This window comes from Solwaraspora sp. WMMD1047 (assembly GCF_029626155.1).
Classification (GTDB): domain Bacteria; phylum Actinomycetota; class Actinomycetes; order Mycobacteriales; family Micromonosporaceae; genus WMMD1047.
The window spans coordinates 1,430,126-1,485,646 of the sequence record NZ_JARUBL010000001.1 but is presented as its reverse complement, the minus strand read 5'-3'; the positions used below and the strand labels follow the sequence as shown (position 1 = coordinate 1,485,646).

Genomic DNA, 55,521 nt, shown 5'->3' with positions numbered 1-55,521 from the left:
CCGGCCGCCGGCGAGCGGGAGCTGCACTGGCGGCTGTCCAGACCGGCGGACGTCATCGTCACGGACCGCCGGCTGGCGTTCGTCTGCCCGGACTGGGCCGCCGGGCCGGAATCCTCGGTCGAGCGGGCGGGGGTGCGCGGCATCCAGAGCGGCGCGCGGCACCGGCCGCCGCGGGGCGGCTCCCGGTTGGCCGTCGGTCAGGTCCGCTGGCAGTGGCCGTCCCGGCTGCAACTGCTGACGGCCGCCGCCCCGCCGCCCGGCCCGCCGGCCGCCGGGTTCACCGAAACCCGGGCCGCCGACGGATTCCCCGGCGTTCGGCCCGCCGGCGGGACACCGGTGCGCCCCCGGTCGGCCGGGCCGGTGCCGAATCTACGGGGCGGCGGCCCTTTCTCCGGTGCCCGGGGCGCGGGTACGCCCACCAACGGCGGACCGGGTCCGGTCGGCCGACCGGCCGAGAGCTGGTTCGGCCAGCCGGCCAACGGTGGACCGGGGCACGCCCGCCCCGCTCCCGCGGCCGGCGGGCTGCCGGCCGGTGGCCGCTGGGGCGGCCCGGCCGCCCCGGACGACGAGTTGCTCATCGTCTGCGACGCACTGCGGGCGACCCGCCAGCCCGCGCTGGCGCTCGCCGCCGGGCCGCACCGCCCGGCCCGTACGGTGCGGGACCTTGCGGTGGTGACCCGGCAGGCGATCGCCCAGTTCCGGCTCGCGAACCCACGCACCGTCGACCTGGCACCACCGGAACGGGACGCGCTGCGGGCCCGGGCCGGGCTGGCCGCCTTCGCCGACGAGTTGACCGACCCGGTCCGGGGGCTGACGATGCCCGGCGCGCTGGTCGTCGAGTTCCTCGATCGGGACGACTACTACCGCTGGTCTCCGCGGCGCGGCCGGCGGCGCGCCGAATCATCCGACCGGTCGTCGTCCGGCCTGACCGGCCCGGCCTCCTGATGGCTCGCCCTCCTGACCGGCCCGGCCTTCTGACCGGCCCGGCCAGCTGGCGGCGGCGGCCCGGTCTACTGGGCGGGCCGGGCTTCTGACTGGTCGGTGCCGGCAGACGTCACCGCTCCCTTGTCGGGTCGGGCGCCGGGCGTCCGGCGGCGCGGGGAGTCGAGGGCGGCGGCTTCGGCCGGGGTCGGCGCCCCACCGCCGAGGTGCGCCGGCTGCCACCAGTTGTCGGCCGGGTCGGCGGGCTGCTCCGGGTACTCCCGCTGGGCCTGGTCGAGAAGCGCGCTGAGTCGGCTCTTCAGCTCCCGCATGACCGCCGCCGTGCTGGCGTGGTCGGTGGTCTGGATGGGCTCGCCGACCAGCACCGTGATCGGGGTGTGTCGGCGGGTGAGGTTACGGGGCCGGCCCTTGGTCCAGAGCCGCTGGGTTCCCCAGACCGCGACCGGGATGATCGGCACGCCCGCGTCCTCCGCCATCCGGGCGGTCCCGCTCTTGAGGTCCTTGACGGTGAAGGAGCGGCTGATGGTCGCCTCGGGAAAGACCCCCACCACCTCACCGGCGCGCAGCGCGCCGACGGCGGCATTGAACGAACCGGCACCAGCGCCCCGATTGACCGGAATATGGCGCATTCCCCGCATCAACGGTCCGCCGATGCGGTGCGCGAACACCTCGTGCTTGGCCATGAACCGAACCAGCCGGCCGGATTCGTGCGCGCCGAGGCCGCAGAAGATGAAGTCGAGGTAGCTGACATGGTTGCTGGCCAGGACGGCCCCGCCGGTGGTCGGCACGTGCCGGCCGCCTTCCACCCGCAACCGCAGATCGAGGACCCGGAACATCAGCTTGAAGGTGGCGATCACGGGCGGGTACACGATCTCTGGCATCTCGTGACCCTACCCGCTGCGGATGGCCGGCAACCTTCGACCACTGGCCGTTGTCGCCGGTCAGCAACGGACCCCGGCGGCGTCGACCTGCCGCCGTCCGAACGCCTGTCCGGATCTTTACACGCTGCCCCGCGACGGTCACCCATCGACCAGCGCGACCGGCCCTGAACAGGTCGATCACGCCAGGCCGGTGCCAATCGAGCGGCCGGTGGACGGGTTCTGTCGATCGGCGTCGACATGCGACCGGATCAGACGGCGGTCAAGATGGATGACGATGGAACCTGTAGGGGCCGTGCTCTGGCTGCACGGCGGAGGATGGCGGGCACGCTCGACCGAGACCGGCGCGGCCCTGGCCGGGCACGGCCTGCTGGTGCTGCCCGGCAGTTACCGGCTCTCCGGCGAGGCGTGCTGGCCCGCCCAGTTGGCCGACGTCCGGGCCTGCGCGCGGGCGGCCCGGGAACAGATCGGCGACCTGCCACTGCTGGTGGCCGGCGACTCCGCGGGCGCGCACCTGGCGTTGCACCTGGGGTTGCGCGGCATCGACCGGCGCGACGACGTGGACGGGGTGCTGGCGTTCTGGCCGCCGGTCGATCCGCTCGCCGAGGACTGGCTGCGGACCCGGGGGGATGACGACCCCTGGACGCGGTTGATCGGGCACCCACCGGCGGCCGACGACCCGGCGACGGTCGACTCCTCGCCGTTGGCGCACGTCGGCAACCGGGTGCCGGTCCTGGTGGTGCACGGCACCCAGGACACCGCCGTCCCGGTCAGCCAGACCGTCGCCCTCACCTCGGCCCTGATCCGGGCCGGCCACCCGGTGCACTCCCTGATCACCAACGGCGGCCACGGGCTCGACCTGGACCGCGAGGACCTGCGGGCGGTCATCCGTGCTTTCCTCGGCGCCACCCTGCACCGGCTCTGACCCATCCGTCGCCGCTCCCATCTGCGGTAGCACGCCACGCCCAGAACCGCCGATGCGCCCGCTCGATGCCGTCACCCACGGTGCCCGGCACCGTTTGACCTGACGGTGACCGCGATTCCGATCGAGATGAGGGCCATGGAGGACGAGCACGGCACGCTCTACCGCTCGGACGGGCGTGCCCTCATTACTCCGCAGGACATCCACGACAAGTGCTTCAACCCGACCCGGATCGGCCGGCGTGGTCTGGAGCCGGGCGAGGTGCACGACTTCCTGCGGCTGGTGGAGGGCGAGGTGGCTGCCCTGCACCACGAGCTGGCGGCCGCGCGGGAGGAGGCCGGCCGACTCAAGACCGCCCTGCGGGAGTGGCAGAGTCATCACGGCAACTGCCACCAGCGGGGCCGGCAGGACGGCCATCAGATCTACCGCCGCCCGGCCGGCAACAACCAGGCCCGGCCGCCCGCGCCGCCGCACCCCCGGGAGCGCCGCGAACAGCCCTGACCGCCGCCGCGGTCAAGGGTCGGGAATCATCGCCGGTCTGCCCCGGGTGTCGATCCGGCCCCGGCCGAAGGCGTCGACCCGGCCCCACCGGCCGGGGATGTCGAGCAGTTCGATCCGGCCGATGCCCTCCGGGAGCGCGGGGTCGACGACCAGTCGCTCGCCGTGCGGTTCCAGGCCGAGCATGGTGCGGACCAGCAGCAGCGGGGTCCCCGCCGACCAGGCCTGCGGGCTGCAGGCGGTGGGGTACTGCACCGGGTACTTGGTGACCTCCCGGTCGTAGCCGGCGAACGCCTCCGGCAACCGGCCCTGGAAGTACTGCGCCGCCTGGATCATCGCCTCGGCGATCCGGCCGGCCTCCTCCTGGAACCCGTAGCGGCGTAGTCCCCAGGCGATGAAGGAGTTGTCGAACGGCCACACCGTGCCGACGTGATAACCGATCGGGTTGTACCGACCCTCCCCCTCCGCGAGCGTCCGGACCCCCCAACCGGAGAACAACCTCGGCCCCAACAGATGCTCCGCCACCTTCCCCGCCCGCGACTCATCCACGATCCCACTCCACAACAGATGCCCCATATTCGACGCCAACGCATCCACCTGACCACCATCCGCAGCCAACCCCAACGCGTAATACTCCCCATCCGCCACCCAGAAATCCCGGTTGAACCGCGCCTTCAAATCAGCAGCCTCCCGCTCCAACCGATCCGCATAAGCCGGATCTCCCCACACCAACCGCGCCAACCGCGCACCCCGCACCTTCGCGTCATACGCATACCCCTGCAACTCACACGTCGCCCTCGGGAAATCCGGCAACCGCCCATCCCGATACGACACCCCATCCCACGAATCCTTCCAACACTGATTCTCCAAACCATTCCGCGTATTACGCCGCTCATACCACACATAACCATTACCCAACAGATCACCATACGTATCTATCCACGCAAGAGCCGCCCGCGCCTCCTCCTCCAACAACCGCACCAACTCCACATCCCCACTCCACCGCTCATACTCATCCAACAACACCACAAACAACGGCGTCGTATCCGCCGCCCCGTAATACGGCGAATGCGGCTGCTCCTCAAAACCCGCCGACTCCCCGTACCGCACCTCGTGCAGGATCTTGCCGGGCTCCTCGTCGTGGTAGTCGTCGAGCCGGCCGCCCTGCACCACGGCCAGGGTGCGCAGCGTCGGTGGGACGATCTCCGGCGTGAACGGCAACGCCTGCAGGCAGGTGAAGATGCTGTCCCGACCGAACAGCGTCATGAACCACGGCAGGCCGGCCGCCGGCAGCCGCTCGCCGGAGCTGAGGCCGGTGTAGCGCAGGGCGGCCAGGTCGACGATGCTGCGGCGGATGGTCTTGCTCAACGGCTTGCACTCGCACGCCAGCCGGGGCGCCCGTTCGATCCACTCGTCGAGTTCCCGCTGGATCTCGACCTTCGCCCGGCTGCGGTGGCTCTGCAGGCTGGCCCGGGTGTCCTGGCCCCGGGCGCCGAGCACGAACGTCTCGACGCGCAGGTGGGTGGTCCAGGTGGCGTGCGGGCCGAGTCGCAGCGGGAAGGTCATCCCGGTCCGGTCGACCTGGGCGGGTTCGCTCGACGAGACCACCGTCTCCCGGCGGAACCGCTCCCGCTCGTACGACAGCCGCAACCGGCCGTCGTCCAGGCTGGCCGAGGTCTTCCCGACCTTCTCGCGGACGTCCTTGATCTCGAACAGGTCCGCGAAATCACACTCGATCGCCACCCGCACCGTCAACTCGACCGGCTCCTCCTGATGATTCAACACCGTCAACCACTCATCAAAACTCCCACCAATCGTCCGATGCCTGATCACCGACACCTTCGCATCCACATAATGCGTCGGCTCCCCCGGCACCAGAAAAAACCGCGACTCGAAATACTGCAGATCATCAAAAGACAACGCATGCAACCGCTCACCGTCAACCGTCAACTCCCACTTCGACAAAAACCGCGTATCAAACGAGAACAACCCGGTCGGAAAACTCGGCGACGGATCAACATCCCCCGACGTGTCACTGACCAGGAACGTGTTCCCGTCCAGAATGTTCACCAACTGCTTCACTGGTGACGCCTCCTGTCGACCAGGTCCCGGGGGTCCCGCGCGCTCGGCGCCGAGGGGAAGGCCCGACGGAAGAGCAACAGCAGCGGCAGGATGCCCTCTACGGTCATGTCGTTGCGGATCAGCGTGGCGATCAGGTGGGCCTCGCCGGTGACGATCCGGTCGAAGACCTCGATCTCGGTACGGGCGACGCAGTCCGCCGGCCGGTCCTCCTCGCTCACCACCATCGTGCCGTTCTCCATGGCCACGAACCAGTGGTAGGTCTCGTTCCCGCGCTCCAGGTCGAACCGGACGCTGCCGAGCGCGAACTTCGCCGGCAGCATCTGCGGTCCGCGTTCGCGCAGCGTCTCGAAGAACCGGGTGGTAGGACTGGACATCGGTCCCCTCCTAGATGCGGCCACGTCCCGAGGCGTCGATCCGGCCCCACCGGCCGGGGATGTCGAGCAGTTCGATCCGGCCGAAGGACCGCGGCAGCGCGGGATCGACGACGAGATGGTTCTCGTGCGGTTCGAGGCCGAGCATGGTGCGGACCAGCAGCAGCGGCGTTCCCGAGGACCAGGCCTGCGGGCTGCAGGCGGTGGGGTACTGCACCGGGTACTTGGTGACCTCCCGGTCGTAGCCGGCGAACGCCTCCGGCAGCCGCCCCTGGAAGTACTGCGCGGCGTGGATCATCGCGTCGGCGATCAGACCCGCCTCGCGTTCGAAGCCGTAGCGGCGTAGTCCCCAGGCGATGAAGGAGTTGTCGAACGGCCACACCGTGCCGACGTGATAACCGATCGGGTTGTACCGACCCTCCCCCTCCGCCAACGTCCGGACCCCCCAACCGGAGAACAACCTCGGCCCCAACAGATGCTCCGCCACCTTCCCCGCCCGCGACTCATCCACGATCCCACTCCACAACAGATGCCCCATATTCGACGCCAACGCATCCACCTGACCACCATCCGCAGCCAACCCCAACGCGTAATACTCCCCATCCGCCACCCAGAAATCCCGGTTGAACCGCGCCTTCAAATCAGCAGCCTCCCGCTCCAACCGATCCGCATAAGCCGGATCTCCCCACACCAACCGCGCCAACCGCGCACCCCGCACCTTCGCGTCATACGCATACCCCTGCAACTCACACGTCGCCCTCGGGAAATCCGGCAACCGCCCATCCCGATACGACACCCCATCCCACGAATCCTTCCAACACTGATTCTCCAAACCATTCCGCGTATTACGCCGCTCATACCACACATAACCACTACCCAACAGATCACCATACGTATCTATCCACGCAAGAGCCGCCCGCGCCTCCTCCTCCAACAACCGCACCAACTCCACATCCCCACTCCACCGCTCATACTCATCCAACAACACCACAAACAACGGCGTCGTATCCGCCGCCCCGTAATACGGCGAATGCGGCTGCTCCTCAAAACCCGCCGACTCCCCGTAACGGAGTTCGTGCAGGATCTTGCCCGGCTCCCGGTCGCGGAAGTCGTCGAGCGTCGCGCCCTGTTTCACGGCCAGGATCCGCAGCGTCGGCTCGACGATCTCCGGCGTGAACGGCAACGCCTGCAGGCAGGTGAAGATGCTGTCCCGACCGAACAGCGTCATGAACCACGGCAACCCGGCGGTGGGCAGCTTGGACCCGCCGGCCAGCGGCGAGTACCGCAGCGCGGCCAGGTCGACCAGGCTGCGCTGGTACGCCTCGTCGAGCGGTTCGCTGTCGCAGTTGAGCTTCGGCGCGCGGTTCACCCACTCGGTCAGGTCCTCCTCCATCTGCGCCACGGCCCGGCTCGGAGCCCGCTGCAGGCTCTCCCGGATGTCCTGCCCGCCAGCGCTCTGGACCAGGGTCTTGACGTGCAGGTGGGTGGTCCAGCTGCCGTGCGGGTCGAGCCGCAGCGGGAAGCTCATCCCGGTCCGGTCGACCTGGGCCGGTTCGCTCGACGAGATCACCGTCTCCCGGCGGAACGTCTCCCGCTCGTACGAGAACCGCAGCTCGTTCTCGGCCTGGGAGATCGCGGTCTTGCCGGCCTTCTCCTGGACGTCCTTGATCTCGAACAGGTCCGCGAAATCACACTCGATCGCCACCCGCACCGTCAACTCGACCGGCTCCTCCTGATGATTCAACACCGTCAACCACTCATCAAAACTCCCACCAATCGTCCGATGCCTGATCACCGACACCTTCGCATCCACATAATGCGTCGGCTCCCCCGGCACCAGAAAAAACCGCGACTCGAAATACTGCAGATCATCAAAAGACAACGCATGCAACCGCTCACCGTCAACCGTCAACTCCCACTTCGACAAAAACCGCGTATCAAACGAGAACAACCCGGTCGGAAAACTCGGCGACGGATCAACATCCCCCGACGTGTCACTGACCAGGAACGTGTTCCCATCCAGAATGTTCACCAACTGCTTCATCGCCGGCCCCCTCGTTCGGCGACCAGCTCGCGCGGGTCGCGGGCGCCGGGCGGACCGGGCAGCAGGCGTTGGAAGTAGCCGTACAGCAGCAGGTCGCCGGAGACGGTCAACTGGTTGCGCAGCAGCGCCGCGAACGGCGCGAGCCGGCCGGTGGCGATCTCGTCGAAGAGGCTCCGCCGCACATTTATCACACAGTCGGCCGGCCGCCGGCCGGGCAGTGCGCTGACGTTGCCGTTGCTCAGCACGACGGCCCAGTAGTCGGTCTCGACTCCGTCCTCCAGTTCGAGCTGGACCGTCCCCCGGACCCGGGCCACGAGTGGGTCGGGCGGCCGGTGGGAGAGGGCATCGAGAAACTCCACGGTCGGATCGGACATCGCTCGTCCCCCTCCCCCGCCGGTCCCGCACGGGTCGAACCAAGGTCAGTTGTTCGGGTCGTCGGCGCTGATGTCGGCGAGCACCGACTGTGGTTCGCGTTCGACGGCCAGGTCACCGAGCGAAACCAGGCCGATGAGCCGGCCGTCCTCGATCACCGGCAACCGGCGGATGCCGTAGGTCCGCATCAGGTCGGCGGCGGCGACGGCGTCGTCGTACTGGCTGACCGTGATGACGTCCTGGGTGAGGATCTGGTTCAGGGTGGCGGTGTCGCCGTTCAACTGCTCGGCGACGCCTCGTACGGTTATGTCCCGGTCAGTCACTATTCCGATCACCGAGTCGCCGTTGGTGACGATCACGTCGCCGATGGCGCTGTCCCGCATCTCCTGCGCCGCGGCGGTGAGCGTCTCGTCACCATCCATGGTCACCAGGCGGGTGGTCATGAACTCTCCGACGGTCGTCATCGCGCTCCCCTCTCGTGTCGGCCGTGCCCGTCTACCCGTACCGGGCGCCGGATAACGCCAGGGCCCCGACCGGGTGGTCGGGGCCCTGGGGAGGGAAGGCGGGAGTTACCCGCGCTGGACGGTGAGGGTGGCCACCCCGACCACCATGTCGATGTCGTACCGGTCGGTCGCGTTCTCCCAGTCGGGCTGGGTGAAGACCGCGCCGGGCGCCACGCCGGAGCGCCGGTCGTCGTCGAGCGTCACCGACGCGGCGCCCTTGCCGGCCCGGACCCGGACCGGCGGACCCGCCGGGGCGTTGATGACGAACTGGTTGATTCCACCGGTCATCCGGACAGCGAGGGTGCCGTCCGGCTCCGGCAGGGTGAGTTCGGTGCGGGTGGTGCCGCCGAGCAGTTCGACCCCGCTCAGCCGGGCCTCGCCGAGGTCGAGCAGCTGTTCGGCGGCCCCGCCGGTCATCCTGATCTCCCAGCGCACCTGGGAGTTGAGTTCGATCTCGACCGAGCCGGGGCCGTCCTCGCCGCTGGGGACGAGCTGCAGCCGTACCCGGTCGCCCTGGACGCTGGGCCGGGGCAGCGTGTTCCCGCCCGGCGGGGTGGTGATCCGGTACAGCTCCGGCCCGAGGTCGACGACCCGGAGGGTGACCGCGTTCGTACCGGTGATCAGGTCGAAGCTCGACTCCTCGCGGCCGTCCATCGGCGCGGTGGCGGTGCGCGGATCGGGAGGCACCACGAAGGCCGGCTGTTCGCCCCGGTCGCCGAGGATCGCGGTGCCGGTCGGATCCTGGCCGCCGCGTTGGTCGGACAGGAGCGCGACCACGCCGACCGTCACGATCAGGAAGACCGGGATGGCGATCGCCAGCAGCCGCAGCACCGGCCGGCGGGTCCGCCCCGCCAGCTCCTCGTCCGGGTCGTACGGCCCGTACGACCCGGGGTGGCCGGCCGGCCCGGCCGGCGGGTAGGGACCGGGCACCGGGTACGAGCCGACCCGGTAGCCGCTGGCGGAGCCGGCCAGCGCCGGCGCGGTGACCGGCTCGGGTAGCTCGGGCTCCCGGTCGCCGGCCAGGTCGGGCGGCAGCCGGTGGCCCGCACCGCCGGCTCCGGGCTCGAGCGATCCTGGCTCGCCGGTGGCGGGGAACTGGGCCACGCGGTCTCCTCTCTCCGGACCATCCGCCGGCACCGCCGACGACTCCTGAACAGGAGTACGTACGGCGGGCCGGGATGGATCGGCCCGGCGCCGATCGTCTCGATCGACGTCCGGGATCAGACCGCTCTGGCCACCGCGATCCGGGTGCCGCCGCGCTGGCCGGCCTCGTAGAACATGTACTCCATCCCGCGGTCGGTGCCGAACGCCGGGGCGGCGCTGCGCCGGTTGTCCGGCGCCCCGGTCAGCGGGGTGTGGAAGACGCCGAGGTGCACCTCCCGGTCGAAGTTGTTGCCGACCTCGGTCAGGTACATCCGGCCGGACCCGCCGTGGTAGACCACGTAGCTGGTGCCGTTGCGCTTGAGCAGGTGCGCGCCGCTGAGGTCGGTCTCGCCGTCGCCGGCCGGCGAGACCAGCGGCTGCGGGTCGAACTGCCAGGACCGGCCGTCGGCCGACCAGCCCCAGAAGATCTTGCGGAGTCCGGGCGAGACCGTGTGGTAGGCCATGAAGACCATCACGTAGCGGCTGCCGAGGGCCGGGATGGAGTGCTCGAACACCCGGGCGTACGAGGTCTCGGTGGTGTTCGGCACCATCGCCGTGGAGAGCACCACGCCGTGGTAGGTGAAGGTGACGCCGTTGCCGGAGATGGCCAGCCGGGTGGTGTTGTTCTCGCCGTGGAAGTACAGGTAGAACTGCCGGGTCGCGGTGTTCCAGAGCACGTGCGGGGACGACACGTGACTCACCGAGTAGTGCGGTGACCAGGTCCGGCCGATGATCGGGTTGGCGTGGTACTCGGTGAACGGGCCGGCCAGCGAGTTGCCGTAGGCCAGGCAGATCCCGCCGGGCGCGTCGTGCGGGGCGTAGTAGAGGTAGTAGCGGCCGAGTCCGCCGCTGATCCGGTCATAGACCCCGCGTACGCAGGGGAAGATCAGTTCTTTGGTCGGGTTGTAGCGCAGCGCCGCGAAGTCCAGCGGCTGGCCCAGGTAGCGGTAGGTGGGGAAGCCGGCGGGGCCGGCCTGGACGGGGGCCGCCGTGCCGAGGGCGTGCCCGGTCGCGGCCAGACCGCCGGTGGCGGCGGCGGTGCCGAGCAGCACGGCGCCGCGCAGCAGCCGGCGCCGGTCGACCGGGTGGGGGTTCGAGGTCATGGGGGTGCCTCCGTTTCAGCATGACGCTGGGTGATGGAAGCCGGTACCGGTGCCGTCCTCTGTGGTGGGCCGAGTCTGGCCGCCGGCCGGCCCGCCCGTCAAGACGCTAATACGAATTATCAAGGGGCTATGTCTCCAAGAAATCTGGTCGACGGGGGTTGACGAGGGCCGGGAGCAGGTCGCAGGATTTCACCTCAACGAAACTAATGCGTATTAGCAGAGAAACGGACGGACACGGATCGTGACTGGATCCCCCGACGCCCCCGACGCCCCCGATGCCCCCGTCACCCCCGCCGCCCGGCGGCGGGTCACCCAGCAGGACATCGCCCGGATGACCGGCGTCAGCCAGGCCACCGTCTCGCTGGTGCTCAACGGACGCGCCGACGCCGACGTGCGGATCGCCCCCGAGACCCGGGAGCGGGTGCTCGCCGCCATCCGCAGCACCGGCTACGTCGCCGACCCGATCGCCCGCCGGCTGGCCGACCGGCACAACCGGATCATCGGCGTCTTCACCTACGAGTCGGTCTTCCCGGCCGGCACCGGCGACTTCTACCACCCGTTCCTGGTCGGCATCGAGGAGTGCGCCGAGCAGCTCGGCTGCGACCTGCTGCTGCTCACCAGCGCCCCGGTGGCCGGCGGCCGGCGGCGGATCTTCCACCGGGACAACCGGCTGCGGCTGGCCGACGGCTGCGTGCTGCTCGGCCGCTCGCTGGACCGCGACGAGCTGACCCGGCTGGTCACCGAGGGACACCCGTTCGTCTCGGTGGGCCGCCGCGACGACGCCGGCGGCCCGGTGCCCTACGTCGGCGCCGACTACCCGGCCGCCACCGCCGAACTGGTCCACCGGGCGGTCGCCACCGGTCACCGCCGGCTGGCGTACCTGGGTCAGGGCGCCGGCCCGGAGTCGCACGCCGACCGGCTGGTCGGCTTCCGCGCCGCGGTGGCCGAGGCGGGGCGGACCGGCACGGCGGTGACCGGCCGGCACGAGCCGGTCGCCGACCGGAGCCCCGCCGAGCTGCTCGACGCGCTGCTCGCGGCCCGCGTCACGGCGGCCTTCGTCGAGGAGTACGCCGACGGCGCCGCGATCGCCGCGCTGGCCCGCGAGCGCGGCCTGGAGATCCCCGGCGACCTGTCGATCCTGGCGCTTGGCGACCCCACCCGGCCGACGCCCACCGACCTCGACCTGACCGGCTTCCGGATTCCCCGCCGGCAGATGGGCTGGCAGGCCGTCGAGGTGCTGACCGGGCTGCTCGCCGGCCCGGCCGACCGGTCGGCCGGCGCCACCCAACGGCTGCTCGCCTGCGAGCTGGTCGACGGCACCACCCTGGCCCCGCCCCGCGCCGGCTGACCCGGCTGATCCCCGCTGATCCCCGACCCCACCACACCCCCGGCTCATCGCATCCCCGGCCACTGGGATCCCATCATCCCCGGGATCACCGCACCCCCGGACAGACCCGAGAGGACAACCGTTGACAGAGATCCAGACCGACGTCCTGGTCGTCGGCGGCGGACTCGGCGGCGTCGCCGCCGCGCTCGGCGCGCTGCGCGCCGGCCGCGCGGTGGTGCTCACCGAGGAGTACGACTGGCTCGGCGGACAGCTCACCAGCCAGGCGGTCCCGCCGGACGAGCACAGCTGGGTGGAGCAGTTCGGCATCACCGCCAGCTACCGGGCGCTGCGCGACGGCATCCGGGACTACTACCGCGCCCACTATCCGCTGATCCCGCGTGCCCGGTCCAGGCCCGACCTGAACCCGGGTGGCGGTCACGTCAGCAAGCTCTGCCACGAGCCCCGGGTGGCGGTCGCGGTGATCGAGGCGATGCTGGCCCCGTACCGGGGATCGGGGAAGCTGCGGGTGCTGCAGCCGTACCGGCCGATCGCGGCCGGCACCGACGGCGACCGGGTCGACTCGGTCACGGTGGCCCACCGCGGCGGCGGGAACGAGACGACGATCAGCGCCCGCTACGTGCTGGACGCCACCGAGACCGGCGAGCTGCTACCGCTGACCGGCACCGAGTACGTCACCGGCTTCGAGTCCCGGCACGACACCGGCGAGCCGAGCGCGCCCGAGGCGGCCCAGCCCGACAACATGCAGGCGGTCTCGGTCTGCTTCGCGATCGACCACGTCGACGGCGACCACACCATCGACCGGCCGGCGAGCTACGACTTCTGGCGCGACTACAAGCCGGACTTCTGGGGCGACCGGATGCTGTCGTTCCGCTCCCCCAACCCGCGCACCCTGGAGATCTCCGAGCGGAGCTTCACCCCGAACCCGGACGACGACCCGCTCGCCGTCCTCGCCGACCAGCGGCTGACCGGCGGCGACCAGAACCTCTGGACGTTCCGCCGGATCGCCGCCCGACGCAACTTCGTCGACGGCGCGTACGACAGCGACATCTGCCTGGTCAACTGGCCGATGATCGACTATTTCGAGAGCCCGGTGATCGACGTGCCGGACGCGGCCCGGCACCTGGCCGCCGCCCGGGAGCTGTCCCGGTCGGTGCTGTACTGGCTGCAGACCGAGGCGCCGCGCCCGGACGGCGGCACGGGTTTCCGGGGGCTGCGGCTGCGCGGCGACGTCACCGGCGGCGGCCCGGACGGCCTCGCCCAGGCCCCCTACATCCGCGAGTCGCGCCGGATCCGGGCCGAATACACCGTCGTCGAGCAGGATCTCTCGCTGGCGGTGCGGGGCGACCGGGGCGCCGTGCCCTACCCCGACTCGGTCGGGGTGGGCATGTACCGGATCGACCTGCACCCCTCGACCGGCGGCGACAACTACGTCGACGTCGGCTGCTGCCCTTACCAGATCCCGCTCGGCGCGCTGATCCCCGCGCGGATGGAGAACCTGCTGCCCGCCGGGAAGAACATCGGCACCACCCACATCACGAACGGTTCCTACCGACTGCACCCGGTCGAGTGGAACGTCGGCGAGGTGGCCGGCGTACTCGCCGACTTCTGTCTGACGCGCGGGGTTGCGCCCCGGGCCGTCCGCGCCGACCCCGGCCTGCTGGCCGACTTCCAGCACCGCCTCACCCGCGACGGCGTCGAGCTGCGCTGGCCCGACATCAGCGGCTACTGAGAAGACCCGAAGGGAAAACCCCATGAGAGTACGCACCACAGCCGCGGCCGCGCTGGCCGTGGCCCTGGGCCTCGCCGGCTGCGGCGGGGGCGACGACGCCGGCGACGGCGGCCCGGTCTCGCTGCGGATGACCACCTGGTCGGCGAACGAGGCGCACGTCAAGCTCTTCACCGAGATCGCCGAGGAGTACCAGAAGGTCAACCCGGACGTCACCGAGATCACCTTCGACCCGCTGCCGTTCGAGAACTACACCACCACGCTGACCACCCAGATCGCCGGCGGCAACCCGCCCGACCTGGCCTGGATCTTCGAGAGTTCGGCCCCGGACTTCGTCTCCTCCGGCGCCCTGGTGCCGCTGGACGACACCCTCAAGGGCACCGACGGGTACGCCTTCGACGAGCTGGTGCCGGCCGCCACGCGGCTCTGGCGCGACGACGGCAAGCTGTACGGCTATCCCTTCTCCACGTCGCCGTTCGGGGTGTTCGTCAACAACGACCTGCTCAAGGAGGCCGGCCAGCCCAGCGCCGCCGAACTGGTCGCGGACGGGCGGTGGACCTGGGAGCAGGTGATCGCCGCCGCGTCGGCGGTGAACGCCGAGACCGGCAAGGCCGGGCTGGTGGTGCGCGACTTCGACTACCAGGGCTGGGACTACCTGTCCACCGTCTGGACCGGCTGGGGCGCGCAGGCGTGGAGCGAGGACGGCAGGACCTGTGGCTTCGACTCGCCGGAGATGACCGAGGCGATGACGTTCCTGCACCGGGCGATCTTCACCGGCAAGGCACTGCCCGGGCCGGGCAGCACGGCCGACTTCTTCGCCGGTGAGGCCGCGATGACCATCACCCAGATCTCCCGGGCCTCGCTGCTGGCCGAGGAGCAGTTCGGCTGGGACCTGGTGCCGCTGCCGGCCGGCCCGGCCGGTGAGTACGCGGTGATCGGCCAGGGCGGTCTCGGGGTGCTGAAGAAGGGCCCGAACGCCGAGGTGGCCGCCGACTTCCTGGCCTTCCTCACCAACCCCACCAACTCCGCCAAGCTGGCCCAGTTCTTCCCGCCGCCCCGGCAGTCGCTGCTGACCGCCGAGACGCTGGCCAAGACCAACCCGCTGCTCAAGCCGGAACAGCTGGAGAGCGTCGTCATCCAGGGCATCTCCAAAGGCGTCGTGAAGCCCAGCCACACCGGCAGCGCCGAACTCGGCCAGGCGGTCCGGGCCGGCCTGGACCCGCTCTGGAAGGCGGACGCCGACGTGCCGGCGGTGCTCGGCGCGCTCTGCTCCTCGATCGCCCCGCTGCTGGCGAAGTGAGCTGAGATGACCGAGGCACGGACGACGGCGGTGCCGAGCTGGTGGACCAGCCGGCGACGGGATCAGCTCGCCGGCTACCTGTTCATCACCCCACAGCTCATCGGCACCGCCGTCTTCGTGCTGCTCCCGCTCGGCCTGGTGGTCTGGTACAGCCTGCACGAGTGGAACGTGCTCGCCGACACCTTCGACTTCGTCGGCTCGGCGAACTACCGGCAGTTGGCCGCCGACCCGAACCTGCCGTCGGTGCTGCGGGCCACCGCGTTCTTCTCGGTCGGGCTGGTGGCGTTCAACCTGGGGCTGGCGCTGCTGCTGGCCGTACTGCTGAACCAGAAGCTGGGCGGCACCACGCTGTTCCGTACCCTGTTCTTCTCGCCGGTGGTGGTGTCGCTGGTGGCCTGGACCATCGTCTGGGGTTTCCTGCTGCAGGACAACGGCGGCGTGAACGGGCTGCTCGGCGCGGCCGGGGTGGACGGCCCGAACTGGCTGCGCGGCGACGCCACCGCGATGTTGTCGGTGATCGCGGTGCAGGTGTTCAAGAACGTCGGGCTGAACATGGTGCTCTTCCTGGCCGCCCTGCAGGGGGTGCCCCGGGAACTGTACGAGGCGGCCCGGGTGGACGGCGCCCGCGCCTTCACCCAGTTCCGCCGGATCACCGTGCCGATGATCAGCCCGACCATCCTGCTCACCTCGATCATCACGGTGGTCGGCTCGTTGCAGGTCTTCGCGCAGATCGCGGTCCTCACCCAGGGCGGGCCGGGCACCTCGACCACCGTGCTCGTCTACTACCTCTACCAGCAGGCGTTCCAGTTCCACCACTTCGGCTACGGCGCCACCCTGTCGGTGCTGCTCTTCGGCATCGTGCTGGTGCTGACCGTCGTGCAGTGGCAGCTGCGCAGGAAGTGGGTGTTCCATGAGTCGTAGGACCCGGTTGCTCTGGTACGGGGCGCTCTGCCTGCTGGCCGTCCCGTTCGTCTTCCCCACCTGGTGGATGGTCACCTCGTCGGTGAAGCCGGTCAGCGAGATCTTCGCCTTCCCGCCGTCGCTGTTCCCGACCGATCTGCGGTTCGGGGCGTACCGGCAGGTCTTCGAGCTGCAGCCGTTCGCCCGGCAGTACTGGAACAGCGCGTACATCGCGGCGGCGGTGACCGCCGGCACGCTCGCGGTGTCGACGCTGGCCGGCTACGCCTTCGCCCGGATCCGGTTCCGTGGCCAGCAGGCGCTCTTCGTGGTGGTGCTGGTCGGGCTGCTGATCCCGAGCGAGGTGACGATCGTGCCGCTGTTCCAGATGTTCAACGCGGCGGGCCTGATCGACACCCACTGGCCGCTGATCCTGGTGCCGATCCTGGGCGCCCCCAGCGTGCTGGCCACCTTCATCATGCGGCAGTTCTTCATCACCCTGCCGAACGAGTTGGAGGAGGCGGCCCGGGTGGACGGGCTGGGCCGGTTCGCGACCTTCTGGCGGATCGCCCTGCCGCTGGCCCGGCCCGCCCTGGGCGCGGTCGCCATCTTCACCTTCCTGCACAGCTGGAACCTCTACCTGGAGCCGATCGTCTTCCTCTCCAGCCCGGAGAAGTTCACCCTGCCGCAGGCGTTGACCCAGTTCGTCGACGCGTACGGCGGTCCGATGTGGGACGTGCAGCTCTCGGCGGCGTCGATGACCGCGATCCCGGTGCTGGTGGTCTTCGTGATCGCCCAACGCCAGTTCATCGAGGGCCTGGCCCACACCGGCCTGAAGGGCTGACGGTCAGCCCCGGGGCGGGAGGCCGTAGAGGTGGTCGATGGGCAGCCGGAGGACGATCCGGCGTTCGGCGACCATGGCGCGGCGGTAGTCGTCCCAGTCCGGGTGCTCGCCGGCCAGGCTCCGGTAGAGCTCGACCAGCTCCTCGACGGTGGCATCGTGCGGGTCGGCGGCCGGCGCGGTCAGCTCGGCGGTCCCCTCGGCCACCGCGTACGACCAGCCGTCCTCGGAGCCGACGTGGTAGCTGGCGCGGGGGTCGCGGCGCAGGTTGGCGGTCTTGGCCCGGCCGTCGGTGACGGAGATCCGGATCAGCCGGCGCTCCCGGTCCAGCCCGTGCATGACGGTGGAGAGCTGCGGTCGGCCGTCCCGTTTGAGGGTGGCCAGCACCCCCAGCCGGCGGCCGCCGATCAGGTCGAGCAGGGCGTCCTGGGTGCCGTCGCCGGCCATCATCGCCTCCACGGGTCGGTCCACGCCGGTGGTCACCGGCACTCCCCTCATGAATACCAGGCCGGCCGGCGGGTCCAGGGTTGTCGCATACTTCGTCGGTGGGTCGGCCGGGAGAATCGGCCGCCGACGCCTTCGCACGGGCGACCGGCGGGTTCCGCGGTGAGCTGCACGCGCACTGTTACCGGATGCTCGGGTCGGTGCAGGACGCCGAGGACGCGGTGCAGGAGACCCTGGTGCGGGCCTGGCGGAGCCTGGACCGGTTCGACGATCGCGGGACGGTCCGGCCGTGGCTCTACCGGATCGCCACCAACCGGTGCCTGACCATGCTGGAGCAGCGGGGGCGCCGCCGGGAACTGCCGACCGACCTGAGCCCGGGGGCGGCACCGCTGGCCGAGACGGCCTGGCTGGAGCCGTACCCCGATCACCGGCTGGGCTGGACGGGTGAGCTGACCCCGGAGGCGTGGGTGCTGGCCCGGGAGCATCTGGAGCTGGCGTTCGTGGCCGCGCTGCAGCACCTGCCGCCCACGCAGCGGGCCGCTCTGCTGCTGCGGGAGGTGCTCGGGTTCAGCGCGGGGGAGGTCGCCGCCCTGCTGGACGGCACGGTCGCGGCGGTGAACAGCGCGCTGCAGCGGGCCCGCCGGGCGATGGCCGGGCTGCGCCCCGCCACCACCCAGCAGGCGACGCTGGGCGCACTCGGCGACGACAAGGTACGGGAGATCGCCCGGCGCTACACGGCGGCCTGGGAGGCCGGCGACGTCGACGCCATCGTGGCGCTGCTCACCGACGACGCGAAGTACTCGATGCCGCCGCTGACCGCCTGGTACGCCGGCCACCCCGACATCCGGGAGTTCCTGCTGGCCTCACCGTTGACCGCCCGGTGGCGCTTCGTGCCGGCGTACGCGAACGGGCAGCTCACCTTCGGCACCTACCTGTGGGACGGCGACCGGGGCGCGTTCGTGGCGGCGGGGCTGGACCTGGTCGCATTGCGGGGCGACCGGATCGCCGAGGTGGTCTCGTACCTGCAACCGGAGATCTTCCCGTCCTTCGGCCTGCCGGAGGAACTACCGGACTGATCCGGCCGGACGCGATGAGTTCGCCGGCTTCCCAGGGTTGTAGTGGTGACAGAGAACGGCAACCCACACGGGAGGACGATCATCATGGCCGACGACGAGGCGGAGATCCGGGAACTGATCGAGCGGTGGGTGGCGGCGGTGCACGCCGGTGACCTGGCCGGCGTGCTGGCCGACCACTCCGACGACATCGTGATGTTCGACGTGCCGCCGCCGTACGAGGGCGCCCGCGGCATCGAGGCGTACCGCGAGACCTGGCCGGGCTTCTTCGAGTGGCAGGCCAGCGGCGCCAGCTTCGAACTGACGTCACTGGAGATCACGGCCGGTGACACCGTCGCCTACGCGTACGCCCTGCTCCGGTGCGGGACGCCCGCGCAGCTCGCCGAGCAGCCGGAGCTGCGGCTGCGGCTGACCCTGGGGCTACGCCGGGAGCAGGGCCGCTGGGTGGTCAGCCACGAGCACCACTCGTTCCCGGACCGGAGCTGATCAGCCGGCGGCGACCAGCTCGGCGAGCTGGACGGCGTTGAGGGCGGCGCCCTTGCGCAGGTTGTCGCTCGAGCAGAAGAGCGCGAGCCCGTGGTCGGCGGTCTCGTCGGCGCGGATCCGGCCCACGTAGGTCGGGTCCTGTCCGGCGGCCCGCAGCGGGGTGGGCACGTCGACCAGCTCGACGCCCGGGGCGTCGGCGAGCAGTTCGGCGGCCCGGGCCGGGCTGATCGGCCGGGCGAACCGGGCGTTGATCTGCAGCGAGTGGCCGGTGAAGACGGGCACCCGCACGCAGGTGCCGGCGACCTTCAGGTCGGGAATCTGAAGGATCTTGCGGCTCTCGTTGCGCAGCTTCTGCTCCTCGTCGGTCTCGGCGGAGCCGTCGTCGACGATCGAGCCGGCCAGCGGGAGCACGTTGAAGGCGACCGGCTGGGCGAAGACCTTCGGCGGCGGGAACTCCACCGCGGCGCCGTCGAAGGTCAGCCCGCCGGCCTGCTCGGCGACCTTGCGTACCTGCTCGTCCAGCTCGTTGGCGCCGGCCAGGCCGGCGCCGGAGACGGCCTGGTAGGTGGCGACCACCAGCGCGACCAGGTCGGCCTCGGCGTGCAGCGGGCGCAGCACCGGCATCGCCGCCATCGTGGTGCAGTTCGGGTTGGCGATGATGCCCTTCGGGCGGTGCGCGGCGGCCTGCGGGTTCACCTCGGCGACCACCAGCGGGACGTCCGGGTCCATCCGCCAGGCGGACGAGTTGTCGATCACCACGGCACCGGCGGCGGCGACCCGGGGAGCGAGCGTGCGGGACGTCCCCTTTCCGGCCGAGAAGAGCACGATGTCCAGGCCGGCGTAGTCGGCGGTGTCGGCGTCCTCGACGGCGACCTCGCTGCCCCGCCACGGCAGGGTCCGGCCCGCCGAGCGGGCGGAGGCGAACAACCGCAGCTGCTCCACCGGGAAGTCCCGGTCGGCAAGTATCTGCCGCATGACCCCACCGACCTGGCCGGTGGCTCCCACAATGCCGATCCTCATGCTGCTGAGGCTACCCAGCGGCTCCGGGCGGCCGGCAAGCCCATTCCCATCCGGGCCCGGCCGGCGCCGCACCGCCGACCAGCGCCGCACGAAGGGTCAGCGCCGCACGAGGGGCCAGCGCCGCACGGACGGTCAGCGCGGGTCGGCGACGATGACCGTGACGGTGGCCCGGTCGGTGCCGCCGTCCGGCTCGGTGAGCCGGTAGCCGAACCGGTCCGGCTCCCCGTGCCGCACGGTGCGCAGGTAGACCAGCTCCTTCCGGCCGTCCAGGAACACCCGGCCATAGCTGGGTGGGAAGGTGATCGTCAGCACGGCCCGCTCGCTGGCGTAGTCGTTGGTCCGGATCACGACCGGGGTCGGCAGCGCCCGGTGGACGTACGCGACGTCGTGGTTGGTGATCACCCGGGGTGGCGACGGCCGGAAGGTTCCGTCGCCCCCGCCGTGGAAGAGCACCCTGATCCCGCTCTCCTCGATCAACGTGTCGACATCCGGGTGCCCGTCGCCGTTGTCGTCGCGGATCTCCGCGATCGGCAGCAGCTCCAACTCCGCCTCCGAGCGCAACTGGACGGTCCGGCCGTGGTCGAGGACCACCACGATGCCGGCCTCCGTGTCTTCCAGACAGGTGCCCAGGTAGCTGAGCACCGCATCGGTGCGGCCGTCGCCGTCGAGGTCGGTGAGGGCGACCTCGGGGGGCGTGGAGCAGAACCGCATCGGGCCGGCGACCAGCCGGTTGCCGCGCGGGTTGAGGTGGGTGCTGAAACCGTTCTCGGCGCCGACGTAGAGGTCGGGGCGCCCGTCCCCGTCGAAGTCGGCCAAGCCCAGCTCACCCGGTCCGTCGAAACCCCCACGGTACGTCGACACCACCCGGAAGCCACGCACGATCAACAGCCGGTCGTACGGGTGGTCGGCGAGCACCAGCTCGGGCCGGCGGTCGGCGCCCAGGTCGACCAGCACCACCGCCCACGGGCAGCCGTCGCCGGGGCGCCACGGGGCCGGTGGCCGGTAGTCGTGCCGCACCGACGGCCCGTACCCGCCAGCCGGCAGGCCGGGCTCCACCTCGATGGTGCACAGGTCGAAGAAGCCGAGCAGGCTGATCCGGTCGGCGATCCCGTCACCGGTGATGTCTCCGGAGATCGACTCCGCGCCGACCCGGGCGGCGGCCGGCGCCGGCCCGACCAGGCCGGCCGCGCCGAGCACGACGGCGCAGATCAACGCGGTACGCCTGGTCCACATCGTTGCCTCCCGGCCGCCGGGCCGGTACGGCCCGGCCTCCCGAAAGAGGCTATTGCCCTAAATGGCTACTCGAACCGATACTGTCGGTGATTCTACTCAATAGCCCCATTCGGCCAGTGCCTTCTCCAGCACCCGCTCGACCCCGCCGAGCTGGGCCGGCGTCAGCTCGTCCCGGTAGGCGGCGCCGCGTCCGGTGTGGAACTGGTAACGGTCGAAGCCGCGCTGGAACTCCGGCGACCAGTCCAGCCCGAGGAAGTCCAGCATCCGGCCGACCTCGGCGCGCGGGGCGGCGACCAGGTCCTCGTACCGCACGTCGAGCCACTGGGCGGCCGGGTGTGCCGCGCGGGCGTCGACGAAGGCGTCCATCAACATCCGCCAGCCCAGCGCGGCGAGCACCGGGAACGACCGGCCGGACTCCTCCCAGTCGGCGCGCAGATCGTCCGGCAGCGGGCCGTACAGCCAGTTGTCCGGCCCCCGCCACCCGTCCCACCAGCCCATCTGCAGCCACGAGTTGGCCACCGCGCGGCCGTCGCGGACCACGTTCACCACCCGCAGCTCCGGGTACGCCGCCCGCAGGAACCCGGTACGCGGCCAGCCGGTCACGTGCTGCAGCAGGATGTCGCAGCCCTGCCGGGCGATCCGCCGGTCGAAGAACTCCCGCAGCCGGCCCGCGACGAACGGGGTCAGGTCGTCGGCGAGCAGGTCCCGGCACGGCCGGGACCAGCCGGCTACCACGTGCCGGTCCAACAGCCGGTACGCCTCCGATGGCGCCACCCGCAGCCGGCCGCGCTCGATCAGCCGCCGGCTGTGCCCGAGCGAGGTCATCCCGGCCGGCCGCGGGGCGGACCGGCGGTAGAGCCGGCCGTTGAGCCGCCCGGTCAGGTTGAGCCGGGGCAGCTTGTCGTCCACGCCGGAGATGAAGCCGACCGCCGGGTGCCGGGCCAGCAACTCCTGCACCAGGGTCGACCCGCACCGGCCGGTCCCCACCACCACGGACAGCACCGCTCAGCCCTCCCCACCCCGAACGACCCCGGCCACCGGCTCGGCCTCCACGCCGGACCCCGCCCCCACGACCGGCCCAGCCCCCACGACCGGCCCGGGCTCCGCCGGCCGGGGTGTCGGCGCCGCGGTGGCGCCGGTCTGAGTGGCCGGCGGACGGCGCAGCGGGTATCCGAACCGGCGCAGCAGCGGGGCGGCGATCGCGGTGACCACCGCGTACGGGCGGCCGGACAGCTTCCCGATCCATTCGGCGTCGGGGCTGATCGGCACCGCGCCGACCCGGTGCCGGGACGGGTTGCCGGCCACCGAGTGGGTGGGGGCGAGCCGGACCAGCCCGTCCGGGGTGATCGGCAGCTCGACCGGGTCCGACCCGGCGAACCGGGCGATCCGGCGCAGCACCGCCGCCGGGTCGGCGACCAGGTCCTCGTATCGGATGCGCAGGTAGCGGTCGGGGCCGGCGGCCGACCAGAGCCGCCGGGTGGTGACGTTCCAGACCAGCCAGAGCAGCGCCGCCTTCCAGACCGGCGGCCGACTCATCAGCCGGTCGTCCGCCGGGCCGTCGAGCCGCCGCCGGCGCCGCCACGAGTACGCGGTGGCGCGCGGGTCGCGGACCAGGTGCAGCACCCGCACGTCCAGGCCGGGCAGGCCGTCGAGCAACAGTCCGTAGGGCGGCAGCTTGGACGAGTCGACGATCACCGGTCCCCCGGCGGCCAGCGTCGGAGCGTGCCGGGCCAGCGCCCGGTAGACCGCGCCGATCACCTCGTCGTCGGGATGCCGGTCGATCGCCGGCCGGCCGGCCCGGTGCCGCCGCAGCATCCCCGGCAGCCCCCGCATCCGCAACCGGCTCCGCAACCGTCCCGCGATCCCGGCGGCGTCAATCCGGCCCGCGTCGGACAGGGCCGCGTCAGACGGCGTCTCATCGGGACCAGGCAGGTCCCGCAGCACCGCGCTCCACAGCGGACAGTCCCGGACCGGCTGGCCGCAGCCGCAGAGGCGGTTCTCGACCAGGCCGCGCTGCCACAGGTAGCGCAGCTCGCCGGCCGCCACGAACCCGTCGAGCTGGCCGAGCATGGTGGTGACCAGGGTGCTGCCGCTACGCCCACTGCCGGCCAGGTACAGCACCCGCGCCCGGCCAGCCGGCAAGAAACCACCCGGACCAGTCGTCGAGCCGACACCCCGGACAGCCATCGGGACACCACTCCCACCAGCCGTCGAGCCGACATCCGGGCCCGTCGACGGGACGCCGTCCGGACCGGCCGTCGAGCCGGCACCCCGGCCGATCATCGGGACACCGCCGGGGCCGGGCGGCGGCGGGGCAGGCGGTCGGCGGCGAGTTGGTAGAGCTCGCGGAGCCGGTCCAGGTGGCCGTCGGGGGTGAAGTCGCGTTCGATCCTGGCCCGGCCGGCGCGGCCCATCGCGTACGCCCGCTCGGGGTTTGCGACCAGCGCCGCCAGTGCGGCACCCAGCGCGGCCGGGTCGCCGGCCGGCACGATCTCGCCGTCGGAGCCGGCGGTGATCAGCTCGGGTATCCCACCCAGGTCGGTGCCGACCACCGGCACCCCGCTGGCGAACGCCTCCAGCACCGCCATCGGCTGGTTCTCGTGCCAGCGCGACGGCACCGCCACCACCGCGGCCTGCCGGATCAACGCCTGCAGGCGAGCCTTGTCGAGCCGGCCGTGGAACCGGATCCGGCCGGCCGCCACCCGGTCGGCCAGCGCCTGCAGCGCCGGCCGGGCCGGGCCGTCGCCGGCCACCTCGACCGGCACCCCGGCGGGCAGCCCGGCCACCGCCTGGACCAGCACGTCGACACCCTTCTCGGTGGAGAGCCGGCCGGCGTAGAGCACCCCGCCGCCCGGCCGCTGCTTGACCGGCACGGCGCCGGTGTCGACGAAATGGTTCACCACGGCGAGCCGGTCCGGGTAGACCCCGGCGCGCCGCATCACCTCGGCGAGGAACCGGCTCGGGCTGACGAAGACCTGCACCGGGTCGTACGCCCGCAGCTCCCGGTGCAGCCAGGACTCGACGGCGAGCAGGGTGCTGGCGGTCAGCGACCCGCCCTTGCAGCGGCGGCGGGCGGCCATCAGCGGGCCGGCGCCCACGCACGCCTGGCAGACGGTGCCCCGGTCGAGCAGCTGATAGCTGGGGCAGGCGAGCTTGTAGTCGTGCATGGTCAGCACGCACGGCACCCCGGCGGAGCGGGCCGCGGCCAGCACCGACGGGGAGAGCTGGTGGTAGATGTTGTGCAGGTGCAGCACGTCCGGGCGGAAGTCGGCGATCACCCGGGCCAGCCCGCGCCGGCTCGCCGGCGACCAGATCATCCGGCCGGCGGCATTGAGCCGGGACCGCAGGCCCGGCGGCGGCGGGTCCAGCTCCACGTGCGGCGGGAAATTCCCGGCGTACGGCAGATCGGGCTCGTTGTCGGGGTGGGCCATGCCGAAGTAGCCGACCTCGTCGCCGGCCGCCCGCTGCAGCTCGGCGAGGTCGAGCAGATATCCCTCCGCCCCGCCTCGGCGGTGGAGGAACTTGTTCACGTGCAGGACACGCATCGGCTCAGCCCGCTCACTTGGACCCGGGCTGCGCCTCCCGGATTGCCTGACTCGGGGCTCGCCACCCCGGCTGCTGACCCACGGTATTGATCCGGACGGGGCGAGTCCAGTTCTGGCCGGTGACGAAAGCTGAAAGGTTGATCTCACGCGTCCCGCCGGGTCGGCTGCTGGCATGTCGTGGGGCCGGTGGGTAACCTGACCTGCGGCCGGACCTTCGCCCAGCCTGGCCGAATCGGCTGGCGACGCGTGCGCGAAGGAGTTCCGGTGCGGCAGGATGACGAGCCCTCGGCCCTGGCCTGGACCGCCCGGCGGGTCTCCCGCCACGTCCGGTGGGCCCGCGAACAGGGCCTCCGGCGGCTGATCGAGGAGGACCGCCTCAACCCGGTGGACCGGGTCGCCGGCGCCTGGTCGAAGAGCCGGTGGCGGTGGCGGCACGGCGTGCCGCGCGGCAGCGCGGTCCCGGTCTACCTGGTCGGGCTGCAGCGCTCCGGCACCAACATGCTGGTCCGGGGCCTGGAGGCGGCCCCGGAGTTCGAGGTGCGCAACGAGAACGACCGCCGGGTGTTCCACCGCTTCCAGCTGCGCGGCGACGACGTGCTGGCCGCCACGATCCGCCGCAGCCGGCACGCGTACGTGCTGGTCAAGCCGCTCTGCGAGAGCCACCGGGTGGATCGGCTGCTGGCCCTGCCTCAGGTGGCGCCGGGGCGGGCGCTGTGGATGTGGCGGGACGTCGACGACCGGGCGCGCTCGGAGGTGACGAAGTTCGGCGATGCGAACCTGCGGGCGCTGCGGGCGATCGCCGACGGCAGCATCGGCGGCCGGTGGCAGGGGCAGCGCCTCGACCAGGACACCTACCAGCTGATCCACGACTTCGACTACGCCCGGATGGACCCGCACACCGGCGCCGCGTTGTTCTGGTACGTCCGTAACGAACTGTTCTTCCGGCTCGGCCTGGATGGTCGCGACGACGTCCTGCTCTGCTCGTACGATGCGCTGGTGACCGACCCGGCCGGCTACACCCGGCGACTCTGCGCCTTCCTCGGCCTGCCGTACCGCCCGGCGATGTCCGCGCACGTCAGCCGCCGGACCCCGGTCCGCGACCCGCTGCCGATCGACCCCCGGGTGCGCCAACTCTGCGACCAGCTCACCACCCGGCTGACCGCGACACCCCAGTCGACCGGCACGCCTCAGTCAACCGGGACACCTCAGGCGGCCGGGACACGGCGGACGGTCGACCATGGCTGACGCCCAGCCCGAGCCTGCGTCCCCGTCCGAGGCGGCGTCCCCGTCTGAGCCTGCGTCCCCGTCCGAGGCGGCGTCGGCGACGACGGCGCCGATCTTCCTCGTCGGCTGTCAGCGGTCGGGGACCACGATGCTGCGGCTGGTGCTCGACTCGCACTCGCGGATCAGTTGCGGCCCGGAGACCCGGTTCCTGCCGGACCTGCGGCGGATCGTCGGCCGGGACTGGGAGCGGTTGGCCCGGTTCGGGTTCCCACGTGAGGACTGGCTGCGCCGGATCGCCGACTTCTTCGGCGGGGTGCACGCCGACTACGCGCGGGGCCGCGGCAAGGCCCGCTGGGCGGACAAGACCCCGTTGTACGCCATGTCGCTGGACTTCGTGACCGAGGTCTTCCCGGACGCCCAGATCGTGCACGTGATCCGGGACGGCCGGGACGTGGTGGTCTCGCACCGCAAGCGGTTCGGCTACTGGTCGGCGGTGAAGTGCGTGGTGAAGTGGCCGCGCTACATCCGCACCGCGAAGGCGTTCGGGGCGACGCTGCCGGCCGACCGCTACCACGAGCTGCGCTACGAGGACGCCGTCCGGGAGCCGGAGAAGACGCTGCGCGGGCTCTTCGAGTTCCTCGGCGAGCCGTGGGAGCCGGGCGTGCTCGACTACGCCGAGAAGCCGCACGACGTGGCCGGCAAGTACACCGTCGAGGCCGACCGGCGGCGGGCCGCAGGCGGCACCGACGCGGCGATCTACGGTTCGAGGGTCGGCACCTACCGGCGCGAGCTGGACCCCTTCCTGCGCCTGCTGGTGTGGATCTTCAGCGGCCGGACGCTGCGCGAACTGGGGTACCGGTGATCCCCGGCCGACCCGCCGCAGGCCGCACGGCTGCCGACCACGCAACCGCTGGCCGCCCGGCCGGCGGACGCGGCGTCGCTCGTCGCCGGGCCGGCGGACGCGGCGTCGCTCGTCGCCGGGCCGGCGAACACGGGATCGCTCGTCGCTGGACCGGCCAACTCGGCGTCGCTCGTCGCTGGACCGGCGGACGCGGCATCGCTCGTCGCTGGACCGGCGGACGCGGCATCGCTGCGGCTTTGATGGTGGCGGCGCTGCTGGCCGTGGCCGGTTGTTCCGGGGGTGATCCGGAGCCGGAGCCGAGTGGCACGCCGGTGCCGTTGCCGACCGGGTCGGCGCCGGCGCCGGAGCGGGCCGTCGGGGGGCAGCCGTTCGGGGCGCACTGGGACTGGGCGCGCTACGAACAGTTCCTGCCGTATCTGCGCAAGCTCGAAGGGTCGGCGACCTATCACGAGCTGAGCTGGTGTGATGTCGAGAAGGTGCAGGGGCAGCCGGACTGGTCGGCGGTGGACCGGGTCGCGCAGCGCAGCAAGGAGCTGGGCATCCGGCTGTACCTGAAGATCCGGATCGGGGTCTGCTGGGCGACCGGCGGGACCGCCCAGTTCACCCGGGGGCAGGCCAACAAGACCGAGTCGGCGATGCCGCTCGACCTGGCCGCCTACCAGAAGTTCGTCGACACTCTCGTGCGCCGCTACGCCCCACAGGGTGTGACGCAGTACGCGATCGAGAACGAGGTGAACGCGCAGCAGTACTGGGCCGGCACGCCGGAGGAGTACACCCGGCTGGTGACCGCCGCCGCCGAGGCGATCCACGGCGCCGACCCGGCCGCGAAGGTGGTCGACTCGGGCATCAGCAGCGTCGCGTACGGCTTCGGGGTGGTGGACCGGCTGCTGCGGGCCGGGCAGGAAGACGCGGCGGTTGCGGCGTACCGGGATTATTTCGAGCGGCGGGTGGGGACCCGGGGCCGCAAGATTCCGGCGGTGGACGAGGTGGCGGCCCTGCGGACCGCGCTCGCGGACGAGACGAACGCCCGAAATCTGGCCTACCTGGCGGCGACCGAGAAGCTGCTCGACTCCGGGGTGGTGCAGGTGCGGCAGGTGCATTACTACGAGCACCCGGACGGGGTGCCGGCGCTGCTGGACTATCTGCGGGCCGAGACGCCGGCCGGGGTGCCGCTTCAGGCGTGGGAGGTCGGGCAGTTCTGGCGCGACGGCGGGGACGACGCCGCCGGTCGGGCCGAGGAGGTGGTCAAGGTGACCGCCCAACTGCTGGCCGGTGGGATCACCGAGGTGATGTGGCTGCCGCTGGGTTACAACCCGAACAACCGGGCCGGCGCCGAGGTGCGGTACGGGCTGTTGGAGCCGGACGGCACCGAGCGGGAGGCCGGCCGGATGCTGGCCGCACTGGCGGCCGCCGCCCGCGAGGCAACCGTCGCCGGGGTGGCCCGGGGCGGGCTGACCGGGCTGTCGTTCCAGCGCGGCGGGGAGTCCACGGTGCTGGTCTGGTCGGCGTCGGGTGCGGCGGTGCCGGTGCCGGCGGTGCCGGGCCTGCAGAGCGGCCCGGTCGGCGGCGAGCTGGCCCCGACGAGCGCGGCCGTCTCGGTGTCCGCCACGCCGCTGCTGCTGCGAGTGCCGGGCACTCCGGATACCCTGCTGGCCGGGGTGCGCTGACCCGACCGGGCCCTGCTACGACGTGACGCTGACGTAGCCGGCGCGGGCAGGACGCGGCCGGGTGCTGACGCGGCGGGGTGTCCAGCCGGGTGGGGTGGGTGAGGGAGGCGTGGCAATGACGGAACGGATGCGTGCCCAGTCGGCGCGAACCGAGACCGAGGTGCGGGACGCCGACTGGGAGTGCCGGGAGATCACCGGCGAGACGCACGAGCGGGTGGCGTTCTTCGGCGTCGACCTCACTGAGGCGGTCAGCTCTGGCGCCAGCTTCACCGACTGCACCTTCAACGACTGCAAGTTCAACGCCTCGGAGCACTCGTCCACCGCGTTCGTGAACTGTGTCTTCACCGGCTGCTCGTTCTTCGACGCCAGCTTCACCTCGTGCAAGCTGGTCGGCAGCACCTTCGACAGGTGCACGTTCGGGCTGTTCAAGGTCGCCGGCGGCGACTGGTCGTTCGTCTCGCTGGCCGGCGCCGACCTGGAGAAGGCGTCGATCATCTCGGCGCGGATGAGGGAGGCCGACCTGACCGGCGCCAAGCTGGCCGGTGCGACCATCCAGCACGTCGACCTCTCCGGCGCCGTGCTGACCCGCGCCAACCTGACCCGCGCCGACCTACGCGGCTCGGATCTGTCCACACTCGACCCGCTGACCACGGAACTGCGTGACGCGGTAATCGACGCCGACCAGGCGGTCACCGTGGCGATGGCGCTGGGCCTGCGGGTCCAGGCCGAAGCACCCCGACGCTGATCGGTCGTCCAGCGGGCGGGCGGTCAGGCCCGGAGCCGGTCAGCGCGCCGGCGTGGTGTCGCCGATGAGGACATCGATGAGCGCCAGCAGAACGAAGGCGAGGATCAACGCGGTCACGGTGCCGGAGATCGCGAGCCCGATGGTCGCCCTGCGGATGGCGGGTCGGCCGCTGTAGCGCGGCAGGTCGACCCGGACCACGAGTGGGCGGACCGGTTCGTACCGCACCGGCAGGACGTCGCCGGGCTCGGCGGGGAGGAGGCGGTCCTCGAAGCTGACCTCCGCCTCGACGTCCTGACCCGCCTCGGTCCGGTACCGCACCCTCGCCACCCGATCGTTCCCGTGGTGCATGGCGTCAGCGAGGTGAGAACTCACCACCTCCGCCTCGGTGGCCTTGCCGTAGCGATGGAGTCGACGACCATCCAGTGTCCTACCGGCGAACACGGAAGTGATCGTCCCGACGGCGAAGAGGGCCGGCGCGCTGGCACACAGCACCTCCGTTGCCAGTTCAAGTCGCATGTCCACATGGTGCCCGCTGCCCGCCACCGCACCGTCCGCACCGGATGCACCGGATGCACCGCCACGAGGTGAACACCAGTTACCCTAAAACCGCGATGTAGGGTAACTGGTGTTCACCTCGTGCGGTGGCCCGGCAGGAGCTTCGTGGTCGCGGGCGGGATCTGCTTGATCAGTCGACGCACATCGCGTGGTGGGTGGACTCGTAGACCCAGGTGCCGCCCGGAGAGGCGTAGACCAGGCGGGTGTTGTAGGCCCCAGGGGTGCAGTCGTGACCGACCGCGAGGATCGCCTCTCGGGCCCGCTGCATGGACTGCGCGATCGCTCCGTTGACGCTCTTGTCCACTCCGAAGCCGACCGCGCTGCGGGCGGTGTCGTACCCGTCGGCGTGCGCGGCCGCCGGTGTGATCGTCAGGCCGAACGCCGCCACCGCCGAGACGATGCCGAGCCGACGGAGCCAGGATTCCTTCAGCATGCTTCTCCTTACGAAGGCAGCAGTTAGATCGACGAAAGTAGATTCTTTGCCGTGTTGTCGCAAGGCGTGTTGACCACCTACTGAGCGGCGGCTGCAGGTGGGCGCCACTCCAGCCGCTGCGGCGATTCAGGATTCAGCAACGCCGTTTCCGGTTACCGAACCGGGGAACGGGACCGGGTCGATGGCGTCCGCCAGGGCCAGCAGGGCTTCGACGGTGCGACCGGTGCGCCAGGCGACGATCGCGAGTTCGTGGATGGCGGCGTAGAACTCGCACTCCCCCGTCAACTCGTCAAGGGCGGCCACGTCAGGGGCGCCGTTCGGGTGTCGGGTAGGTGAGCGACCCGCACTCCGGGCACCACCGGCTCTTGACGCGGAACGCGAACAAGCCCGCCAGGAAACCCAGCAGGCACGTACCGACCAGAGCACCAACCGTGAGCATGACCGACCCCTCCCTCGGCGGTCGGTTGTGGACGGTTGCCGCCGTCCACAACCCACCAGCTTGCCCGTGACGGGCGCCGTACGAAGAGTGATAATGCTTGGGTGAGGTTTGCCCGGCAATCCTTGCATTTCAAGCGTCGGGATTGCATCTGGCATGCAATGACGGCAGGCAACGGCTACGGCTACGGCTACGGCTACGGCGGGCAGAGACTACGGCAGGCAGTGACCACACGAGGGGTGTCGACCATGGGCAGGCAACCACCGACCGTCCGGATGCGCCGGCTGGCGGGCGAGTTGAAGCGGTTACGGCAGGCCGCCGGCCTGACCCGCGACGACGCCGCCGAGCAGACGAAGCTGAACGGCGCGACCCTGTGGCGGATCGAGACCGCGAAGGTACGCCCGCACCGCCGGACGCTCATCATCCTGATGAACCGCTACGGCGTGACCGACTCCGACGAACGCGCCAAGCTGTTCGACCTGGCCAAGGACGCCGGCCACCTCGGCTGGCTCCAGGATTACGAGGACGACCTCACCGAGCAGTACCTCACCTACGTCAGCTTCGAGGCCGGCGCCCGCAGCATCCGCAACTACGAGTCCCTGTTCATCCCCGGCCTCCTCCAGACCGAGGAGTACGCGCGCGCGGTCATCGCCGGAGTCCTGCCGTTGGCGAGCAAGGAGGAGGTTGAGCGGCGGGTGGAGATGCGCATGCAGCGTCAGGCTGCGCTGCACCGCGCGGACGACCCGTTGCAGCTCTGGGCGATCGTTGACGAGGCCGCGCTGCACCGCGTCGTCGGTGATGCCGGTGTCATGCACGCCCAGCTCAAGGCGCTGATCGAGGTGGCAGAGCTGCCGCAGGTCACGTTCCAGGTGGTCCCGTTCTCGGTAGGCGCCCACACCGGCATGCCGGGATCGTTCGTGGTGATGGAGTTCCCGGATCCCGCCGACCCGGATCTGATCTATGTCGACAGCATCGCCGGTGACGTCTTCGTGGAGCACGAATCTGAGGTCCGACGCATTACCATCTACTACCAGCACCTCCAGGCCGCTGCACTCAACCGAAGCGACTCGGTGCGTCTGATCGAGCAACGGGTCGCCGCTCTCGACGCAGAAAGGGACCGGGATGATCACCCCTGATCTCGCCAACGCCTCCTGGCGCAAGTCGAGCCGTTCGTCCGGCGATGGGCAGTGCACCGAGGTTGCTGTGCTTGGGGACGCGGTGGGCGTACGCGATAGTAAGGACCCGGCGGGGCCGGCGTTGCGGTTCTCCCCCACGGCCTGGACCGCCTTCGTGGCCGGGTTGAAGGACGGCGCGTCCGCCCGTTGAGCAGCGGGCTGCCATAGCTGGCAACTACCATCGCCGGATGGCAGTCGACCTGTTCGCGGGCGTCCCGGTGAGCGACTACGCGGCCGCGTTGCCGTGGTACGAGAAGCTGCTCGGCTCCCCGCCGTCCTTCCTCGCCCACGAGACCGAGGCGGTGTGGGAGCTGGCCGAACACCGCTACGTCTACATCGACCAGGACCCCGAGCACGCCGGCCACGCCCGGCAGACCATCTTCGTCGACGACCTCGAAGACCGGGTCGCGGCGATCGCCGCCCGCGGCCTCGAACCGGCCAACCGCGAAACCTACGACAACGGCGTACGCAAGATCACCTACCGCGACCCCGACGGCAACGAGATCGGCCTCGGCGGCGCCCCCCGCTGATCGTCGCAACGGCGGCGTCACGGCGCATCACCCGGAGCACCGGAGTGACCCCGGCCGACGGATCTCCGGCCGCCCCGGTGCGTGCCATCGACGGATGCGGTTGTCAGAAACCGGCGAACGATCTCGCCCGCCAAGGTGATGGCGGCCGTTCCCGCCATCACCGCGAGGGCGGACTGGCCCATCATGGCCGACCCAACCGAGAAGGCGATCAGCAGGGACTCCGTCCCCAACAGGACCAGGACCACGGTCAAACCGGGTGTCCCTCGCCCGGACCCCCCACCCATCGACGTCATCGACATCTGGTCATACTCCATCAACCCAGTGTCATATGCAAGTGCATCTGCATGTGCATCTGCATGTGCACAGCGCTATGATGATGTCGAGTGACAGTCGTTCAACTGGCGGAGCGCGGTTGAGGTCGACCACCGGGTAACGAGAGCGGTCTCGGCGGCGTTACTGTCCGATGTGCGGATCACGGTGCTGGGCGGTTGCGGCGCATGGCCCGCGGCCGGCCAGGCGTGCAGCGGTTATCTGGTGGAACACGAGGGGTTCACGGTCCTGCTGGACCCCGGGTGCGCCGTCCTGCCTGCGCTGCTGGCGCGACTACCCCCGGACGCGGTCGACGCCGTACTCGTCACCCACGGGCATCCGGACCACTGCGCCGACCTCAGCCCGCTGCTCCGCGCCCGGGTGCTCGGGCCGACCGTGACCGATGCGCTGCCGGTCTACGCCCCGCAGGGCGCGGTCGACGCGGTCCTCGCCCTCGACTCGCCCCACCTGCTCGCCGACGCGTATGACCTGCGGGCGATCGCCGACGACAGTCGCTATGAGGTAGGGCCGTTCCGGCTGACCACCCGGGCACTGCCGCACCACGTACCCAATCTCGGCATGCGCCTGACGGCGGACGGAGTCACGCTCGCCTACACCGGCGACACCGGACCGAGCCCCGACATCGCGGTGCTCGCCGATTCAGCCAATGTGTTGCTGGCCGAGGCCACCTTCGTCGAGGAGACGCCGGTGGACGATCGCGCCTACCTGAGCACCGCTCGCCAGGCCGGCGAATACGCGGCCGCCGCCGGGGTGGGCCGTCTGGTGCTCACCCATCTGTGGCCGGGAACCGAGCCGAACGCGGCCGCCGACGCCGCCCGGCATGCCTTCAACGGTCCGGTGGACATCGCCGGCCCGTCGTTGTCGCTGACCCCCTGATCGGCCTCGGCGGCACTCCCCTCTGCTTGCGGGCGGAGTCGTGACGATCTGTTGTCGCTATAGCGCAATGCCAGGAAGTTAAGTGCTTTCCGGGCCGGGTTTGGTGAGGTTGGTGGTGTAGGTGGCTGTGGTTGATGCTGGTTCGGTTCGTTTCTTGCCGCGGTAGGGCGAGGTAGGGCGTTTGACCGCTCGGGGGCTGGAGCGTGACCGGCGTGGGCCGGTCTGATCGTCTAGGAGTTCGTCAGCGACCGTGATCAGTGCGCTGGTGAGGTCCCGGCTGGTGGTGATCGCGGTGTTGATGACGTGTCGACGTGCCAGGCGTAGGCAGGTCAGGAACGGTAGTCGGTCGGGGTCGAGGTGATGCTCGGCGGCGGTCGTGGTGATCAGGTCCCGTAACGCTTGGTAGACGATGAGATGAGCCCACATCTCCTGCCGGACACCGGTGGGATCGTGGGAACGTAGTACGACCTTCGACCCTCGCTGGTGGGTCTTGAGGTTCTGGTAGCTGTTCTCTGTTTCCCAGCGTTGGTGGTAGCAGTCGATCAGCTGTCCCGCGGTGATGTCCTGCGGGCAGAGTAGGTTGGTGACCAGCCGGTACCGCTCGGTCCGGCATGCCGTCACGCCGTGTCGGTTGGTGGTGGCGACCGTGACGGTGTACTCGATCACCCGGACGGTGATGACCGGTTCGGTGCCCCGCCGCCGCCCTGGTGGGGGTTTGATGACTGATATCCAAGATCCATCTGGCAGTGCCCTTACCACGGGCAGGTGGCGGTTGGACTTCATCCGCCAGAGCAGTCCTGCGCCGGTGGCCTCCGCTGCCCGCCACAGGTCATAGCCGTGAAAGTTCCGGTCAGCGACGAGCAGCATGTCTTCCCGTAGCAGGGGAAGCAGGGCGCGGGCCTGGACCATTTCCGCTTCGCGGCCGAACGACGCACCGATGACCGCATGCGTGCCACACTCGATCAACGTCAACAGCCACAGCCGTGGGTAGCCCGCCGTGTTGCCACCGCCACCCGCATCACGACCAAAAGCGGCCTCATTGGCGGGACTGTCGGCCGTCTGCAGCTTGGTGCCGTCCCAGGCCACGACCCGCCGTCCGGCCACGAACACGCCGGGCATGCCCGGCTCGCCCCGCGCCCCGGCCACCCGCTCGAACAGATATCTCAGAGGCGCCTCCCCCAACCGCTGACGGGCCTGAGAAAACGCCGAGGTGGTAGGGGTGATCCTGGCCAACGCGGGCCAGCCCGAAACCAGCAACCGCCACACCTGCCGGTAGCCGTCCGTACTGAACAGGCACATCGCCAACACAAACAACACCACCACCCGAGCCGGCAGCAGACGTACCCGCCGCTGAGTGACTCCGGTCGCCGCTACCGCCTCATCGATGAGCTCTCGCGGCACCGACTGTGACAGCACGCCCAGCCCGATGTGTTGCCACGCGGCGCCCGCACCAAGCCGCGGCAACGCATCCATGGAAGAATCCCCGGACAACGAAGCTCCTGTATGAATTTAGATCTTGGTCGATCCACGTTCTACAGGAGCTTCGTCTTATTCAGGCACGTGACACACCCTTAACTTCCTGGCATTGCGCTATAGCGACAACAGATCGTCTCAACGTTGGGCGGGTGAGGCGAGCCGGCTTGCTGAGTGTGGAGGGTCACTGGCTCAGTGAGCCGTGGCCAGCAGGCGGTCGGCGCGGGTCTGGTCGAGGCCGCCGCGCCAGCCCGCCAGCGGGACCGTGATGTCCGAGCGCGGCGCGCCGCGCAACTGCCGGTAGGCGGCGTGCTGCTCGGCGACGGGCACGAACCGGTCGTACGAGGGCGCCAGCACCGGACTGGGTAGGACGCCGAACTCAGCGAGCCCGGTCAGGATGCCGTACCGCTGGTACTTGTCGGTGCGGGGCAGCAGCTTGGCGCGGCCGACGGCCCGCTCCAACTGGCCGGGGGTGGTGCCGGCCGGCTGCCCGGCGATGAGGGCGAGCAGGTCCACCAGCACCGCCCGGTCCGCCGCGGTGGGCGCGGGCAACTCGACGGCCGCGGCTTCCAGATCGGGCACGAAACCGACCGGCAGTTCGTTCCAGGCCCAGCCGCAGGCGATCCGAACCAGTTTCTCGGTGACGTCCAACTCCTCGACGGGGTGCAGACCGCAGTCGGGCACGCTGCCGGGATCGCGCGGGGCGGTGCGCAGGTGCCGCGCCCAGGCGTACGAGATCAGAACCTGCCGGCCGCGTGGGGCGCTGGCCCCCACCCCCGCGACGAACGCGCCGAGGACCGCGTCGAGGTCGAGCCGGTCGGCCGCGGCGATCGCCCGGTCGACGAGTTCGGCGGCGGTGGAACGCTCGGGCACCCCGATCGGCCAGCCGAGCCGCCGCGCCTGCTCACGGTCGTCCTCGCCGGGCGGTTCGGTAGCGCCGGTGGCCACCCCGGTCCGGGTGAACCGGTAGCCGGTGCAGCGCATCAGCAGGGCCAGCTCCGCGCCCGCCGGGACCCGGCGCGGCGCCTTGATGATCATCGCCGCAGCGTAGCGGGACCGATCAACCCGGTGCCGCTGTCGTTTCCGTCCAAGACGGCGTCGGGGTCGCGATCTAGCCTGTGGGCTGAAAGCTCAGCTCGCACGAGGGAGACAGCACAATGCGTGACCTGGTCTACACCGGTTTCATGTCGCTCGACGGGGTGGTGGACTCGCCCGGCGGAACGGAGGAGGGGCACCGCAGCGGCGGCTGGGTCTTCAAGGACCTCGAATTCGTCCCGGAAGCCTGGTCGCTGAAGGGCGAGGAACTCGCCGACACGACTGCGCTGATGTTCGGCCGTCGCAGCTACGAGGCGTTCGCGCCGTTCTGGCCCGGCTCGGCGGACCACGCCGACTACAAGGACCTGCCCAAGTACGTGGTGTCGACCACGCTGTCCGACGACGCCCTCGTCGACGGGTGGGGGCCGCTGAGCATCCTGCGCTCGACCGAGGACGTCGCCGCGCTGAAGGAGGGCGAGGGCGGCGCGATCTTCATCCACGGCAGCGCGGAGCTGGCCCGGCGGCTGTCGGACGCGGGCCTGATCGACCGGTACAACCTGCTGGTCTTCCCCGTCCTGCTCGGGGCCGGCAAGAGCCTGTTCGGGCGGGCCGACCGGGACAAGCACATGCTGACGCTGCGGGAGTCGGAAAGCTACTCGAACGGGATCCTGAAGCTGGTCTACGACGTCAGGCGCTGACGGGGTCGAGGGCCAGCGCGATCGCGCCGCCGGTGCCCGTACGGAGCTGCCCGACGGTGCGCCCGACGTAGGAGCGCAGCGCCCGGGCCAGGTGCGGCTCGTCGAAGTAGTCGAGCTTCGCGACCACGTCGGCCGCCGGCTCACCGACGGCCAGCAGCTCCGCCGCGGTACGGGCCCGCTCGATCTGCCGGACCGCGCCCCGGGTCAGCCCGGTCGCGGCCCGGAACCGGCGTTCGACCGTACGCCCGGAGATGTTCGGACGGTGGCCCCGTAGCACGTCGGCGACGAGCGGGTCCCGGACCACGATCCCGGCCCGGACCAGCCGTTCGACAAGCGCCTCGGCGTCGTCGGGGCCGGGCGTCTCCCACCGTGTTCCGTCGAGCCGGAAGGTGCGGCGGGTGGTGTCGGGTAGCTCAATGCCGCCGTCGACGAGCGCGGGCGTGGGCACGGTCCGCAGCGAGGTGCCCACCGCGAACTCGATGCCGGTGAAGGTCGCGCCGGCCGGCACCGGCGCGGTGCCGGTCCGGGTCTCGGGGCCGGTGATGCCCGCGTACGCCCGGCCGGCCTGCTCCCAGAAGACCAGGCCCCACCGCACCCCCGCGACGGACGTCATCGCGGTGACCCGCTCGCTCGCGCAGGTCCAGACGGTGTCGACCCACGGCGAGTCGGACCCGCGCGTCTCGAACAGCAGCCCCACGGGCGAAGCGTACGCCGCCGGAGTCAGCCCGGCGGCAGCTGCTTACCGATGGCCGCGAGCAGGGCGGCGTGGACCTCGGGGTCGGCCGAGACGACCAGCCCGGTCGTGCCGCCGGACCGCACCGGTTCGCCCCGCAGGTCGGTGACGACGCAGCCGGCGGCCTGGCAGAGCGCGATCCCGCTGGCGAAGTGCACGTTGTCGACCAGTTCGCAGTCGGCGACGTAGCCGGCGCGGCGGCCGGCCGCCACCCACACCAGCGCCAGGCTGGTGGAGACCACCCGGGGGAGGAAGTGTTCGGCGAAGTCGTCGTCGGCGAGCAGCCGAGCGGCCCGGAACCAACGGGAGTTCGGGTGCGGCGGGGCCAGATCGACGTCGACCAGCCGGGACTCGGCCGACGGCGCCAGCGGGCTGTCGACGCCGGCGTGGCGTACCTGGGCGCGGTCCCGGTCGGTCCAGAACACCTCGTCGGCGAACGGGTCCACAGTGGCCGACGCCGTCACGTCCGCGCCGACCCGCAGCGCGACGTTCACCGCCACCAGCATGTTGCGGGCGGCGAAGTTCAGGGTGCCGCACAACGGATCCACCAGCCAGGTGCGGCCGGCGACGCCGGGGCCGGACGCCCCGCTCTCCTCGCCGATCACCGCGTCGTCGGGGCGCGCGGTACGCAACACCTCGACGATCGCCTTCTCCGCCTCGATGTCGGCGACGGTGGCGAAGTCGTGCCCGGACTTCGCGAAGCGTTGCAGGGAGGTGCCGAACCTGGCCCGGACGACGGCGGCGCCCGCCTGCGCCGCCACCATCGCCAGTTCCGCGTCATCGACGAGCATGGCTGGGATGATAGCCGCCGCCAATTCGGTTGCGGCCAAGCGGCGGTGGCGCCACGGTGGGGTCGATGAACACCGACCCGCCGCGCATCGACGCGGCCCTGGTCCGCCGGTTGGTCGACGACCAGTTCCGAGGCACTCGCCGACGACCTGAGTTGGCTCGCCGAACCGCCGTTCACCGTTGCAGGAGCCGGTCGAGGACTGTGCGCAGGGGGATGCGTTCGCCGTCGCGGCCGCCCTCGCCGAGCACCAGGCGCGGGGTCGACGGCGCGACCTGCACCCCGACCAGTCGCGCGGCGAGTGACCCGCGCACGGTCAGCAGGTAGAACTGGCCGTCCTCGGCGACCGCCCGCGCCTCGTCCCGGGTCAGGTACCAGCCGCGCAGCTTCGTCCGGTAGCGGCTACGGCCATCGTAGGAGCGGGCGGTCAGCGGCACCGGCGCCAGACCTCGCTCCCGCGCCGCCGCGACGAACTCGCGCAGCAGCTCGGCCGCCTGCGCACCCTCGGTCGCCTCCCGCCGCGCCAGGTCGGCGGCGTGGGCGGCGACGGCCCGGTTGCGCCGCGCCGCCCACTCCCGGTCCGCATCCACCGTCCGAGGGTACGCCGCGCGCGTTCGGGGCATGATGAGCGGTGACACGGGAGGAATTCAGATGATCGGAACCCTGCGCGCGGTGGTGCTCGACGCACCCGACATCCGGCGGCTCGCCGACTTCTACACCGCGCTGGCCGGCTGGACCGAGCGGTACGCCGACGACGAGTGGATCTCGCTGGAGACCGGGGACGGGTGGCGCCTCGCCGTCCAGCTCAGCCCCGACCATGTGCCGCCGCGCTGGCCCGATCCGGCGTACCCGCAGCAGGCGCACCTCGACCTGCGGGTGCCGGACCTCGACGCCGGGGCGGCGCGGGCGGTCGAGCTGGGCGCCGAACCGCTGCGCAGCAACGAGAACTGGCACACGCTCGCCGACCCGGCCGGACACCCGTTCGACCTGTGCCTGTTCCCGGCGAGGCAGGAGACCACGCTGATGGGCGTGACGCTGGACTGCCCGGACGCCAAGGAGTTGAGCGCGTTCTACGCGGAGGTGTTCGGCAAGCCCGTCACCTTCGAGGGCGACGGGATGGCGATGATCGGCGAGGACGGCGCCCAACCGGTGCTGTTTCAGCAGGTCGCTGACTACCGGGCACCGCGGTGGCCCGATCCGTCGTATCCGCAGCAGTTTCATCTCGACGTCACGGTCGACGACATCGACGCGGCCGAGTCGGCGGTGCTCAAGCTCGGCGCCGCCTCGCTGTCGGCCGGTGGGGAGAACTGGCGGGTCTACGCCGACCCGGCCGGCAAGCCGTTCTGCCTCTGCTGGGACTGACCGGGGTCAGGTCAGGGTCAGCGTCACCGGCGGGTTGTTCGACAGCAGCAGCGTTGCCGGCTTCTTGTCCAGGGTGATACCGCCACGCGGGGTGAACCCGATGGTGACCTTCGTCAGATTGTCGGCGGGCAGCTCGGCGACCAGGCCGCCGGACGCGGTGACGAGGAATGTGATGTTCGGACTCCGTTCGAACTCGCCGCCGGCGAACGTGCCGGTCACCGTACGACCGCCGGTCCGGACGGTGAGGCTGCGCGCCATGTCGATCCGGCCACCGATGCCCCGGAAGTCGCTCATCTCGACCTCGACGCCGACCAGCAGGAACGCGTGGCCCGGCTTCGCCCACCTGCCGCTGGCGTAGAGCTGCACCGAGGCGCTGAGCTTCACCTTGACCTCGGTGCCGGGCGGGCGCCCGGCGAACAGCCCGGCCAGCGTCAGCCGCTGGGTGGCCTGGGGCAGCCGCCGGGCGTACTCGGTGATCGCATTGGGGCCGGGCACCCCGGTCCGCAGGTCGATTGTCTGTTCCCGGCCGGCGTCCTCGACGACGAGCGTCACCGGGGCACCGGTGGGGACGTGGGCGATCAGCACGCCCTCCGACGGGCTGTGCGGCACCTCGCGGGTCTCGGTGCCGACCCGCAACGCGGCGGAGGTGCCACTGCCGGGAAAGCCGGGCAGCACCCTGCCGAGCTGTCTGCCCTGGACCGCGGTGAGCCGGACCAGGACGAACTCCGATCCCGCCGTGGCGGGGACCGGGGCCGTCGCGTCCCGCGATACGCCGGTGGAGTTCGGAACCCGGGCGAGGGAGGAGATGAAGTCGGCGCCGAGTTCGGTGACGATCGCCAGCTCCGTCATCTGGAGCGAGAAGGTCGGGCCGCCCAGCGCGGCGGTCTTCGGCAGCCGCACCGCCCCGGGCAGCGTCACCGGCTCGATGGCGAACCACACCAGATCGGTTCGGACCGTGGGCGCCGCCGGCGTCTGCCAGGCACCGGTCGCCACCTGATCTCCACTGTGGCCGCAGCCCGCGAGCAGGGCCAGGACGAGCCCGGCCGCCGCGGTCAACCGACCGCCCCCGTTGTTGCGCAATGCCGCTCCCCGTCCCCCGTCGATCGTGCGAGGGGCATCCTAGCCCGACGGTCCACCCGGTGGGTCCTCGCCAGCGAGCCTCGCCCGGACCCCGTCCGCGTCGGGGTAGTCCAGGTCGGCCAAATCGGAACCCTGCGTGGCGCATCGCCGTCCAGCTCAGCCCCGACCACGTTCCGCCGCGCTGGCCCGATCCGGCGTACCCGCAGCAGTTTCATCTCGACGTCACGGTCGACGACCTCGACGCGGCCGAGTCGGCGGTGCTCAGGCTCGGCGCCGCCTCGCTGTCGGCCGGTGGGGAGAACTGGCGGGTAGCCAGCGCAGGAACTGCCGGCCCGAGTCGGTGAAGCGCACCGACGGATCCTGCTGCAGGCTGCGCAGCAGGTCATCGATGTTCGCGCCGACCCGTCCGATGGTCCGAGTCACCTGGCCGTCCACCGCCGCAGTTCCGTTCGTCTCACCGACCGGAGCCGGCTCTCCGAACCGGCTGCGCCCGCCACGCGGCCTGGCTCTCCGGCTGCTGCGGTGCCGTGGCGCACACCAGGTAGGAATCCGGCGCCACGACGCCGTGCCGGCCACCGAGCCCGGCCATGACCGCCGCGTGCAGCTCGTGGGGACCCGCACCTGGGTCCGCTGGTGCCGCGTACCCGACCAGCGACGCGGCTGCTCCCGGCCCGGCCTGGACGAATATCCGGGCGTTCGGATCGCCAGCCGCTTCCCGCAGTAACGCTTCGCTGGTAGCGACATTGATCCAGGATGAGTTCACCTTCGCCCAGCCTGCGTCCCGTTCGACCCGCTGCAGTTCGATCGTGTCGCCGAGCGCGTCGATGTCGATGTCGCGTTCCGCAGCGGTGATCAGGACCTGCTCCAGTGACCTCAACAGGGCTGCCGCCTCATCGTTGGTGACATGGCGGATGTCGTGCGTGAGTCCGAGCACGGCGATGGGCTCAGTCTGCAGGATGGTCAGCCGGACGGGGTCGACAGCGGTAGTCGCCAATCCGCACTCCACCTCGGTCTCCCCGATCTGCGCGCCTGCGCGTCTGTCGAAGACCGCGCCCCGGCCGGTGCTCATGTCGTTGACGATCAGGTCCCGATGGCGCGGACAGCCCCGTTGGACGCCGATGGAGTCGACCATCTGCGCCACCGCGGTGGCGTCGAAGTAGGCGTACCGGTAGGCGTTGAGGATCGCGGCACGGGTCTCCTGCAACGTCTCGTAGAACGAGGGGGCGCAGGCGAACGGGACCAGCGCGCTCTGCACGATGCTGCCGACGAAGTTGCGCATCCGTGGCAGCGCACGGTTGCTGTAGAGGGCGTCCAACGCCGCCCGATCGGTGTCGGTCCACCAGGACAGCAGGGTCGCCATGGTGGTGACGAGGATCGTCGCCGGCGTGACTTTGGTCCGCGTGGACACCGCCTGCAGCGCGTTGGCGAGCGACGCGGAACGCATCCCCGCGAGCCGGTACTCCGATGGGCCCGGGGTGCGGGCCGGGACGGAGAGCAGACAGGCCGGGAGTTCCTGCATCTGGCTACGCCAGTAGTCGAGCGTCTTCGCCATCCGGCGCTTCGCCTCTGGCGTCTGCTCGTACTCGGCCTGATCCGGAGGCTGCCAGATCGGTGGGCCCACACTGCGCTGGGGTGCTGCCACGAGCTCGACGAATTCGTCCATCACGATGCCGGCGGCCACCAGATCGGCGACGACGTGCGAGAACTCGAACACGGCCCGGACCGGCACCGCGTTCTCCAGCATCACCGCCACCCGGACCGGAAAGTCGCCGCCGTGGTCGAACGTCCGTGGCGGGTCGGTGATCCGGGTCCGGTGCCGGGCCGCTGCACCCAACTCGAGCAGCAACACGTCGACGTGTCCGCTCCGGGAGACCCGTTGCGTCCATCCGGCGGCGCCATCCGACTCGTACACCGTCCGCAGCCCTTCGTGCCGGGACGTGAGAACGCCGACCGCCTCGAGCACCTCCTCGACGGTGTGGCCGGCGGGAAGGTCGGCGTACAGGGCGAACACCGCGTCTTGGCCCTCCCACGCCATCCAGTCGAAGACGTTGCTCTGGGCAAGGGTCACGGGCCAGCGCCCTGAGCGACTCCCGGCAAAGGGCACCTGCACCGTCCGTTCAGCGGTCGATGCCTCGGTCGTGGTACTCAACGACCCACGCCGATCTTCCTCAGCCATTTGAGACCCTTCCGCCGCACGCTCACTCGCTGCGGTCACCGACGCCTGTTTTCTCGGTCTGCAGCATCCGCACCAGAAACGTACCGTCCTCGCCATCGAGAGGGTTCATAGTCCACATCCGGCCCACGGTACGCTGCGGCCTACCGAGGGGAATTGACGGGCGTCAGCGGGCTGTCCGCCGTAGTTTGCTGGGCAGTCTCGTCGGCCACCAGAAACTGCCACTTTGGGCAACTGGCAGTTGAGGTCAGCGACCATGGAGGGCCGACGACGCCGGCGCAGCTTCGGCCACCGGCAGCAGGGAGACGATCTGCAGTTCACTCACACCCGGGTCAGCGAGGGTGACGACGTCGATCAGAGTCGTCCGCTGATTGCTGCACAGCCGGATGCCTCGTCGCGACCGCAGGAGAGACTCCCGGGCGGCTTGGGCCTCCCACAGGCAGCTGACCTCGGGGTCGGCCTCCAGACAAGCGTCAACCAGTGCGGCGATACCGGCATCCGTCGGGTGCCGCGCACGCGCGATGCGCATCTGAGTGAGCAGTGGCGCCGCCCAGTCCGTCGCCCAGTTGACGAGCCGGCGTCGGGCGTCCGCGTCGGTGAGCAACCAGCGAAGGTAGCTGCGGTCGTTGCGCAACCATGGATAGTAGGTCTCACATGCCTCGTTGTGCAGCACCACTCGCGCGTACCGGTCGAGCACGTAGGTCGCCCAGCGCTGCCCCTTGACGAACTGCCGCAGGGCGTGGTCCACGACGACCGTGGTCGTGCCGATCGGCACGGCCGGTGGTAACCGCCCCACCGCCAGCAGGTACAGCAACTCCCGTTCCTGTCGTCCGAGTCGCAGCGCCTCGGCTACCGCGTCGAGGAAGCCGTCTGAATAGTTGGCCCGCACCCCACGCTCGAGGTTGCTGTACCAGACGACGCTCACCCCCACCATCTCCGCGATTTCCTCCTGGGTGATATTCGGCCGACGTCGGGCACGCTTACGGAGAGCTTGTCGGTCATCCAGCACCAGACGGTGGCGCCAGGCTTTCACACAGGCAGCCAACTCACTGTTTCGGTCTTCTGAAACGTGTCGCACAATGGCCATTTCTCCTCGCTCCACAGCACCCACTAATACCAATACGAACTGGTTGGCATCAATAACTAGTCGAAAGCGCTCCGCCACGAAGTATGGCCAGCTTATCTGGATACTCACTGGATATCGACTGACGGCGAACGTTTCGTCCGCATTTCGCCGTATGATTCTCGCCGAAATGGCGGCCCGGAGGCAGGTTCTCGGTCGGCCGACCAATTGGCGATGAAATGTTACCGGAGGATCGCTTTGGAGACCTCACGGCTGTTTCAAGATCATGGATGTGGGTGGGTGGCGGTGTGTAGTGGTTTGTCGCGGTGTGGTCGCGCGCGGCATGGTGGACGTCCCGGTCGCAGTGTCGATGTTGTACTGACGGCGATCTCAGGCTGACCCGGGCCGCGGAGCGCGGCTCACAACCGACGGAGGGGCCGTCGAGGAGCGGACCACGAGCGTGGGCTGGAACATGATCTCGCGGTGGGCGTGGTCCGGCTCCTTCTCCGCCAGCAGCAGGTCGGCCGCCGTCCACCCGAGCCGGTACGCCGGCTGGCTGACGGTGGTCAGCGGAGGCGCCAGCAGGGCGGCGAACCGCAGGTCGTCGTAGCCGACCACCGAGATGTCCCGCGGTACGCGTACCCCGGCGGCGGCCAGCCCCTGCAGCACTCCGATGGCGGCCGTGTCGTTGAGGCAGAGCACGGCGGTCGGCGGTGGATCGGCGGTCAGCAGCCGCTGGACCGCCAGCATGGCGGCGTCGATGAGCGGCGGCGGGTGGATCGGCATCCGCAGGTCGATAAGCGCCGCGTCGGGGTCGAGGCCGGCCGCGATCATCGCCTGCCGGGCGCCCTCGCGGCGGCGGGTCACGGTCCCGGATTCCACCACCCCACCGAGGTACGCGATCCGCCGGTGGCCCAGCGCGATGAGGTGTTCGGCGGCGAGTCGGCCGCCGAGCACGTCGTCGACGGCGACGGAGCAGAGGTCGGTGTCGCCGCGCGGGTGCTCCACCAGGACGACCGGGGTGCCGGCCTGCCGCAGCTTCAGCAGGATCGTGAGGTCCGGCCGGATGGGGGCGACCACGATACCTCGTACCGCCTGCTGCCGCAGCAGGTCGAGGAGTTGTTGCTCGCGGTCCGGCCGCAGGTCGGTACTGCCGGCCAGGACCAGGCAGCCGGCCTCGGCGAGCCGGTCCTCGATGCCCCGGTTGAGTTCGGCGAAGAACGGGTTGGCCAGGTCCAGGGTGACGCTGCCGACCAGCGGGCTGGGTAGCCCGCGCAGTTGCCGGGCCGGCCCGCTGGGCACGTAGCCGACGTGCTGGATCGCCTGTTCGACCCGTTGCCGGGTCCCGGGCGCGACGATCCCCGGCCGGCTGAGCACGTTGGCGACCGTGGAGACCGACACGCCGGCCGCCCGGGCCACCTCGCGCATTCCCCCGGCCCGCGGGCCCGCACCCTCGGTCACCCGTTCTCCTCCGCAGCCAGACGCTTCGATGTTCGTGATTGCGTCTGAGGTCGTTGAAGTGTACCGTCCATCCACGAGCCGGGATTACAAACGTTACAAGGCCGCACCACCCCACGTCGCCGGGCAGCGACCGTCGGGACTCCCACCTGGTGTTCGGCCGCACCGCCCCGTTTCACCCGGGGCCACCCCGACTTCTGAGGTAGGTCATGAGAAGACGTCTCACCATTTTCGGCGCCGCTGCGCTCGCGGTCGCCGCCTCCGTCCTGATGTTCGTACGACCGGCAGATGCGGCGGTGGGACTGCACATCAGCGGTACGGACATCGTCGAGGCGAACGGCCAGCCGTTCATCATGCGGGGGGTCAACCACCCGCACGTCTGGTACCCGGGCGAGACGGACTCGTTCGCCGACATCAAGGCGGCCGGCGCCAACACCGTGCGGGTCGTGCTCGGCAGCGGCCAGCGATGGGGCCCGTCCACTGACGTGGCCAACGTGATCTCGCTGTGCAAGCAGAACCGGATGATCTGCGTGCTGGAGGTGCACGACACCACCGGGTACGGCGAGGAGGGCGCGGCGGCCTCGCTGGACCAGGCGGTCGACTACTGGATCAGTCAGAAGGCCGCCCTGGTCGGTCAGGAGAACTACGTCGTCATCAACATCGGCAACGAGCCGATCGGCAACATCGACGCGGCCCAGTGGACCGCCGCGACCGTCGCCGCGATCCGCAAGATGCGCAGCAACGGCTTCGAGCACCTGCTGATGGTCGACGCGCCGAACTGGGGCCAGGACTGGCAGAACGTCATGCGGGCCAACGCGCAGACCGTCCTCGACGCGGACAGCAACGACAACACCGTGCTGTCGATCCACATGTACGCCGTCTACAACACCGCGGCCAGCATCGTGAGCTACCTCGACCACTTCGAGGCGAACGGATGGCCGCTGGTGATCGGCGAGTTCGGCTGGCGGTTCACCAGCAACGAGGTGGACCACGAGACGATCCTGGCCGAGGCGCAGGCCCGCGGGCTCGGCTACCTGGCCTGGTCGTGGAGCGGCAACACCGACCCGATCCTGGACATGGTGCTCAGCTTCGACCCCGAACAGCTCACCACCTGGGGCGAGCGGATCGTCAACGGCGCCAACGGTCTGCGGGCCACCGCGCGGGAGGCCACCATCTTCGGCGGCACCGTCCCGACCACCCCACCGGCGACGACCCCGCCCGCCACCACCCCGCCGCCGGCGACCACTCCCCCGGCGACCACGCCGCCGGCCGGGGGTGGCTGCACCGCGACGTACGCGATCGTCGGTCAGTGGCCGGGCGGGTTCCAGGGCGAGGTACGGGTGACCGCCGGCAGTTCGGCCATCAGCGGTTGGACGGTGACCTGGACCTTCGCCAACGGTCAGACGGTCTCGCAGGCGTGGAACGCCTCGGTGACCGGCAGCGGGTCGAGCGTGACCGCGCGGAACGTGGGCTACAACGGCAGGCTGGCCGCGGGCGCCGCCGCGACCTTCGGTTTCCTCGGCTCGTGGCAGGGCACAAACGGTCGGCCATCGCCGACCTGCGCCGCGAGCTGACGGGTTGATCCGGTACGGGTCGGGTGCGCCCGGCGCCCGACCCGTACCCCGTCAGGTGGCGTCGGGAAGCGCGTGCACCCGCCGCTCGACAAGATCCGGGAGGTGCCGTGTAGCCGCGACGAAGTCGTTGTCGTCGTGCAGCACGACGAGTCCTCGGGTGGCAGCACACGCGCAGAGCAATAGGTCTACGCAGGACAACGCCCGATGCACCCCGGCCCGAAGCAGCCGGTATTGAGCCGACTCAACCCATTGCCACGCCGTCTTCGGCACCGGCACGTCAGGGTAGAGATCAACGAACATCGCAGTCATCTGTTCGTACTCGTCGAGGTTGCGAGCGGAACGGCGGAACTCGGTTCGCTGCGGTTGGCATGACCCGATCGCATGGTCGGAGACCACACCAGCCCAACCAGCCCGCGTTTCGGGATCACGAAGGAGCCGCCACAGGGCCGACGAGTCGGCCAAGTAACGAATCACGCCGCCGGTGCCTTACCCGCCCCGCGCATCTCCTGCCACCCCTCGTAGTCCCAGCCCTGAGCAGCAGCCACGTAGTGATCGAGTGCCGCGATGCGGCGATGGCGCGCTGCGTACTCGCGCAGCGCGAGGTTCACCGTCTCCTTCTTGCTCCTCGCACCGGAGAGCCTCATCGCCTCGGCGAGCGCGTCATCATCAAGATCGATCTGGGTCACGGTCACCGCTACTCCTTTGGCCGCAGCTAGCTCTGTGGGTAATGTTTGTTCGCCTCAAACATCTCCACCATAACACTCTGAGTTCCGCTCCGGTGGCAGATCAGGCCCCCTGGGACACCATCTGCCATGAGGGGTTGCGGCCGATGGCCAGATCGCCGATGGTGTCCGAGGCCCGTTGCCGGGGTAGTGGACGGCCGTTCGCCCGCAGGTGCCGGGTGAGGGCGGGCAGCAGGTCCTCGATCCGGATCACCTCGCCCGCGCCGCTGATGCCGTCCCGCAGCACGTGCAGCAGCGCCTCGGTGAAGGCCGAGTTGCGGGCGCCCTCCGGAGCGTGCGCCTTGTCGGTCCGGGCCGTGGCCGTCAGCACGTAGGCGCCCCGGATGTCCAGCTCGGCGCTGGGCTCGTCGCCGGACATCCAGCCGATCGCGGTGCCGGCGTAGCAGCAGTCCAGGATGATCACACATCGGCGGGCGGCGCCGCGCAGCACCAACTTGCGCAACTGCGCGTACGGGAACGAGGTGACCTCGGTGTGCGCGCCGTTGGTCCGGGTCAGCCCCAGGTACAGGCCATCGTCCTCGGCGAACCCGTGCCCGGCATAGTAGATCAGCAGGGTGTCCACCGGGTCGACCGCCAGCGCGGCGATCCGGGCGATGTCGTCCCAGTCCGGATCGGCGAAGACGTGCACCCGCTCGCCGGCGAACGCCCCGTTCTCCGGATCGGTCAGGACCGCGCGCAGGTCGTCGAGATTGCTGGCGACCGAGGGCAGGTCGGGCAGCCGCTCGTCGGTGTAGGTGGCGGTGCCGATCAGAATCGCGGTCGACTGGTCGCGATCGGGCAGCAGCCGGTGCACAACCCGGACGGCACCCCCGGCGGCGGGGATCACCTCGACGGCGGGCACCGCGACGCTCGCCAACTCCAGCACCGCCGTCACCGTCTCCGCGGTGACCGGGCGGCGGGCGGCCGCCCGGCGGGTCGCGTTCAGCTCGGCCTCGAGCCGCCTCTCGTCGTCGCGGTGTCGGGCCGCAGTCTCGAAATCCTGCTTCTCGATGGCCGCCTCCTTCGCCCGTCGGGCGGCGTCGAGTGCGGTCGTCAGCGCCTCGGCTTCCGCCTCGGGGGCGGCCGACTCGTCGGCCCGGACCCGGGCCAGCGCCGCCGCCTCGTCGAGCAGTTCGACCGCCCGGCCGGGCAGCGCCAGAGTCGAGTCGTACCGTTCGGCGTGGGCGGCGGCGACGGCGAGTGCCTCGTCGGCGAAGTCGACCTGGTAGTGCGCGGAAAGGCCGGCGGTGGCCCGCTTGAGCATCGGCATCGCCTCGGCCAGGTTCGGCTCCTCGACCGGGACCGTGACGAGCCGGCGCCGCAGCATCGGGTCTCGAAGCAGGACCGCGCGGCCGGCCTCGTCGCTGACGGTGAGGATCACCTGGACTCCGTTGCCGGCCATCCGGTCGACGAGCACGTCCAGCATCCGGGCATTCGGCTCGACGCCGAGCAGGTGCGCGTCCTCGACGCAGAGCAGTGTGTTCTGACTGACGCAGGCCGTCAGCAGCTCAGTGAAGGCGCCGGCGGGATCCGCGTCCGTCCGGCGGTAACCGTCGAGGTCGAGCAGGAGCATTCGCCTGTCCCGCAGCGGTTCGGGGGCCTGTCCGGCCTCGATCCTGGCGGCGAGACCGTGGAGCAGGGCGGTCTTGCCCACCCCCGACGGGCCGACCAGCAGCAGGCTGAGCCGGTCGCGCCGGACCAGCGTCTGCATCATCCGGGTCAGCTCCCGCTCCCGACCGACGACGCCGGCTCCGCCGCGGGCCACCGCCCGCAGGTCAACCGGGTACGAGCCCGGGCGTACCTCGGGCAACGCGTCCGGTACGACCGAAGCCGCCGGATCGGCCATGACCGCCGACTCGTCTCCGGCGCTGTTGGCACCAAGGAGTCGGATCGTCGTGCCGCGGAGTTGGCTCAGCCCGGCGCCGAGCTTGACGATTATCTGGGCGCCGACGCCCTCACCCTCGCGGATCAACGAGAGCAGGATGTGCTCCGTACCGATGTGGTTGTGCCCGAGCTGCAACGCCTCCTGCACCGACAGCTCCAGCACGTTCTTGGCCCGTGGCGTGAACGGGATGTGCCCGCGAGGCGCCGTCTGACCCCGACCGATGATTTCGTCGAGCTGCTGGCGGGCGCCGTCCAGGGAGACTCCGTGAATCTCCAGGGCCTTCGCCGCGACGCCCTCGCCCTCGTGGATGAGGCCCAGCAGGATGTGCTCCGTACCGATGTAGTTGTGTTTGAAGGGCTGCCGGCTCTCCTCCTGGGCCAGCACGACGACCCGGCGGGCCCGGTCGGTGAAGCGCTCAAACACCATCGGGGTCCTCCAGCAGGCGTACCAACTCCTTGGTGGTGGCGTCCGGGTCGCGGACCTGGTCGCAGACCAGCTCGATCTCGCGGTCGCCGCGCTTCACCGAGATCCGGGTGGGCGGGCGCTGCCGGGCCAGCCAGCCGGCCACCGCACCGACCAGGGCGGCGAGCAGCTCGTTGTTGTCGGTGACCCACTGCAGCGCCTCGGTCGCGAAACCCATCTCGCCGGCGGCCGGCGCGGCATCCACCCGGGACAGGCGGGTGCCGCGCAGGTCCGGATCGGTCCGCAGCTCCCGTTCCAGGTCCCGCAGCGCTTCGGTGGACCCGGCGATCTCGACGCACACCATCATGGATGTCACCGTACGTCAGGACACCAACGCGTGACCTCCGCGCAAGGTCGAGGCGGACCAGCCGAACAGCCGTCCTGACCGGCCATCATGGCCGTTGCCAGTGGCCCGATTCCGCCGGGCCGACGTCGATCCAGTTCGACGGGACGTGGTCGGTCAGCCAGACCCCGTTGGCGGCCCGGTAGAAGGTGAACCCGGCGCGGTGCATGCCGGCCGCGTCCACCGTGAGGATGACCGGCTCGCCACGTCGGGCGCCGACCGTCGCGGCGTCGGCCCGGTCGGCGCAAAGGTGTACGTGGGTGCGGCGGCCGGGCCGCAGGCCGTCGGCGGTTATCGCGGCCAGGAAGCGGGCGACCGTGCCGTGGTAGAGGCGGGCCGGCGGCGGGACCGGGTCTAGGCGCAGGTCGACGGGGACCGAGTGGCCCTGGGCGGCCCGGATCCGGCCGTCGCGCAACTCGAACCGGCGCTTGTCGGTGCCGTCGACGACCGCGGCGAGCAGGTCCGGGGTGATGGTCCGGCCGTGCCGGGCCGTCGCGGTGAGCAGCGTGTCGACGGCGGTCCAGCCCTCGTCGTCGAGCACGATGCCGACCGCGTCCGGCCGGTGCCGCAGCAGATAGGCGAGGTATCGGCTGGTCGCGGTGATCGGGTCGGTCACGGCCGCCGCACCTCGGCCAGGAGATCGTGTACGTGGGCCAGCCGCTGCCGCCGCCAGGCGACCCAGTACCGGATCCGCGGCAGGTCCCGGATCGGCACCGCGCACAGGTCTGCCGGTGGTCGGACACAGCCGTTGACGATTGTCGTCCCGATGCCGAGCGAGGCGAGGTGCACCAGCAGGTCCCACCCGTCGACCTCGGCGGCCACCTGGGCGGTGACCCCGGCGTCGAGCAGTGCCCGGTCCAACGCCCGCCGGTGTGGGCGGCCGGCGGGCGGGACGATCAGGTCAAGGTCGGCCAGGTCGGCCAGCCGGACGCTGGTACGACCGGCCAGCGGGTGCCGGCGATCGAGCATCAGCACCTGGGGGTGAGCGGCGATCTGGGTCGACTCGAACTGGCGCGGTGGGGCGTCGTACCCGATCACGGCCGCGTCGGCGCGGCCGGTCGCCAGGGCCGCGAGGGCGGCGTCCCGGTCGGCGGTGATCAGGTGCAGCCGGCGGCCGGCCGCACCGAGCCGGCGGACCGGTGCGTCGACGACCCAGCGCAGCGCGCCCCGGCCGGCGGCGATGGTCAGCACCGGCGCGGCCTCCCGGTCCAGGTCGCGCAGGAAGTCGTCGAGGCGCCGCCGGGAGTCCAGGGCGAAGGTCGCGAGCCGTTCGCCGGCCGCGGTGAGGGTCAGCCGGCGGCCGTCGCGTTCGTAGAGTTCGGTGCCGAGAGCCGCCGCGATCTTACGGATCTTGACGTGCAGCGACGGCTGACTGATGTGCAATGCCGCCGCGGCGGCGGTGAAGTTGCGGTGCTCGGCGAAGACGGCGAACGCGCGCAGCGCGTCGGGTTCGAGCAGATCCCGCCCGTTCATAGTCCAGGACTATAGAGGAGTCGCACAACAATAGTTCCGGACCGGCGTCCGGCGCGTTCATCCTGTCGACATGACAATCAGGACGACATCGAACGAACCTCGTCTCGGCATCGACATCGGTCGCGTGATCATCGACGGTGCGGGCGCGGCGGGTGGCGACACCGCCTTCTTCAACGGCTCCGAGGCCGTCATGCTCGCCACCCCGGAGATACCCGGCGCGGTGGAGACCATCGCCCGGCTGGTCGACCGCTTCGACGGGCGGGTCTGGCTGGTCTCCAAGTGCGGCCCGCGGGTCCAGGACCGGACCCTGCGCTGGCTGGACGGGCACGACTTCTACCGGCGTACCGGCGTGGCCCGCGGCCACGTCCGGTTCTGCCGACGCCGGGCCGACAAGCGGGTCCACTGCGCACAGCTCGCCCTCACGCACTTCGTCGACGACCACTCCGAGGTGCACGAGGCGATCCGCGGAACCGTGAGACACCAGTACTTCTTCGGCCCGCAACGCCGCCCGGTGCCCGACTACGGCCGGCACACCCCGACCTGGGCCGACGTCGAACGCCTCGTCTCGGCCTCAGTGCGCCCACCAATCGGGCGACAGATCCATGATGCGGCACGTACCGACGGGTCAGGGGCCGCTCGACTCGCATCGCCTCAGGGACCAGTGCACTCCAGATAGACATAGGCCACGACCGGCCAGTAGTCGTCGCTGTCCACGACGTGGCAGTCCGCGCTCTCGAAGCCATTCCCCTGGGCCTGGCGCAACGCGTGCCCGAGTGCGTAGTAGTAGGCGAAGTCCGGTCCGAAGCTGCTGGACCCCTCGCCCCGGAACACGCGCGTCTCGCTGGCATGCGCGGGGATGGCGCCGACAACCGTCAGGGCGACGGCGAGTGTGCCGGCGGCAAGAATACGACGAACCATAGCCGTAGATTAACGTCAATCCGATGTCGACGCACGCCGAGCACGTCCTCGCCGGCGCCGGGACTACCGCTACGCCGAGGCGCACAGTGTCGGCGATCGATCGCGACCGAAGGCAATATGCCTCTCCGGCATGTTGAGTTGAGCGGCGTTACGACAAAGAAACCCAGTCGAGCTCGTCACCGTTGCGCCGACGCCTCCGCCCAGCAACGCTCGTCGTCGGAGTCGATAGATTGATTCCACTGTGGTGCCCGCCCTCGTACCCAACTACACGCGGTGTACGTCGGCTGGCTGGCGCGGTCGACGGCAGTCCAGGCGGACGGCCGACCGGGCTGACCGCTCAGGCCGCGCTGGGTTCGGTGCGGCGGCCGTCGCGCAGGTGCAGGGCGGCGTCGCAGCGGGCCGCGATGGCCGGATCGTGGGTGGCGATGACAAGTGTCGCGCCGCGTTCGTCGCGCAGCCGCAGCAGCAGATCCACGATCGCCGCGCCGTTGCGCGAGTCGAGATTGCCGGTGGGTTCGTCGGCCAGCAGCAGGTGCGGTTGGTTGATCAGGGCGCGGGCGATGGCGACCCGCTGTTGCTGGCCGCCGGAGAGCTGCGCCGGCAGCGCCGCCGCCCGGTCCCCCAGGCCCACCACGTCCAGCAGTTCCAGGGCCCGCTGCCGTTTGTCGAAGTCGACCCGGAACGGCAGCACCGGCGCGATCACGTTGTCCAGCGCGGTGAGCGCGGGCAGCAGATGGAAGCGCTGGAACACGAACCCGATGGTGCGGCGGTAGCCGGCCAGGTCGCGCCGGGACAGCGCGCCGATGTCCTGGCCGGCCACCTCGATCGTCCCGCCGTCCAGCCGCTCGATCGCGCCGAGCAGGTGCAGCAGCGTGGATTTGCCCGAGCCGCTGGGGCCGGTCAGCGCCACCGCCGTACCCGGCATGATCTGTAGGCTGACGTCGTCGACCGCCGCCAGCTCACCCCCGTCCGGCAACGCGAACGCCTTGCGAACCGAGGTCATCCGTACGATTGGATCGGTCATCGTCATTCCTGGGCGAGGAGTTGGGCGGTGGGCAGGCGGCGGATCAGCACTATCGGCACCGCCACCGCGATCCCGGCGACGGCGATGCCGGCGAGCAGCGCGGCGACCGCGCACCAGGCGACGGCGGCGGTGACGCCGCCGGCGAACAGGGACGCGCCGGCCAGGCCGAGGCCGGCACCGAGCACCCCGCCGATCACGCCCATGCCGACCGCCTCGGTGAGGACCAGCCGGTTCAGGATCGGGTCGGTCCAGCCGACCGCGGTGAACAGGGCGAGCTCCCCGGCGCGCTCGGAGATGTTGAGGTAGAGCACGTCGGCGACGGAGACGATGCCCAGCACGATGGTGACGGCCACCGCGAGATAGTCGACCGTGCGGGCCTGCAGGGAGACCGCCTCGCCGAGCAGGGTGCCGGTCACCGTGCCCCGGAACGCGAAGGTGATCGCCAGCAGCATCGTCAGCGCCGCCACCCCGATCGTCAGGCTCGCCGCGCCGAGCAGCGTCCGGCCGGGGGTGCGGGCCAGGTTCGCCAGGGCCAGGCCGGTCACCCGCCGCGGTGCCCGGCGGCGGGTGGCCGCCACCAGGACGGCGGGCCGGATGACCGTGCCGGGGTCGGAGCGGGCCGCCCGCCACGCCGGCCAACCGCCGGCCACCAGCGCGAGCAGCACGGCGGCGGGGATGGCCAGCAGCGCGTGTCCCCAGCCCACGTCCAGGTCGAACGCGTACGCGAGCGGTATCGCGAGCAGGGTGCCGGCCAGCCCGGCGGCGAGGCCGATGCCGGCTGTCTCGGTGACCAGCAGCAGCATCAGTTGGCGCCTGGTCCAGCCGACGCAGGCCAGGATGCCGAGTTCGGAGCGTCTGGAGCGGACGGCGGCGCTGTTCGCGTTCAGCACCGCCAGCGCGCAGACCGCGAGCACCAGCGCGGAGAGCAGAACGCTCTTGCGGTCGGCGGCGCGCACCAGCACCGCGGCGACCCCCTTCTGTACCCAGGGCTCGGCGACCGCCAGGTCCGGCCGGCCGAACTCGCCCGCCGGGTAGTGCACGGTCACGGCGGTGGGTGAGGAGCCGAGTGTGATGTCGACCTGCAGGCCGGTCCGCTCGGCGATCTCCTGGGCGACCAGGCGCACCCGCTCGCGGGACACCGGGTCGAAGCCCACCTCGCCGGCCAGCCGGACGCGTACCACGCTGATCGGCGCCGCCGAGTTGAGCTGGTACTCCGGGTAGTCGGGTTCGGTCGTGTAGCCGTCCGGGCCGAAGATCTTCGGCAGCGCCGCCATGGTGGTGAGCATCAGCGGCGGCTGGCTGAGCAGCCCGGTGACGTTGGCGTTCGGTTCCAGCCGCCGGCCGCCCAACGCCTGGCGGGACGCCTCGTCAGCGCCCTCGGCGCCGGGGTTGTAGTAGGTGTCCATCGGCACCGCCGACAGGGTGCCCCCCAGCGCCACCTTCGCCGGGTCGAACGTGCCGACCGCGTTCAGCGTGGCGTCGGGCATGCTGATGTCGCCGGGTCGCAACTCGTGTTCGGTGGTGTCGTTGCGGTGCAGCGCCACCCCGTCCCGCACGCCGGTGTCGGCGAACTCCATCGGCACCGGGTTGGCCGACACCCCCGAGTCCGAGCCGGGCCCCCAGATCTTCAGGTCCTGGGGTACGGGACGCGCCC

57 protein-coding genes and 3 pseudogenes (2 of these 60 only partly in view) are annotated in these 55,521 nt (G+C 70.9%); 23 read left to right on the top strand and 37 right to left on the bottom strand.

Annotation, left to right across the window (positions count from 1 at the left end; translation table 11 throughout):
* Nucleotides 1-945, top strand: the 3' portion of a protein-coding gene (locus O7627_RS06870; RefSeq protein ID WP_278092656.1) for a hypothetical protein. 168 nt of this gene lie to the left of the window's left edge; only the last 945 of its 1,113 coding nucleotides appear in the window; its start codon lies off the left edge, out of view; the stop codon is at nt 943-945.
* Between the two features lie 158 nt (nt 946-1,103).
* Here the strand turns inward: O7627_RS06870 and O7627_RS06865 are convergent.
* Nucleotides 1,104-1,823: pseudogene (locus O7627_RS06865) on the bottom strand (lysophospholipid acyltransferase family protein); the annotation flags it as partial.
* Nucleotides 1,824-2,097: 274 nt separating this feature from the next.
* Between O7627_RS06865 and O7627_RS06860 the strand changes: the two are divergent.
* Both O7627_RS06860 and O7627_RS06855 read left to right on the top strand, forming a co-directional pair.
* The gene (locus O7627_RS06860) at nt 2,098-2,745 is read left to right on the top strand and encodes an alpha/beta hydrolase (protein WP_278092655.1); all 648 of its coding nucleotides are present in this window, start codon (nt 2,098-2,100) and stop codon (nt 2,743-2,745) included.
* A 126-nt stretch (nt 2,746-2,871) separates the two neighbouring features.
* Nucleotides 2,872-3,243 carry a DivIVA domain-containing protein gene (locus tag O7627_RS06855; protein ID WP_278092654.1) on the top strand — a complete coding sequence of 124 codons (372 nt, stop codon included), beginning with the start codon at nt 2,872-2,874 and terminating at the stop codon, nt 3,241-3,243.
* A 12-nt stretch (nt 3,244-3,255) separates the two neighbouring features.
* Here O7627_RS06855 and O7627_RS06850 read toward each other — a convergent pair whose 3' ends face one another.
* From O7627_RS06850 to O7627_RS06820, 7 genes are all read right to left on the bottom strand, one after another.
* The gene (locus tag O7627_RS06850) at nt 3,256-5,322 is read right to left on the bottom strand and encodes a glycogen debranching N-terminal domain-containing protein (RefSeq protein ID WP_278092653.1); all 2,067 of its coding nucleotides are present in this window, start codon (nt 5,320-5,322) and stop codon (nt 3,256-3,258) included.
* The gene (locus O7627_RS06845; protein ID WP_278092652.1) at nt 5,319-5,696 is read right to left on the bottom strand and encodes an SCP2 sterol-binding domain-containing protein; all 378 of its coding nucleotides are present in this window, start codon (nt 5,694-5,696) and stop codon (nt 5,319-5,321) included. The genes O7627_RS06850 and O7627_RS06845 overlap by 4 nt, the downstream gene beginning before the upstream one ends.
* A 10-nt stretch (nt 5,697-5,706) precedes the next feature.
* Entirely contained in the window at nt 5,707-7,737 is a 2,031-nt protein-coding gene (locus O7627_RS06840) for a glycogen debranching N-terminal domain-containing protein (RefSeq protein ID WP_278092651.1), read from the bottom strand.
* Nucleotides 7,734-8,111 (bottom strand): SCP2 sterol-binding domain-containing protein, encoded by a 378-nt coding sequence (locus tag O7627_RS06835; RefSeq protein ID WP_278092650.1) that lies wholly within the window; start codon nt 8,109-8,111, stop codon nt 7,734-7,736. The genes O7627_RS06840 and O7627_RS06835 overlap by 4 nt, the downstream gene beginning before the upstream one ends.
* Before the next feature lie 45 nt (nt 8,112-8,156).
* Nucleotides 8,157-8,573 carry a CBS domain-containing protein gene (locus O7627_RS06830; protein ID WP_278092649.1) on the bottom strand — a complete coding sequence of 139 codons (417 nt, stop codon included), beginning with the start codon at nt 8,571-8,573 and terminating at the stop codon, nt 8,157-8,159.
* Nucleotides 8,574-8,678: 105 nt separating this feature from the next.
* Entirely contained in the window at nt 8,679-9,716 is a 1,038-nt protein-coding gene (locus O7627_RS06825; protein WP_278092648.1) for a hypothetical protein, read from the bottom strand.
* A 116-nt stretch (nt 9,717-9,832) separates the two neighbouring features.
* A complete protein-coding gene (locus O7627_RS06820; protein ID WP_278092647.1) occupies nt 9,833-10,858 on the bottom strand; it encodes a hypothetical protein in 1,026 nt (341 codons plus the stop codon).
* A gap of 241 nt (nt 10,859-11,099) precedes the next feature.
* Between O7627_RS06820 and O7627_RS06815 the strand changes: the two genes are divergently transcribed.
* The 5 genes from O7627_RS06815 (at nt 11,100) to O7627_RS06795 (ending at nt 16,973) form a co-directional block, all read left to right on the top strand.
* Complete coding sequence (locus O7627_RS06815) at nt 11,100-12,206, top strand: LacI family DNA-binding transcriptional regulator (RefSeq protein WP_278092646.1); 1,107 nt, start codon at nt 11,100-11,102, stop codon at nt 12,204-12,206.
* Between the two features lie 121 nt (nt 12,207-12,327).
* A complete protein-coding gene (locus O7627_RS06810) occupies nt 12,328-13,935 on the top strand; it encodes an FAD-dependent oxidoreductase (RefSeq protein WP_278092645.1) in 1,608 nt (535 codons plus the stop codon).
* Nucleotides 13,936-13,957: 22 nt separating this feature from the next.
* Nucleotides 13,958-15,232, top strand: a complete 1,275-nt coding sequence (locus O7627_RS06805; protein ID WP_278092644.1) for a sugar ABC transporter substrate-binding protein — start codon at nt 13,958-13,960, stop codon at nt 15,230-15,232.
* Nucleotides 15,233-15,238: 6 nt separating this feature from the next.
* Nucleotides 15,239-16,153, top strand: coding sequence for a sugar ABC transporter permease (locus O7627_RS06800; protein ID WP_278092643.1), 915 nt, complete (start codon nt 15,239-15,241; stop codon nt 16,151-16,153).
* Nucleotides 16,143-16,973 carry a carbohydrate ABC transporter permease gene (locus O7627_RS06795; protein WP_278092642.1) on the top strand — a complete coding sequence of 277 codons (831 nt, stop codon included), beginning with the start codon at nt 16,143-16,145 and terminating at the stop codon, nt 16,971-16,973. Before O7627_RS06800 ends, O7627_RS06795 begins: the two co-directional genes overlap by 11 nt.
* A 3-nt stretch (nt 16,974-16,976) precedes the next feature.
* Here the strand turns inward: O7627_RS06795 and O7627_RS06790 are convergent, their stop codons facing one another.
* Nucleotides 16,977-17,417 carry a PPOX class F420-dependent oxidoreductase gene (locus O7627_RS06790; RefSeq protein WP_278098187.1) on the bottom strand — a complete coding sequence of 147 codons (441 nt, stop codon included), beginning with the start codon at nt 17,415-17,417 and terminating at the stop codon, nt 16,977-16,979.
* Nucleotides 17,418-17,515: 98 nt separating this feature from the next.
* Between O7627_RS06790 and O7627_RS06785 the strand changes: the two genes are divergently transcribed.
* Both O7627_RS06785 and O7627_RS06780 read left to right on the top strand, forming a co-directional pair.
* The gene (locus O7627_RS06785; RefSeq protein ID WP_278092641.1) at nt 17,516-18,490 is read left to right on the top strand and encodes a sigma-70 family RNA polymerase sigma factor; all 975 of its coding nucleotides are present in this window, start codon (nt 17,516-17,518) and stop codon (nt 18,488-18,490) included.
* An 84-nt stretch (nt 18,491-18,574) separates the two neighbouring features.
* Nucleotides 18,575-18,961 (top strand): annotated as a pseudogene (locus tag O7627_RS06780) (SgcJ/EcaC family oxidoreductase); the annotation flags it as partial.
* A 12-nt stretch (nt 18,962-18,973) separates the two neighbouring features.
* Here the strand turns inward: O7627_RS06780 and O7627_RS06775 are convergent.
* The 5 genes from O7627_RS06775 to O7627_RS06755 form a co-directional block, all read right to left on the bottom strand.
* The gene (locus tag O7627_RS06775) at nt 18,974-19,993 is read right to left on the bottom strand and encodes an aspartate-semialdehyde dehydrogenase (protein WP_278092640.1); all 1,020 of its coding nucleotides are present in this window, start codon (nt 19,991-19,993) and stop codon (nt 18,974-18,976) included.
* A 132-nt stretch (nt 19,994-20,125) separates the two neighbouring features.
* Nucleotides 20,126-21,226, bottom strand: a complete 1,101-nt coding sequence (locus O7627_RS06770; protein WP_278092639.1) for a VCBS repeat-containing protein — start codon at nt 21,224-21,226, stop codon at nt 20,126-20,128.
* A 96-nt stretch (nt 21,227-21,322) separates the two neighbouring features.
* On the bottom strand, nt 21,323-22,228 hold the full coding sequence (locus O7627_RS06765) for a sulfotransferase (RefSeq protein WP_278092638.1): 906 nt from the start codon (nt 22,226-22,228) through the stop codon (nt 21,323-21,325).
* A 3-nt stretch (nt 22,229-22,231) separates the two neighbouring features.
* A complete protein-coding gene (locus tag O7627_RS06760) occupies nt 22,232-23,368 on the bottom strand; it encodes a sulfotransferase (protein ID WP_278092637.1) in 1,137 nt (378 codons plus the stop codon).
* Between the two features lie 137 nt (nt 23,369-23,505).
* Nucleotides 23,506-24,771 carry a glycosyltransferase gene (locus O7627_RS06755; RefSeq protein WP_278092636.1) on the bottom strand — a complete coding sequence of 422 codons (1,266 nt, stop codon included), beginning with the start codon at nt 24,769-24,771 and terminating at the stop codon, nt 23,506-23,508.
* Between the two features lie 264 nt (nt 24,772-25,035).
* On the opposite strand from O7627_RS06755, the gene O7627_RS06750 reads away from it, so the two are divergent.
* The 4 genes from O7627_RS06750 (at nt 25,036) to O7627_RS06735 (ending at nt 29,269) form a co-directional block, all read left to right on the top strand.
* Entirely contained in the window at nt 25,036-26,016 is a 981-nt protein-coding gene (locus O7627_RS06750; protein ID WP_278092635.1) for a hypothetical protein, read from the top strand.
* A complete protein-coding gene (locus tag O7627_RS06745; RefSeq protein ID WP_278092634.1) occupies nt 26,009-26,857 on the top strand; it encodes a sulfotransferase in 849 nt (282 codons plus the stop codon). The genes O7627_RS06750 and O7627_RS06745 overlap by 8 nt, the downstream gene beginning before the upstream one ends.
* A 239-nt stretch (nt 26,858-27,096) precedes the next feature.
* Nucleotides 27,097-28,524, top strand: a complete 1,428-nt coding sequence (locus O7627_RS06740; protein ID WP_278092633.1) for a hypothetical protein — start codon at nt 27,097-27,099, stop codon at nt 28,522-28,524.
* A 115-nt stretch (nt 28,525-28,639) separates the two neighbouring features.
* Nucleotides 28,640-29,269, top strand: a complete 630-nt coding sequence (locus tag O7627_RS06735) for a pentapeptide repeat-containing protein (RefSeq protein WP_278092632.1) — start codon at nt 28,640-28,642, stop codon at nt 29,267-29,269.
* Between the two features lie 39 nt (nt 29,270-29,308).
* Here O7627_RS06735 and O7627_RS06730 read toward each other — a convergent pair whose 3' ends face one another.
* The 3 genes from O7627_RS06730 to O7627_RS06720 all read right to left on the bottom strand — a co-directional run bounded on the left by O7627_RS06730 (nt 29,309) and on the right by O7627_RS06720 (nt 30,560).
* Nucleotides 29,309-29,785 (bottom strand): DUF3592 domain-containing protein, encoded by a 477-nt coding sequence (locus O7627_RS06730; RefSeq protein WP_278092631.1) that lies wholly within the window; start codon nt 29,783-29,785, stop codon nt 29,309-29,311.
* Between the two features lie 169 nt (nt 29,786-29,954).
* The gene (locus O7627_RS06725; protein WP_278092630.1) at nt 29,955-30,257 is read right to left on the bottom strand and encodes a hypothetical protein; all 303 of its coding nucleotides are present in this window, start codon (nt 30,255-30,257) and stop codon (nt 29,955-29,957) included.
* Between the two features lie 126 nt (nt 30,258-30,383).
* A complete protein-coding gene (locus O7627_RS06720; protein ID WP_278092629.1) occupies nt 30,384-30,560 on the bottom strand; it encodes a hypothetical protein in 177 nt (58 codons plus the stop codon).
* A gap of 237 nt (nt 30,561-30,797) precedes the next feature.
* Between O7627_RS06720 and O7627_RS06715 the strand changes: the two genes are divergently transcribed.
* The 3 genes from O7627_RS06715 to O7627_RS06705 are packed head-to-tail and all read left to right on the top strand — an operon-like array spanning nt 30,798 to nt 32,398.
* Nucleotides 30,798-31,829, top strand: coding sequence for a helix-turn-helix transcriptional regulator (locus O7627_RS06715; protein ID WP_278092628.1), 1,032 nt, complete (start codon nt 30,798-30,800; stop codon nt 31,827-31,829).
* Nucleotides 31,816-32,019 (top strand): DUF397 domain-containing protein, encoded by a 204-nt coding sequence (locus O7627_RS06710; RefSeq protein WP_278092627.1) that lies wholly within the window; start codon nt 31,816-31,818, stop codon nt 32,017-32,019. The genes O7627_RS06715 and O7627_RS06710 overlap by 14 nt, the downstream gene beginning before the upstream one ends.
* 37 nt (nt 32,020-32,056) lie before the next feature.
* Nucleotides 32,057-32,398: a VOC family protein gene (locus O7627_RS06705; RefSeq protein ID WP_278092626.1), complete on the top strand. Its 342-nt coding sequence runs from the start codon at nt 32,057-32,059 to the stop codon at nt 32,396-32,398.
* Nucleotides 32,399-32,415: 17 nt separating this feature from the next.
* Here the strand turns inward: O7627_RS06705 and O7627_RS06700 are convergent, their stop codons facing one another.
* A complete protein-coding gene (locus tag O7627_RS06700; RefSeq protein WP_278092625.1) occupies nt 32,416-32,712 on the bottom strand; it encodes a hypothetical protein in 297 nt (98 codons plus the stop codon).
* Nucleotides 32,713-32,863: 151 nt separating this feature from the next.
* Here O7627_RS06700 and O7627_RS06695 point away from each other — a divergent pair, with 151 nt between their 5' ends.
* A complete protein-coding gene (locus tag O7627_RS06695; RefSeq protein ID WP_278092624.1) occupies nt 32,864-33,604 on the top strand; it encodes an MBL fold metallo-hydrolase in 741 nt (246 codons plus the stop codon).
* A gap of 78 nt (nt 33,605-33,682) precedes the next feature.
* Here the strand turns inward: O7627_RS06695 and O7627_RS06690 are convergent, their stop codons facing one another.
* Together O7627_RS06690 and O7627_RS06685 are read right to left on the bottom strand one after the other, a co-directional pair.
* Nucleotides 33,683-35,077 carry an IS4 family transposase gene (locus O7627_RS06690; RefSeq protein ID WP_278091547.1) on the bottom strand — a complete coding sequence of 465 codons (1,395 nt, stop codon included), beginning with the start codon at nt 35,075-35,077 and terminating at the stop codon, nt 33,683-33,685.
* A 192-nt stretch (nt 35,078-35,269) separates the two neighbouring features.
* Nucleotides 35,270-36,115: a hypothetical protein gene (locus O7627_RS06685; protein WP_278092623.1), complete on the bottom strand. Its 846-nt coding sequence runs from the start codon at nt 36,113-36,115 to the stop codon at nt 35,270-35,272.
* Between the two features lie 119 nt (nt 36,116-36,234).
* On the opposite strand from O7627_RS06685, the gene O7627_RS06680 reads away from it, so the two are divergent.
* A complete protein-coding gene (locus tag O7627_RS06680; protein WP_278092622.1) occupies nt 36,235-36,810 on the top strand; it encodes a dihydrofolate reductase family protein in 576 nt (191 codons plus the stop codon).
* Here O7627_RS06680 and O7627_RS06675 read toward each other — a convergent pair.
* From O7627_RS06675 to O7627_RS06665, 3 genes are all read right to left on the bottom strand, one after another.
* Nucleotides 36,800-37,507, bottom strand: a complete 708-nt coding sequence (locus O7627_RS06675) for a helix-turn-helix domain-containing protein (RefSeq protein WP_278092621.1) — start codon at nt 37,505-37,507, stop codon at nt 36,800-36,802. The genes O7627_RS06680 and O7627_RS06675 overlap by 11 nt on opposite strands.
* A 23-nt stretch (nt 37,508-37,530) precedes the next feature.
* Entirely contained in the window at nt 37,531-38,334 is an 804-nt protein-coding gene (locus O7627_RS06670; protein ID WP_278092620.1) for an inositol monophosphatase family protein, read from the bottom strand.
* Nucleotides 38,335-38,506: 172 nt separating this feature from the next.
* On the bottom strand, nt 38,507-38,920 hold the full coding sequence (locus O7627_RS06665; protein ID WP_278092619.1) for a hypothetical protein: 414 nt from the start codon (nt 38,918-38,920) through the stop codon (nt 38,507-38,509).
* A gap of 61 nt (nt 38,921-38,981) precedes the next feature.
* On the opposite strand from O7627_RS06665, the gene O7627_RS06660 reads away from it, so the two are divergent.
* Entirely contained in the window at nt 38,982-39,692 is a 711-nt protein-coding gene (locus O7627_RS06660; protein ID WP_278092618.1) for a VOC family protein, read from the top strand.
* A 6-nt stretch (nt 39,693-39,698) separates the two neighbouring features.
* Here O7627_RS06660 and O7627_RS06655 read toward each other — a convergent pair whose 3' ends face one another.
* Nucleotides 39,699-40,772 (bottom strand): hypothetical protein, encoded by a 1,074-nt coding sequence (locus O7627_RS06655; RefSeq protein WP_278092617.1) that lies wholly within the window; start codon nt 40,770-40,772, stop codon nt 39,699-39,701.
* On the opposite strand from O7627_RS06655, the pseudogene O7627_RS06650 reads away from it, so the two are divergent.
* Nucleotides 40,772-41,017: pseudogene (locus tag O7627_RS06650) on the top strand (hypothetical protein); the annotation flags it as partial. The gene O7627_RS06655 and the pseudogene O7627_RS06650 overlap by 1 nt on opposite strands.
* A 16-nt stretch (nt 41,018-41,033) precedes the next feature.
* Here the strand turns inward: O7627_RS06650 and O7627_RS06645 are convergent.
* From O7627_RS06645 to O7627_RS06630, 4 genes are all read right to left on the bottom strand, one after another.
* Nucleotides 41,034-41,195 (bottom strand): hypothetical protein, encoded by a 162-nt coding sequence (locus tag O7627_RS06645; RefSeq protein ID WP_278098565.1) that lies wholly within the window; start codon nt 41,193-41,195, stop codon nt 41,034-41,036.
* Between the two features lie 31 nt (nt 41,196-41,226).
* Nucleotides 41,227-42,840 (bottom strand): condensation domain-containing protein, encoded by a 1,614-nt coding sequence (locus tag O7627_RS06640; RefSeq protein ID WP_278092616.1) that lies wholly within the window; start codon nt 42,838-42,840, stop codon nt 41,227-41,229.
* Nucleotides 42,841-43,192: 352 nt separating this feature from the next.
* Nucleotides 43,193-44,110 (bottom strand): helix-turn-helix domain-containing protein, encoded by a 918-nt coding sequence (locus O7627_RS06635; protein WP_278092615.1) that lies wholly within the window; start codon nt 44,108-44,110, stop codon nt 43,193-43,195.
* 288 nt (nt 44,111-44,398) lie between these two features.
* Complete coding sequence (locus O7627_RS06630) at nt 44,399-45,469, bottom strand: LacI family DNA-binding transcriptional regulator (RefSeq protein WP_278092614.1); 1,071 nt, start codon at nt 45,467-45,469, stop codon at nt 44,399-44,401.
* A 206-nt stretch (nt 45,470-45,675) separates the two neighbouring features.
* Here O7627_RS06630 and O7627_RS06625 point away from each other — a divergent pair, with 206 nt between their 5' ends.
* A complete protein-coding gene (locus O7627_RS06625; protein ID WP_278092613.1) occupies nt 45,676-47,040 on the top strand; it encodes a cellulase family glycosylhydrolase in 1,365 nt (454 codons plus the stop codon).
* A gap of 51 nt (nt 47,041-47,091) precedes the next feature.
* Here the strand turns inward: O7627_RS06625 and O7627_RS06620 are convergent, their stop codons facing one another.
* The 6 genes from O7627_RS06620 to O7627_RS06595 all read right to left on the bottom strand — a co-directional run bounded on the left by O7627_RS06620 (nt 47,092) and on the right by O7627_RS06595 (nt 51,925).
* Nucleotides 47,092-47,514: a PIN domain-containing protein gene (locus tag O7627_RS06620; RefSeq protein WP_278092612.1), complete on the bottom strand. Its 423-nt coding sequence runs from the start codon at nt 47,512-47,514 to the stop codon at nt 47,092-47,094.
* On the bottom strand, nt 47,511-47,732 hold the full coding sequence (locus tag O7627_RS06615; protein ID WP_278092611.1) for a type II toxin-antitoxin system VapB family antitoxin: 222 nt from the start codon (nt 47,730-47,732) through the stop codon (nt 47,511-47,513). Before O7627_RS06615 ends, O7627_RS06620 begins: the two co-directional genes overlap by 4 nt.
* 94 nt (nt 47,733-47,826) lie before the next feature.
* A complete protein-coding gene (locus O7627_RS06610) occupies nt 47,827-50,073 on the bottom strand; it encodes a Clp protease N-terminal domain-containing protein (RefSeq protein WP_278092610.1) in 2,247 nt (748 codons plus the stop codon).
* Nucleotides 50,063-50,416: a hypothetical protein gene (locus O7627_RS06605; protein WP_278092609.1), complete on the bottom strand. Its 354-nt coding sequence runs from the start codon at nt 50,414-50,416 to the stop codon at nt 50,063-50,065. The genes O7627_RS06610 and O7627_RS06605 overlap by 11 nt, the downstream gene beginning before the upstream one ends.
* An 85-nt stretch (nt 50,417-50,501) precedes the next feature.
* A complete protein-coding gene (locus O7627_RS06600; protein WP_278092608.1) occupies nt 50,502-51,068 on the bottom strand; it encodes an RNA 2'-phosphotransferase in 567 nt (188 codons plus the stop codon).
* Nucleotides 51,065-51,925 carry a LysR family transcriptional regulator gene (locus O7627_RS06595; RefSeq protein WP_278092607.1) on the bottom strand — a complete coding sequence of 287 codons (861 nt, stop codon included), beginning with the start codon at nt 51,923-51,925 and terminating at the stop codon, nt 51,065-51,067. Before O7627_RS06595 ends, O7627_RS06600 begins: the two co-directional genes overlap by 4 nt.
* 70 nt (nt 51,926-51,995) lie before the next feature.
* Here O7627_RS06595 and O7627_RS06590 point away from each other — a divergent pair, with 70 nt between their 5' ends.
* Entirely contained in the window at nt 51,996-52,601 is a 606-nt protein-coding gene (locus O7627_RS06590) for a hypothetical protein (RefSeq protein ID WP_278092606.1), read from the top strand.
* On the opposite strand, the gene O7627_RS06585 is transcribed toward O7627_RS06590, so the two are convergent.
* The 3 genes from O7627_RS06585 to O7627_RS06575 form a co-directional block, all read right to left on the bottom strand.
* A complete protein-coding gene (locus tag O7627_RS06585) occupies nt 52,577-52,843 on the bottom strand; it encodes a hypothetical protein (RefSeq protein ID WP_278092605.1) in 267 nt (88 codons plus the stop codon). The genes O7627_RS06590 and O7627_RS06585 overlap by 25 nt on opposite strands.
* 337 nt (nt 52,844-53,180) lie before the next feature.
* A complete protein-coding gene (locus tag O7627_RS06580) occupies nt 53,181-53,867 on the bottom strand; it encodes an ABC transporter ATP-binding protein (protein ID WP_278092604.1) in 687 nt (228 codons plus the stop codon).
* Nucleotides 53,868-53,869: 2 nt separating this feature from the next.
* On the bottom strand, nt 53,870-55,521 hold the 3' portion of the coding sequence (locus O7627_RS06575) for an ABC transporter permease (RefSeq protein WP_278092603.1). Its footprint extends 1,213 nt past the window's final position; only the last 1,652 of its 2,865 coding nucleotides appear in the window; its start codon lies off the right edge, out of view; it ends in the stop codon at nt 53,870-53,872.

What these genes read in the sequence shown, in the direction of transcription:
- O7627_RS06585 (WP_278092605.1), bottom strand. Translation starts at nt 52,843, where the DNA reads ATGGTTCGTCGTATTCTTGCCGCCGGCACACTCGCCGTCGCCCTGACG.
- O7627_RS06755 (WP_278092636.1), bottom strand. Translation starts at nt 24,771, where the DNA reads ATGCGTGTCCTGCACGTGAACAAGTTCCTCCACCGCCGAGGCGGGGCG.
- O7627_RS06800 (WP_278092643.1), top strand. Translation starts at nt 15,239, where the DNA reads ATGACCGAGGCACGGACGACGGCGGTGCCGAGCTGGTGGACCAGCCGG.
- O7627_RS06805 (WP_278092644.1), top strand. Translation starts at nt 13,958, where the DNA reads ATGAGAGTACGCACCACAGCCGCGGCCGCGCTGGCCGTGGCCCTGGGC.
- O7627_RS06820 (WP_278092647.1), bottom strand. Translation starts at nt 10,858, where the DNA reads ATGACCTCGAACCCCCACCCGGTCGACCGGCGCCGGCTGCTGCGCGGC.
- O7627_RS06855 (WP_278092654.1), top strand. Translation starts at nt 2,872, where the DNA reads ATGAGGGCCATGGAGGACGAGCACGGCACGCTCTACCGCTCGGACGGG.
- O7627_RS06840 (WP_278092651.1), bottom strand. Translation starts at nt 7,737, where the DNA reads ATGAAGCAGTTGGTGAACATTCTGGATGGGAACACGTTCCTGGTCAGT.
- O7627_RS06625 (WP_278092613.1), top strand. Translation starts at nt 45,676, where the DNA reads ATGAGAAGACGTCTCACCATTTTCGGCGCCGCTGCGCTCGCGGTCGCC.
- O7627_RS06735 (WP_278092632.1), top strand. Translation starts at nt 28,640, where the DNA reads ATGACGGAACGGATGCGTGCCCAGTCGGCGCGAACCGAGACCGAGGTG.
- O7627_RS06745 (WP_278092634.1), top strand. Translation starts at nt 26,009, where the DNA reads ATGGCTGACGCCCAGCCCGAGCCTGCGTCCCCGTCCGAGGCGGCGTCC.
- O7627_RS06830 (WP_278092649.1), bottom strand. Translation starts at nt 8,573, where the DNA reads ATGACGACCGTCGGAGAGTTCATGACCACCCGCCTGGTGACCATGGAT.
- O7627_RS06770 (WP_278092639.1), bottom strand. Translation starts at nt 21,226, where the DNA reads ATGTGGACCAGGCGTACCGCGTTGATCTGCGCCGTCGTGCTCGGCGCG.
- O7627_RS06730 (WP_278092631.1), bottom strand. Translation starts at nt 29,785, where the DNA reads ATGCGACTTGAACTGGCAACGGAGGTGCTGTGTGCCAGCGCGCCGGCC.
- O7627_RS06690 (WP_278091547.1), bottom strand. Translation starts at nt 35,077, where the DNA reads ATGGATGCGTTGCCGCGGCTTGGTGCGGGCGCCGCGTGGCAACACATC.
- O7627_RS06595 (WP_278092607.1), bottom strand. Translation starts at nt 51,925, where the DNA reads ATGAACGGGCGGGATCTGCTCGAACCCGACGCGCTGCGCGCGTTCGCC.
- O7627_RS06705 (WP_278092626.1), top strand. Translation starts at nt 32,057, where the DNA reads ATGGCAGTCGACCTGTTCGCGGGCGTCCCGGTGAGCGACTACGCGGCC.
- O7627_RS06590 (WP_278092606.1), top strand. Translation starts at nt 51,996, where the DNA reads ATGACAATCAGGACGACATCGAACGAACCTCGTCTCGGCATCGACATC.
- O7627_RS06610 (WP_278092610.1), bottom strand. Translation starts at nt 50,073, where the DNA reads ATGGTGTTTGAGCGCTTCACCGACCGGGCCCGCCGGGTCGTCGTGCTG.
- O7627_RS06605 (WP_278092609.1), bottom strand. Translation starts at nt 50,416, where the DNA reads ATGATGGTGTGCGTCGAGATCGCCGGGTCCACCGAAGCGCTGCGGGAC.
- O7627_RS06580 (WP_278092604.1), bottom strand. Translation starts at nt 53,867, where the DNA reads ATGACCGATCCAATCGTACGGATGACCTCGGTTCGCAAGGCGTTCGCG.
- O7627_RS06790 (WP_278098187.1), bottom strand. Translation starts at nt 17,417, where the DNA reads ATGGCCGGCGACGGCACCCAGGACGCCCTGCTCGACCTGATCGGCGGC.
- O7627_RS06685 (WP_278092623.1), bottom strand. Translation starts at nt 36,115, where the DNA reads ATGATCATCAAGGCGCCGCGCCGGGTCCCGGCGGGCGCGGAGCTGGCC.
- O7627_RS06660 (WP_278092618.1), top strand. Translation starts at nt 38,982, where the DNA reads ATGATCGGAACCCTGCGCGCGGTGGTGCTCGACGCACCCGACATCCGG.
- O7627_RS06860 (WP_278092655.1), top strand. Translation starts at nt 2,098, where the DNA reads ATGGAACCTGTAGGGGCCGTGCTCTGGCTGCACGGCGGAGGATGGCGG.
- O7627_RS06775 (WP_278092640.1), bottom strand. Translation starts at nt 19,993, where the DNA reads ATGAGGATCGGCATTGTGGGAGCCACCGGCCAGGTCGGTGGGGTCATG.
- O7627_RS06795 (WP_278092642.1), top strand. Translation starts at nt 16,143, where the DNA reads ATGAGTCGTAGGACCCGGTTGCTCTGGTACGGGGCGCTCTGCCTGCTG.
- O7627_RS06710 (WP_278092627.1), top strand. Translation starts at nt 31,816, where the DNA reads ATGATCACCCCTGATCTCGCCAACGCCTCCTGGCGCAAGTCGAGCCGT.
- O7627_RS06680 (WP_278092622.1), top strand. Translation starts at nt 36,235, where the DNA reads ATGCGTGACCTGGTCTACACCGGTTTCATGTCGCTCGACGGGGTGGTG.
- O7627_RS06725 (WP_278092630.1), bottom strand. Translation starts at nt 30,257, where the DNA reads ATGCTGAAGGAATCCTGGCTCCGTCGGCTCGGCATCGTCTCGGCGGTG.
- O7627_RS06845 (WP_278092652.1), bottom strand. Translation starts at nt 5,696, where the DNA reads ATGTCCAGTCCTACCACCCGGTTCTTCGAGACGCTGCGCGAACGCGGA.
- O7627_RS06740 (WP_278092633.1), top strand. Translation starts at nt 27,097, where the DNA reads ATGGTGGCGGCGCTGCTGGCCGTGGCCGGTTGTTCCGGGGGTGATCCG.
- O7627_RS06700 (WP_278092625.1), bottom strand. Translation starts at nt 32,712, where the DNA reads ATGGAGTATGACCAGATGTCGATGACGTCGATGGGTGGGGGGTCCGGG.
- O7627_RS06835 (WP_278092650.1), bottom strand. Translation starts at nt 8,111, where the DNA reads ATGTCCGATCCGACCGTGGAGTTTCTCGATGCCCTCTCCCACCGGCCG.
- O7627_RS06670 (WP_278092620.1), bottom strand. Translation starts at nt 38,334, where the DNA reads ATGCTCGTCGATGACGCGGAACTGGCGATGGTGGCGGCGCAGGCGGGC.